54 protein-coding genes (2 of these 54 only partly in view) are annotated in these 54,241 nt (G+C 65.9%); 26 read left to right on the forward strand and 28 right to left on the reverse strand.

Annotation, left to right across the window (positions count from 1 at the left end):
- Positions 1–746 carry the 5' portion of a sensor histidine kinase gene (locus tag WH367_RS04305; RefSeq protein ID WP_027010752.1) on the reverse strand. 592 nt of this gene lie to the left of the window's left edge, so only the first 746 of its 1,338 coding nucleotides appear in the window; its start codon is at positions 744–746; the stop codon falls past the left edge of the window.
- A gap of 109 nt (positions 747–855) precedes the next feature.
- On the opposite strand from WH367_RS04305, the gene WH367_RS04310 reads away from it, so the two are divergent.
- Positions 856–1,488, forward strand: coding sequence for a response regulator (locus WH367_RS04310; protein ID WP_021026242.1), 633 nt, complete (start codon positions 856–858; stop codon positions 1,486–1,488).
- Positions 1,489–1,565: 77 nt separating this feature from the next.
- Here WH367_RS04310 and WH367_RS04315 read toward each other — a convergent pair whose 3' ends face one another.
- The 4 genes from WH367_RS04315 to gpmA all read right to left on the reverse strand — a co-directional run bounded on the left by WH367_RS04315 (position 1,566) and on the right by gpmA (position 5,652).
- Positions 1,566–1,952, reverse strand: coding sequence for a response regulator (locus tag WH367_RS04315; RefSeq protein ID WP_021026241.1), 387 nt, complete (start codon positions 1,950–1,952; stop codon positions 1,566–1,568).
- Positions 1,953–2,217: 265 nt separating this feature from the next.
- Positions 2,218–2,973 (reverse strand): HesA/MoeB/ThiF family protein, encoded by a 756-nt coding sequence (locus WH367_RS04320; protein WP_021026240.1) that lies wholly within the window; start codon positions 2,971–2,973, stop codon positions 2,218–2,220.
- 90 nt (positions 2,974–3,063) lie between these two features.
- Entirely contained in the window at positions 3,064–4,578 is a 1,515-nt protein-coding gene (locus tag WH367_RS04325; RefSeq protein WP_339517374.1) for a S41 family peptidase, read from the reverse strand.
- Positions 4,579–4,911: 333 nt separating this feature from the next.
- Positions 4,912–5,652, reverse strand: a complete 741-nt coding sequence (gene gpmA / locus WH367_RS04330) for a 2,3-diphosphoglycerate-dependent phosphoglycerate mutase (protein ID WP_021026238.1) — start codon at positions 5,650–5,652, stop codon at positions 4,912–4,914.
- Between the two features lie 250 nt (positions 5,653–5,902).
- Here gpmA and WH367_RS04335 point away from each other — a divergent pair, with 250 nt between their 5' ends.
- The 4 genes from WH367_RS04335 (at position 5,903) to WH367_RS04350 (ending at position 8,393) form a co-directional block, all read left to right on the forward strand.
- Positions 5,903–6,310 carry a rhodanese-like domain-containing protein gene (locus tag WH367_RS04335; RefSeq protein WP_116924714.1) on the forward strand — a complete coding sequence of 136 codons (408 nt, stop codon included), beginning with the start codon at positions 5,903–5,905 and terminating at the stop codon, positions 6,308–6,310.
- An 88-nt stretch (positions 6,311–6,398) separates the two neighbouring features.
- The gene (gene grxC, locus WH367_RS04340; protein WP_339534424.1) at positions 6,399–6,656 is read left to right on the forward strand and encodes a glutaredoxin 3; all 258 of its coding nucleotides are present in this window, start codon (positions 6,399–6,401) and stop codon (positions 6,654–6,656) included.
- A 154-nt stretch (positions 6,657–6,810) separates the two neighbouring features.
- Positions 6,811–7,272: a protein-export chaperone SecB gene (gene secB / locus WH367_RS04345; protein ID WP_116924716.1), complete on the forward strand. Its 462-nt coding sequence runs from the start codon at positions 6,811–6,813 to the stop codon at positions 7,270–7,272.
- A gap of 119 nt (positions 7,273–7,391) precedes the next feature.
- Positions 7,392–8,393 carry an NAD(P)H-dependent glycerol-3-phosphate dehydrogenase gene (locus tag WH367_RS04350; RefSeq protein WP_339534426.1) on the forward strand — a complete coding sequence of 334 codons (1,002 nt, stop codon included), beginning with the start codon at positions 7,392–7,394 and terminating at the stop codon, positions 8,391–8,393.
- Here the strand turns inward: WH367_RS04350 and WH367_RS04355 are convergent, their stop codons facing one another.
- Both WH367_RS04355 and WH367_RS04360 read right to left on the reverse strand, forming a co-directional pair.
- Positions 8,394–9,284, reverse strand: coding sequence for an NAD(P)-dependent oxidoreductase (locus WH367_RS04355; protein WP_339534427.1), 891 nt, complete (start codon positions 9,282–9,284; stop codon positions 8,394–8,396).
- A gap of 127 nt (positions 9,285–9,411) precedes the next feature.
- The gene (locus WH367_RS04360; RefSeq protein ID WP_339534428.1) at positions 9,412–10,698 is read right to left on the reverse strand and encodes a hydroxymethylglutaryl-CoA reductase, degradative; all 1,287 of its coding nucleotides are present in this window, start codon (positions 10,696–10,698) and stop codon (positions 9,412–9,414) included.
- A gap of 144 nt (positions 10,699–10,842) precedes the next feature.
- Between WH367_RS04360 and WH367_RS04365 the strand changes: the two genes are divergently transcribed.
- On the forward strand, positions 10,843–12,252 hold the full coding sequence (locus tag WH367_RS04365) for an aminotransferase-like domain-containing protein (RefSeq protein ID WP_021026231.1): 1,410 nt from the start codon (positions 10,843–10,845) through the stop codon (positions 12,250–12,252).
- Here WH367_RS04365 and lysA read toward each other — a convergent pair whose 3' ends face one another.
- Positions 12,253–13,503, reverse strand: a complete 1,251-nt coding sequence (gene lysA / locus WH367_RS04370; RefSeq protein ID WP_339534432.1) for a diaminopimelate decarboxylase — start codon at positions 13,501–13,503, stop codon at positions 12,253–12,255. It abuts the gene before it with no gap.
- Positions 13,504–13,636: 133 nt separating this feature from the next.
- On the opposite strand from lysA, the gene WH367_RS04375 reads away from it, so the two are divergent.
- On the forward strand, positions 13,637–14,626 hold the full coding sequence (locus WH367_RS04375) for a LysR family transcriptional regulator (RefSeq protein ID WP_339534435.1): 990 nt from the start codon (positions 13,637–13,639) through the stop codon (positions 14,624–14,626).
- Positions 14,627–14,659: 33 nt separating this feature from the next.
- Positions 14,660–15,712, forward strand: a complete 1,053-nt coding sequence (locus tag WH367_RS04380; RefSeq protein WP_339534436.1) for a purine-nucleoside phosphorylase — start codon at positions 14,660–14,662, stop codon at positions 15,710–15,712.
- A 67-nt stretch (positions 15,713–15,779) separates the two neighbouring features.
- Here WH367_RS04380 and WH367_RS04385 read toward each other — a convergent pair whose 3' ends face one another.
- Complete coding sequence (locus WH367_RS04385) at positions 15,780–17,309, reverse strand: M20/M25/M40 family metallo-hydrolase (protein ID WP_339517388.1); 1,530 nt, start codon at positions 17,307–17,309, stop codon at positions 15,780–15,782.
- Positions 17,310–17,417: 108 nt separating this feature from the next.
- Positions 17,418–18,074 carry a tRNA-uridine aminocarboxypropyltransferase gene (locus tag WH367_RS04390; RefSeq protein WP_339534437.1) on the reverse strand — a complete coding sequence of 219 codons (657 nt, stop codon included), beginning with the start codon at positions 18,072–18,074 and terminating at the stop codon, positions 17,418–17,420.
- 51 nt (positions 18,075–18,125) lie between these two features.
- On the opposite strand from WH367_RS04390, the gene WH367_RS04395 reads away from it, so the two are divergent.
- Positions 18,126–19,970 carry a chorismate-binding protein gene (locus tag WH367_RS04395; protein WP_339534438.1) on the forward strand — a complete coding sequence of 615 codons (1,845 nt, stop codon included), beginning with the start codon at positions 18,126–18,128 and terminating at the stop codon, positions 19,968–19,970.
- A 2-nt stretch (positions 19,971–19,972) separates the two neighbouring features.
- On the opposite strand, the gene WH367_RS04400 is transcribed toward WH367_RS04395, so the two are convergent.
- Positions 19,973–20,254, reverse strand: a complete 282-nt coding sequence (locus WH367_RS04400; RefSeq protein ID WP_027010807.1) for a hypothetical protein — start codon at positions 20,252–20,254, stop codon at positions 19,973–19,975.
- Between the two features lie 244 nt (positions 20,255–20,498).
- Between WH367_RS04400 and WH367_RS04405 the strand changes: the two genes are divergently transcribed.
- Positions 20,499–22,067 carry a TerC family protein gene (locus tag WH367_RS04405; RefSeq protein ID WP_445228072.1) on the forward strand — a complete coding sequence of 523 codons (1,569 nt, stop codon included), beginning with the start codon at positions 20,499–20,501 and terminating at the stop codon, positions 22,065–22,067.
- A 122-nt stretch (positions 22,068–22,189) separates the two neighbouring features.
- Here the strand turns inward: WH367_RS04405 and WH367_RS04410 are convergent, their stop codons facing one another.
- From WH367_RS04410 to WH367_RS04420, 3 genes are all read right to left on the reverse strand, one after another.
- The gene (locus WH367_RS04410) at positions 22,190–22,552 is read right to left on the reverse strand and encodes a 5-carboxymethyl-2-hydroxymuconate Delta-isomerase (RefSeq protein ID WP_021026493.1); all 363 of its coding nucleotides are present in this window, start codon (positions 22,550–22,552) and stop codon (positions 22,190–22,192) included.
- Positions 22,553–22,623: 71 nt separating this feature from the next.
- Positions 22,624–23,487 carry a segregation and condensation protein A gene (locus tag WH367_RS04415; protein ID WP_021026492.1) on the reverse strand — a complete coding sequence of 288 codons (864 nt, stop codon included), beginning with the start codon at positions 23,485–23,487 and terminating at the stop codon, positions 22,624–22,626.
- A 64-nt stretch (positions 23,488–23,551) separates the two neighbouring features.
- Positions 23,552–23,758 carry a DUF3460 family protein gene (locus WH367_RS04420; protein ID WP_021026491.1) on the reverse strand — a complete coding sequence of 69 codons (207 nt, stop codon included), beginning with the start codon at positions 23,756–23,758 and terminating at the stop codon, positions 23,552–23,554.
- Positions 23,759–23,802: 44 nt separating this feature from the next.
- Here WH367_RS04420 and WH367_RS04425 point away from each other — a divergent pair, with 44 nt between their 5' ends.
- Together WH367_RS04425 and WH367_RS04430 are read left to right on the forward strand one after the other, a co-directional pair.
- Complete coding sequence (locus tag WH367_RS04425) at positions 23,803–24,297, forward strand: hypothetical protein (RefSeq protein WP_021026490.1); 495 nt, start codon at positions 23,803–23,805, stop codon at positions 24,295–24,297.
- A gap of 162 nt (positions 24,298–24,459) precedes the next feature.
- A complete protein-coding gene (locus WH367_RS04430; protein WP_339534441.1) occupies positions 24,460–25,134 on the forward strand; it encodes a YitT family protein in 675 nt (224 codons plus the stop codon).
- A gap of 22 nt (positions 25,135–25,156) precedes the next feature.
- Here the strand turns inward: WH367_RS04430 and WH367_RS04435 are convergent, their stop codons facing one another.
- From WH367_RS04435 to WH367_RS04450, 4 genes are all read right to left on the reverse strand, one after another.
- Entirely contained in the window at positions 25,157–25,549 is a 393-nt protein-coding gene (locus tag WH367_RS04435) for a hypothetical protein (protein WP_339534442.1), read from the reverse strand.
- Positions 25,550–25,554: 5 nt separating this feature from the next.
- Positions 25,555–27,705: a methionine--tRNA ligase gene (gene metG / locus WH367_RS04440; RefSeq protein ID WP_339534444.1), complete on the reverse strand. Its 2,151-nt coding sequence runs from the start codon at positions 27,703–27,705 to the stop codon at positions 25,555–25,557.
- A 123-nt stretch (positions 27,706–27,828) separates the two neighbouring features.
- Positions 27,829–29,094 (reverse strand): patatin-like phospholipase family protein, encoded by a 1,266-nt coding sequence (locus tag WH367_RS04445; RefSeq protein WP_339534445.1) that lies wholly within the window; start codon positions 29,092–29,094, stop codon positions 27,829–27,831.
- An 83-nt stretch (positions 29,095–29,177) separates the two neighbouring features.
- Complete coding sequence (locus tag WH367_RS04450) at positions 29,178–29,756, reverse strand: restriction endonuclease (protein WP_339534446.1); 579 nt, start codon at positions 29,754–29,756, stop codon at positions 29,178–29,180.
- Positions 29,757–29,864: 108 nt separating this feature from the next.
- Between WH367_RS04450 and apbC the strand changes: the two genes are divergently transcribed.
- From apbC to WH367_RS04470, 4 genes are all read left to right on the forward strand, one after another.
- Entirely contained in the window at positions 29,865–30,956 is a 1,092-nt protein-coding gene (gene apbC / locus WH367_RS04455; RefSeq protein WP_339534447.1) for an iron-sulfur cluster carrier protein ApbC, read from the forward strand.
- Positions 30,956–31,921: a LysR family transcriptional regulator gene (locus tag WH367_RS04460; protein WP_339534449.1), complete on the forward strand. Its 966-nt coding sequence runs from the start codon at positions 30,956–30,958 to the stop codon at positions 31,919–31,921. The genes apbC and WH367_RS04460 overlap by 1 nt, the downstream gene beginning before the upstream one ends.
- A gap of 84 nt (positions 31,922–32,005) precedes the next feature.
- Positions 32,006–34,297, forward strand: coding sequence for an FdhF/YdeP family oxidoreductase (locus WH367_RS04465; RefSeq protein ID WP_339534450.1), 2,292 nt, complete (start codon positions 32,006–32,008; stop codon positions 34,295–34,297).
- Positions 34,297–34,584, forward strand: coding sequence for a hypothetical protein (locus WH367_RS04470; protein ID WP_339534451.1), 288 nt, complete (start codon positions 34,297–34,299; stop codon positions 34,582–34,584). The genes WH367_RS04465 and WH367_RS04470 overlap by 1 nt, the downstream gene beginning before the upstream one ends.
- 33 nt (positions 34,585–34,617) lie before the next feature.
- Here the strand turns inward: WH367_RS04470 and WH367_RS04475 are convergent, their stop codons facing one another.
- Entirely contained in the window at positions 34,618–35,643 is a 1,026-nt protein-coding gene (locus WH367_RS04475; RefSeq protein WP_339534452.1) for a sensor domain-containing diguanylate cyclase, read from the reverse strand.
- 310 nt (positions 35,644–35,953) lie between these two features.
- On the opposite strand from WH367_RS04475, the gene WH367_RS04480 reads away from it, so the two are divergent.
- From WH367_RS04480 to WH367_RS04495, 4 genes are all read left to right on the forward strand, one after another.
- Positions 35,954–38,470, forward strand: coding sequence for an ABC transporter permease (locus WH367_RS04480; RefSeq protein ID WP_339534453.1), 2,517 nt, complete (start codon positions 35,954–35,956; stop codon positions 38,468–38,470).
- Positions 38,471–38,578: 108 nt separating this feature from the next.
- Positions 38,579–38,977 (forward strand): group II truncated hemoglobin, encoded by a 399-nt coding sequence (locus WH367_RS04485; RefSeq protein WP_312989054.1) that lies wholly within the window; start codon positions 38,579–38,581, stop codon positions 38,975–38,977.
- A gap of 214 nt (positions 38,978–39,191) precedes the next feature.
- The gene (locus WH367_RS04490) at positions 39,192–39,785 is read left to right on the forward strand and encodes a LemA family protein (protein ID WP_021026405.1); all 594 of its coding nucleotides are present in this window, start codon (positions 39,192–39,194) and stop codon (positions 39,783–39,785) included.
- 66 nt (positions 39,786–39,851) lie between these two features.
- Positions 39,852–40,967 (forward strand): M48 family metalloprotease, encoded by a 1,116-nt coding sequence (locus tag WH367_RS04495; RefSeq protein WP_339534454.1) that lies wholly within the window; start codon positions 39,852–39,854, stop codon positions 40,965–40,967.
- Positions 40,968–40,977: 10 nt separating this feature from the next.
- On the opposite strand, the gene WH367_RS04500 is transcribed toward WH367_RS04495, so the two are convergent.
- Complete coding sequence (locus WH367_RS04500) at positions 40,978–41,796, reverse strand: Smr/MutS family protein (protein ID WP_339534456.1); 819 nt, start codon at positions 41,794–41,796, stop codon at positions 40,978–40,980.
- Complete coding sequence (gene radC / locus WH367_RS04505) at positions 41,793–42,500, reverse strand: RadC family protein (RefSeq protein ID WP_339534458.1); 708 nt, start codon at positions 42,498–42,500, stop codon at positions 41,793–41,795. The genes WH367_RS04500 and radC overlap by 4 nt, the downstream gene beginning before the upstream one ends.
- A gap of 263 nt (positions 42,501–42,763) precedes the next feature.
- Between radC and WH367_RS04510 the strand changes: the two genes are divergently transcribed.
- The 3 genes from WH367_RS04510 (at position 42,764) to serS (ending at position 45,669) form a co-directional block, all read left to right on the forward strand.
- Positions 42,764–43,249: an FKBP-type peptidyl-prolyl cis-trans isomerase gene (locus tag WH367_RS04510; RefSeq protein ID WP_339534460.1), complete on the forward strand. Its 486-nt coding sequence runs from the start codon at positions 42,764–42,766 to the stop codon at positions 43,247–43,249.
- Between the two features lie 2 nt (positions 43,250–43,251).
- Entirely contained in the window at positions 43,252–44,235 is a 984-nt protein-coding gene (gene ispH / locus WH367_RS04515) for a 4-hydroxy-3-methylbut-2-enyl diphosphate reductase (protein ID WP_339534462.1), read from the forward strand.
- Between the two features lie 117 nt (positions 44,236–44,352).
- On the forward strand, positions 44,353–45,669 hold the full coding sequence (gene serS / locus WH367_RS04520; RefSeq protein ID WP_116924743.1) for a serine--tRNA ligase: 1,317 nt from the start codon (positions 44,353–44,355) through the stop codon (positions 45,667–45,669).
- A 66-nt stretch (positions 45,670–45,735) separates the two neighbouring features.
- Here the strand turns inward: serS and WH367_RS04525 are convergent, their stop codons facing one another.
- On the reverse strand, positions 45,736–46,485 hold the full coding sequence (locus WH367_RS04525; protein WP_339534464.1) for a type 1 glutamine amidotransferase: 750 nt from the start codon (positions 46,483–46,485) through the stop codon (positions 45,736–45,738).
- A gap of 263 nt (positions 46,486–46,748) precedes the next feature.
- Between WH367_RS04525 and yghU the strand changes: the two genes are divergently transcribed.
- Entirely contained in the window at positions 46,749–47,585 is an 837-nt protein-coding gene (yghU, locus tag WH367_RS04530; RefSeq protein WP_339534466.1) for a glutathione-dependent disulfide-bond oxidoreductase, read from the forward strand.
- Positions 47,586–47,610: 25 nt separating this feature from the next.
- Here the strand turns inward: yghU and WH367_RS04535 are convergent, their stop codons facing one another.
- The 3 genes from WH367_RS04535 to WH367_RS04545 form a co-directional block, all read right to left on the reverse strand.
- Positions 47,611–48,096 carry a hypothetical protein gene (locus WH367_RS04535; protein WP_339534468.1) on the reverse strand — a complete coding sequence of 162 codons (486 nt, stop codon included), beginning with the start codon at positions 48,094–48,096 and terminating at the stop codon, positions 47,611–47,613.
- Between the two features lie 102 nt (positions 48,097–48,198).
- A complete protein-coding gene (locus tag WH367_RS04540) occupies positions 48,199–49,113 on the reverse strand; it encodes an NAD(P)-dependent oxidoreductase (protein WP_339534469.1) in 915 nt (304 codons plus the stop codon).
- Positions 49,114–49,183: 70 nt separating this feature from the next.
- Positions 49,184–50,077: a LysR family transcriptional regulator gene (locus WH367_RS04545; RefSeq protein WP_339534471.1), complete on the reverse strand. Its 894-nt coding sequence runs from the start codon at positions 50,075–50,077 to the stop codon at positions 49,184–49,186.
- A gap of 72 nt (positions 50,078–50,149) precedes the next feature.
- Here WH367_RS04545 and WH367_RS04550 point away from each other — a divergent pair, with 72 nt between their 5' ends.
- Entirely contained in the window at positions 50,150–50,317 is a 168-nt protein-coding gene (locus WH367_RS04550; protein WP_339534473.1) for a hypothetical protein, read from the forward strand.
- On the opposite strand, the gene WH367_RS04555 is transcribed toward WH367_RS04550, so the two are convergent.
- From WH367_RS04555 to WH367_RS04565, 3 genes are all read right to left on the reverse strand, one after another.
- Positions 50,314–51,960, reverse strand: a complete 1,647-nt coding sequence (locus WH367_RS04555) for an ABC-F family ATP-binding cassette domain-containing protein (RefSeq protein ID WP_339534475.1) — start codon at positions 51,958–51,960, stop codon at positions 50,314–50,316. The genes WH367_RS04550 and WH367_RS04555 overlap by 4 nt on opposite strands.
- A 225-nt stretch (positions 51,961–52,185) precedes the next feature.
- Positions 52,186–52,794, reverse strand: coding sequence for a M17 family peptidase N-terminal domain-containing protein (locus WH367_RS04560; RefSeq protein ID WP_339534477.1), 609 nt, complete (start codon positions 52,792–52,794; stop codon positions 52,186–52,188).
- A gap of 76 nt (positions 52,795–52,870) precedes the next feature.
- Entirely contained in the window at positions 52,871–53,860 is a 990-nt protein-coding gene (locus tag WH367_RS04565) for a LysR family transcriptional regulator (protein ID WP_339534479.1), read from the reverse strand.
- An 81-nt stretch (positions 53,861–53,941) separates the two neighbouring features.
- Between WH367_RS04565 and WH367_RS04570 the strand changes: the two genes are divergently transcribed.
- Positions 53,942–54,241, forward strand: partial view of a DsbA family protein gene (locus tag WH367_RS04570; protein ID WP_339534481.1) — the 5' portion only. Its footprint extends 336 nt past the window's final position; 300 of the gene's 636 nt are visible here — the first part of the coding sequence; the start codon lies at positions 53,942–53,944; its stop codon lies beyond the right edge, outside the window.

The raw sequence follows: 54,241 nt of genomic DNA on the forward strand, positions 1-54,241 counted from the left end.
TCTTCGCGCACCTGCTGCAAGTGGGTGGCCAGCTCGCCCAAGGTGGCGGTGCGCTGGCGCACCTGCTTTTCGAGCTGGTCGCGCTCGTCTTCCAGCATGCGCTGCTCGCGCAGCATCAGGCCAGTGAGGCGGTTGGACTGGCGCAGGTAGAGATAGAACGCGAGCAGGCCCACGATGCTGACGATGGCAATGCCCAGGCGCGCGAGGGTCAGGGACTTGAGAATCTCGGCCTCGTTGTGCATGCGCCGCTCGTTGCTGTGGATCACCAGCTCGTTGCTGAGCCTGCGCATGTTCTCCATCGTGGCCTTGGCTTCCGGGCTTTTGACCAGGAAACGCCAGGCCTCATCGAGGCCCTGGCGGCGCAGTGCAATGCTGGTGTCCATCTGGCTCAGGCGCTTGGCCACTTCACGGCCGAGCATCGACGAGGTCTGCAGGTCTTCGGGGAAGACGCTGTAGATGGCACGCAGCTCATCGACGGCGTTGTTGACGTTGGTGCAGGCCTGCTGGTAGGCCGACAGATTGCTGTCCTCGCCGCTCAGCAGATAGCCGCGCGCATGGGTTTCCGCATCCACGACCTGCTGCATCAGCTTGTCCAAGGTGGTGCGGGTCTGGTAGGTGACCGTGAGGTTCTGCAGCGAATCGTGCGAGCGGTAGTAACCAGCTTCGTTGATGCCGATCAGCACGGCAGCGGCCAAAAAGGCGGCTGGCAAACTGATGGCCCATTTGCGCAAGCGAGACCAACGCATGGAGCTTCCTTTTTTGATGGTATTTGGTTTATGCGAGTGATAATAGAGCAAACTTCGGGCAGCGCCTGCATTGGGCCGGTGCTGCAGTTTGCGCTGCATGAGGGGATATATGATTAAAGTTGGTATCGTCGATGACCACGCGATTGTGCGCTCGGGCCTCAAGCAATTTCTGGCCGAGCATGTCGACCTGCGCGTCGTGGGGGAGGCGGCCAACGGCCGTGAAGCCATCGACCTGGTGCGCAAGGAAGAGATCGACGTGCTGATCATGGACCTGTCCATGCCCGGCCAAAGCGGCATCGATGCGCTGGCCATGCTGCGTGCCAAGGCGCCCGATATGGGCATTCTGATCCTGAGCGGCTACCCCGAGGCCCATTACGCGATCAACCTGATCCGCCAGGGCGCCAGCGGCTACCTGAACAAGGAATGCGACCCGTCCGAGATTGTCGAGGCGCTGCGCACCATCTCGCTGGGCAAGCGCTACCTGACGCCGGCCGTGGCCGATCTGCTGGCCCAGCAGCTGCACCGCAAGGAAGACGCACCGCCGCACGAGCAGCTCTCGGAGCGCGAATTTCAGGTGTTTTTGAAGCTGGCCAAGGGCGAGACGGCCGGCAATATCGCCGACCAGCTGTCGCTCAGCGTCAAGACCGTGAGCACCTACCGTACGCGTTTGATGGAAAAGATGGGCCTGGCATCGAACAGCGACCTGACCTACTACGCGCTGAAAAATGGCTTGATTGACTGAGCGAGCGAACCTCTGCAAAACCAGCGGCCTACCCGGGCCGCTTTTTTGTGGTTGCCTGCGGGGCAACATGGGGGCGCTCACTGCAGCTGTGATGTGCGCTCCACGCAGTAGTCGATCAGCGCGTCGATGTCTTCGGACTTGTCGAACACCCGGTTGGCGCCCAGCTGGGCGCAGCGCTCGCGCATGCTCGGCGTGGCGTAGTTGCTGAGAATGACCAGATGCTGGTGCGGCGCGCGTTCCTGGAGCTTTTCCAGCACGCCCAAGCCGCTGCCTTCGAGCAGGAAGATGTCGACCACCGCCAGATCCCAGTCCGTCGAAGGATTGCTGAGCCAGCTGGTAGCGTCAGATTCGGTGCTGGCATGCCCCACGGTTTCCACCTGGGCCAGGTCTTCCAACGTGGCTATCAGGTTGTCGCGGATGGTCTTGTTGTCTTCAACCAGATAAGTTTTCAAACGGCGATGCATATACGGCTACACGGGTGTGTCTTACCGTAACAATGATAGCAACAAGCCATGCGCACGCCGTCGGTCTGAAAGGATGGCGTAAGTAGGACAAGACCTCGTAGGTGTATTTTTTATCTATTATTCTATATAAAAAACAAATAACAATGCACTAAATCAAGAGTGTTGCTGGCCGGTCGTGCTCCATTCCATGTCCGTGAGCTTGAGCATCATCAGCCAGCCGTCGAGGCTGCGGCCAATGCCGGCAATGAGCTTGAGCGCCTCTGTATCAAGCGTGTTGCTGGCCGCAGACGGGGCACTGGGGGTTGCGGCTGATCCGCATCGTGCTCCATTCCATGTCCTTGAGCTCGAGCATCATCAGCCGGCCGTCAAGACTGCGGCCAATGCCGGCAATGAGCTTGAGCGCCTCTGCAGCCTGCATGGTACCGATGATGCCCACCAAGGGGGCAAATACCCCCATGGTCGAGCAGCTCGCTTCCTCGAACTGTTCCTCGGGCGAGAACAGGCAGGCATAGCAGGCAGCGCCTTCACGGCGTCGGTCAAACACGCTGATCTGGCCATCAAAGCGGATGGCTGCGCCGCTCACCAAGGGCTTGGCCAGCGCCACGCAGGCGGCATTGATGGCCTGGCGCGTGCGGTAGTTGTCGGTGCAGTCCAGCACCACCGTGGCATCGGCCACCAGCGCCTGCAGCCGCTTGGCATCGACGCGTTCCTGCACGGTATGAACCTGTACATGCGGATTGATCGCCTGCAGGCTGGCCGCACAGGAGCTGACCTTGGCCTGGCCCACGCGCTCGGTCGTATGGGCAATCTGGCGCTGCAGATTGGTCAGGTCCACCGTATCGTCATCGACCAGGGTGATGTGGCCCACGCCGGCCGAGGCCAGGTACATCGCAGCCGGGCTGCCCAGGCCGCCTGCGCCAATCACCACCGCATGGGCGGCGAGGATGGCCTCCTGGCCTTCGATGCCGATCTCGTCCAGAAAGATATGGCGGGAGTAGCGCAATAGTTGCTCGTCGTTCATGGGCCTATTGTCGGAAAAAAACAAAGGCCGCAGCAGGAACTCTGCTTGCGGCCTTGTGACGCAGCCTCGAAAAGGCTGGATGCTGGGGCTTTACTTCTTGGGCTCTGTCGCGGGCGGCAGCTTGGTGTCGTCCGTGGTCGACTCTGCGGGCTTGTCGCTCGTGCTGGTCTTTTCCTCGTCCTTTTTCTCGGCAGGGCGCTCGGTCTTGGTCTGGCTGACCTGTACGGGCTCGCCCTTGAGCTGGTGCAAGGCCTGCTGCAGCTGGAAGTCCTTGTCCGAGCCGAACTCGGGCGGACGGCGCTCGGAGGCGGGCTTCTTGCTCTCTTCGTCCAGGCGCTTGAGCGCCGCTTCACGGGCTTTCTCGCGGGCTTCGTCCTTGACTTCGGGGCCTTGACCGCTGGAGAGGTGCTTTTCCAGATCCGCTTCGCGGGTGCGCAGCGCAGCGAACAGATCGCCTTCGGCCGACTCGTCGACCATGATGTCGGGCACGATGCCCTTGGCCTGGATCGACTTGCCGCTTGGCGTGTAGTAGCGCGCCGTGGTCAGCTTGATACCGGTGTCCGGGCCCAGGGGGCGCACGGTCTGCACCGAGCCCTTGCCAAAGGTCTGGGCGCCCATGATGGTGGCGCGCTTGTGGTCCTGCAGTGCGCCCGAGACGATCTCGGAGGCCGATGCCGAGCCTTCGTTGACCAGCACCACCAGCGGAATGTTCTTGATGGCAGCGGGCAGCGACTTGATCGGATCGCTGCCGCGGCGCGCGTAGAACTCGGGCGAGGCGCGGAAGATCGCCTTGCTCTCGGCCAGTTGGCCGTCGGTGGTCACCACGGTCACATTCGGCTGCAGGAACGCGGCCGAGATGGCGACGGCCGCATCCAGGAGGCCACCGGGGTCATTGCGCAGATCCAGCACCAGGCCCTTCAGGTTCGGGTCCTGCTTGTACAGGTCATCGACCTTGCGCACAAAGTCGTCGACGGTGCGTTCCTGGAACTGTGAGACGCGCACCCAGCCGTAGCCCGGCTCGACCATCTTGGCCTTGACGGACTGGGTCTTGATCTCGGTACGGGTGATCGTGACGGGGAAGCTGCGGCTCTCGTCCTTGCGCAGAATCGTCAGCACCACCTTGGTGTTGGGCTCGCCGCGCATGCGCTTGACGGCATCGTTGAGCGACAGGCCCTTGACCGCCGTGTCATCGATCTTGGTGATCAGGTCATTGGTCTTGAGGCCGGCCAGGTCAGCGGGTGAGCCTTCGATGGGCGAGACGATGCGGATCAGGCCGTCTTCCTGGGTGATCTCGATGCCGACACCGACGAACTTGCCGCTGGTGCCTTCCTGAAACTCGCGGAAGGACTTCTTGTCGAAGTACTGCGAGTGGGGATCGAGCCCGGAGACCATGCCGGAGATGGCATCGGTGATCAGCTTTTTGTCATCGGCCGGCTCGACATAGTCGGTCTTGATCAGGCCGAACACGGCCGACAGCTGTTGGATTTCTTCCAGCGGCATGGGGGACATCACGCCCCTTGCGACCGTCTGCAAAGACACAGTGGTGAGCGCGCCGGCGACCACGCCCAGTGAAACCCAACCGGCAATCTTCAATTTTTGGCCCATATGCTCACAACTTTCTATAGCGTGCCAATATACACCCAAGCGCCTGCACTGGTGCAGCGCAGCAGCCGTTTTCGGGTGCTAAGACAAGTATTTACTTTCGGTAGCTGCCCACTGGCGCTGGCATGCGGCGGCGGCTGACAGCGATCGTTTCGCTCCGCCTTCCGGTCCGGGCAGGCACCAGCTCTGGCCGAATGGCGCTGGCTTTTGCCAGGCTGGCGAGGCGCCCCCTGCCTTGCCTACAGCCCGGGGCTGCCTCGCTCGGACTCCGGGCGCAGGCAGTAGTTCCCGTTAGGGCTTGCAGGGCCGCCCGTGGGTGGCGGGCAGCCCGTGGTTTTAGGCCTTGCCTTGCGAGGCAACGGCCGCAGCGGCCTTGGCAGCGGCTTCGGCGTCACCCAGGTAGTAGTGGCGCAGTGGCTTCAGGTTGGCGTCCAGCTCATAGACCAGCGGGATGCCGTTGGGGATGTTCAGGTTCACGATGTCGCTGTCGGAGACGCCATCGAGGTACTTGATCAGCGCGCGGATGGAGTTGCCGTGGGCGGCAATCACCACACGCTCGCCGCGCTGGATGGCGGGGGCAATCGCTTCGTTCCAGAAGGGCACGACGCGCTCGACGGTGTCCTTGAGGCATTCGGTCAGCGGCACCTGGTCGGCAGCGCCGGCGTAGCGGCGGTCGGTCTTCTCGCAGCGTGGGTCGCCGGATTCCAGCGCCGGTGGCGGCGTGTCATAGCTGCGGCGCCAGACCAGCACCTGCTCATCGCCAAACTTCTTGGCGGTTTCGGCCTTGTTGAGGCCTTGCAGCGCGCCATAGTGGCGCTCGTTGAGCTGCCAGCACTTTTGCACCGGCAACCAGGTGCGGTCCATCTCGTCCAAGGTGTGCCACAGGGTGCGGATGGCGCGCTTGAGCACGCTGGTATAGGCGACATCGAAGTCATAGCCCTCGGCCTTGAGCAGCTGGCCGGCCTGCTTGGCTTGCGCCACGCCGGTGTCGGTCAGGTCCACATCTGTCCAGCCGGTGAAGCGGTTTTCCAGGTTCCAGGTCGATTCACCATGGCGAATCAGGACAAGCTTGTACATGCAATCCTCGTGCGATAGTCAAAAATCGGTGCGTGTCGCTGGCGGGAGGCGCTTGGGGCCCGGGGTAGCCCGCCGCATTCACAATGGCGCCGATTGTAGAGGCAGGCTTAAATCCCAGGGCGCTTGCAGAGCTTGCCAAGCGGCGCCTGGTGCGCGTTGGGGGGGGCTGCTAAAGGCTTTTGCCGCGCAGCGGCATGGTGGCCCTTTTAGAATGTGCGGCTGTTTGAGCATTTTTTGACAAGGGACTTGTGTGAACTTTCTGATCGACAACTGGTATCTGATCGTGCTGGTACTGGGCTCGGGCGCGATGCTGATGATGCCCGCCATGAAGAACATGGGCGGCGGCACGCTCAGCCCCGCCAACGCCGTGGCACTGATCAACCGCGAAAAAGCCGTGGTGGTGGATGTGTCGGACGCGCAGGAATTCGGCGCCGGCCATATCGCCAATGCCAAGAATGTGCCGCTGGACCAGCTCGAAGCGCAGCTGCCCTCCGTCGTCAAGAACAAGGCCTTGCCGCTGATCCTCGTGTGCGCACAGGGCCAGCGCTCGCAGCGTGCCGTGGCCGTGGCCAAGAAGCTGGGCTACACCAATGTGCAGGCCCTGGCCGGTGGCATGAAGGGCTGGCGCGCTGCCAGCATGCCGCTCAAGAAGGCTTGATTCTTGGGGCTTACGGCCCCAGATACTGGCTTTAGACACCCACTACAGAGCGGCGGCCTTGTGCAGGCCGCCGCCGCAGGACACTCCGATGCAAGCTGTAAAGATGTATACCACCGCCGTCTGCCCCTACTGCATTCGCGCCAAGCAAGTGCTCAAAGCCAAAGGCGTGGAGCAGATTGAAGAAATCCGCATCGACACCGATCCGGCCCAGCGCGCGGTGATGATGGAGACCACCGGCCGCCGCACCGTGCCGCAGATCTTCATTGGTGACACCCATGTCGGCGGCTGCGATGACCTGATTGCGCTGGACCAGCGCGGTGAGCTGACCCCCTTGCTCCAAGCCTGAGCCGCGCGCTTTCCCCTGAAGGCGAGCGGGCGCCCGGGCTTTTCCTTGCTGACACTTTGCCATTGCATAATGGCAGGCTGCATGCGAGGGGCGCGCACACCGGGCGGCATCGCAGCTGCACTCCATTCCTTTTTCTAGCGAAAGACAGACAACCATGGCGGATCAAGAAAATCCCGTGTTCCAAATTCAACGCGTGTACCTGAAGGACGCATCGCTGGAGCAGCCCAACTCGCCAGCCATCTTGCTGGAGCAAACCCAGCCGAGCGTGGACATCCAGCTGGGCGTGGAAGCCACCCCGGTGGCCGATGGCATTTTCGAAGTGGCGGTCACCGCCACCGTGCAGACCAAGATCGAAGACAAGACCGTGTTCCTGGTGGAAGCCAAGCAAGCCGGTATTTTCGAGATCCGTGGCATCCCTGACGACCAGATGGGTGCCGTGATCGGCGTGGCTTGCCCACAGATCGTCTACCCTTACCTGCGCGGCAACGTGGCCGACATCGTGACCCGCGCCGGCTTCCCGCCTGTGCACCTGGCGGAAATCAACTTCCAAGCCATGTACGAACAGCAACAAGCCCAGGCCAATGGCGCTGGCGCAGGTGCCGCACTGGCCCAGTAATCGCTTGCTGCCAACGCAAGGGCCTTGCAGTCTCGGTTGCAAGGCCTTTGTTGTATCTGCTGGGCAAGCAGCTGCAGGCAGCGCCGCCGTTTGAGTTGATGTGAGAAGGGATTGTGGCTATGAAGATCTTGGTGATTGGCGCCGGTGCCTGGGGAACGGCTTTGGCCATGCATGCGGCCGCACGCCACCGCGTGCAGCTGTGGGCGCGCGATGCCCAGCAGGCGGGCCAGCTGCAAACCAGCCGTGAGAACCAGCGCTATTTGCCAGGCATCCGCTTACCCGATGCCTTGGAGGTGACCAGCGGCGATCTGCAGCCCCTGGTGGCCCAGTCTGAGTTGATCGTGCTGGGCACGCCAATGGCAGCGCTGCGCAGTGGCCTCACCATGCTGCGCGACTGCCAGGTGCCGGTGGCCTGGCTCAGCAAGGGTTTTGAAGCCGTGCCGGCCGATGCCGCTGCCGGCAGCCATGGGCTGCTGGGCAACGAGGTCTGCGCCCAGGTGGCGCCGGCGCTGCATGCCGGCGTGCTGAGCGGCCCGAGCTTTGCGCAGGAAGTGGCCCAGCACCAGCCCACCGCCTTGGTGGCCGCCAGCCGCCATGGCGATGTGCGCGATGCGCTGGTGGCGGCCTTCCATGGCGACAACCTGCGCGTCTATGCCAATGAGGACATCAGCGGGGTGGAGGTGGGTGGCGCCGTCAAGAACGTGCTGGCCATTGCCACGGGCCTCTGCGATGGCCTGCACCTGGGGCTGAATGCCCGCGCGGCGCTGGTAACACGCGGCCTGGCCGAGATGACGCGCCTGGGCGTGGCGCTGGGCGCGCAGACCGATACCTTCATGGGGCTGTCGGGCCTGGGCGATCTGGTGCTGACGGCGACCGGCGACCTGTCGCGCAACCGCAAGATCGGCCTCTTGCTGGCGCAGGGCCAGAGCCTGGAGCAGGCGGTGCAGTCACTCGGCCATGTGGCCGAAGGCGTCTACAGCGCCCGCACGGTGCTGCAGCGCGCCCAGAAGCTGGGCGTGGAGATGCCGATCACGGCCGCCGTCGTGGCCTTGCTCGACGGCAGCCTGTCCGCCCCCGATGTGGTGCAGGCGCTGATGGGACGCGAGCCCCGCGCTGAATAATCAGGACTTGGCCAGCAAGCCGATCAAGGCCGGCAGCATGGCATCGCCATGCCGGGCCTGGACCTGGTCCTGCAAGGTGGTCGCAGCCGCATCGGCAATCAGGCTGGGCGCCTGCGCATCATGGGCCATCGTGGCGTAGTAGCTCAAATCCTTGGCGGCGTTGGAGATCGAGAACGCGATGCCCGAGGGGTCATCGGCCAGGATATAGGACTGCAGACGGTCCAGCGCCACACCTGCGCCGCCGCCAGCCGCCAGCACGCTGTGGAAGGCCTGCATGTCCATGCCCTGTTTGCGCGCGCAGGCCGTGGCCTCGGCCAGCAGGCTCATCTGGCCCACGGAGACAAAGTTGTGCAGCAGCTTCATGCGGTGGCCGTCGCCCAGCGCGCCCACATGGGTGACCTGGCTGGTGAAGGTGGCCAGCACCGGTTGCACCTGGGCCAGCACGGCCGCATCACCACCGACCAGCAAATTGAGCTGGCCGTCATGCGCCTGCTTGGAGGTCTTGGTCATAGGCGCATCGATGAACTTGCCGCCCGCAGCCTGCACGGCCTGGGCCATGCGCACGGTCGATGCGGGCACGGCTGTCGAGCAATCGATCACCACGGTGCCGGAGCGCAGCGCCGACAGCAGGCCTTGCTCGCCGGTCAGCACCGCTTCGACCTGGGGCGAGCCCGTCACGCAGAGGATGACCACATCGCAGTGGCTGGCCAGCTCGGCCGGGCTTTGGCAGGTGCGCGTGCCCAGGCTCAGCAGTTCGGTCAATGGCTGGTTGCCGGGGTGCTCCAGCACATAGAGTTGAAAGCCTTTGGCGGCGACATTGCGGGCGATGCCGTGGCCCATCAGGCCGACCCCGATCAGGCCGACGACCGGCTGGGCTGTTTGCGATGACATGGAAATCTCCTGGCGATATGCACAAATAAGCAAGGGTTCCCAGCGTACCGCAAGCCCTTTGCGCCAGGCATGCCAGCGGGGCGGCCACAGTCAACTTGGTGACCGGCGGGCCCCCGCTGGATCAGGTTCAGCGCGCGCGCAGCTCGGCCAGTACTTCCAGCGCGCGGTCGGTGCGCACATCGTGCTCGGCGGCCAGGCGCTTGGCGACCTGGTCGACCTCCGCACCCACGGCCCCGGCCACCAACGCGATATTGCGGGCATGCAAGGCCATGTGGCCGCGCTGGATGCCTTCGGTGGCCAGCGCCCGCAGCGCGCCCAGGTTTTGCGCCAAGCCGACGGCCGCGGCAATCTCGCCCAGCTCCTGGGCCGATTTCACGTCCATGATCTTCAGCGCCAGGCGCGCCAGCGGATGCGTCTTGGTCGCGCCGCCCACCAGGCCCACGGGCATCGGCAGCTCGATGGTGCCGACCAGCGCGCCGCTGCCGTCTTTCTCCCAGGTGGTGAGCGAGGTGTAGCGCCCGTTGCGGCTGGCATAGGCATGGGCGCCGGCCTCTACCGCGCGCCAGTCGTTGCCGGTGGCGACGATGACCGGGTCGATGCCATTCATGATGCCCTTGTTGTGGGTGGCCGCGCGGTAGGGGTCGATGGCGGCAAAGGTGTAGGCGTCGAGCACGCCTTCGATGATTTCTTCGCCGCTGCGCTCGGCTGTTGCCAGCGTCTTGGGCGTCAGGCGCACGCGGGCGCGGGCCAGGCGCAGATCGGCCAGGTTGGACAGAATGCGCAGCCGCACCGCGCCGCCGGTGATCTGCTCGACCAGCGGCGAGACCGATTCGGCCATGGTGTTGACGGTGTTGGCGCCCATCGCATCGCGCACATCGACGATCAGGTGCATGACCACCATGGGGCCCCGGGTCGAGTCGGGGAAGACATGCACCTCGATGTCCTTGCAGCCGCCGCCCAGGCCAATCAGCACCTTGTCGCGGCTGTTGGCCAGCGCCAGGATCTGCTCGCGCGCCTGGTACAGCGCCAGCCGCACGCCATAGGGGTCCTGGATGCCGACAATCTGCACCTGGGCGCGCATCAGCGGCTGGGTGCTGGAGGTCTGAAACCCCCCGTCCTCGCGTGCCAGCTTGGCCATGTACGAGGCCGCCGCGATGATCGAGGGCTCCTCGACCGCCAACGGCACCAGCACATCGCGGCCATTGACCTGGAAGTTGCCGGCCACGCCCATCGGCAGCTCAAAGGTGCCGATCACGTTTTCGATCATGCCGTCAGCCACATGCGTGGGCAGGGCCCCTGGCTGGGTCAGCAGCGCGCGGTCTTCGTCGCTCAGCTGGCAGGCCTTGGCGATGACATCCCAGCGCTGGGCGGGGCTGAGGGCGCGGAACTGCGGCAGACGGGAATCGGTGGCCATTGGTGTCTCCTGGTGATTTTTTGAGGAATGCGAAACGCAGGGCCACCAATCTACCTAAACTGTACCCTTCTAGACAGGTACAGTTTGCCGGGACAGTGCTGCTGCATTGCAGCATCGGGGCCTGGCTTTCCCCAAGGAACATCCATGCCACCCGCCTCTGGCCGCAAGGCCTCGATTGCAGAAAACCTGGCCGCGATGCTGGGCCGGCAGATGGCCGATGGCGTGCTGCGCGCGGGTGACAAGCTGCCGTCGCTGCGCGCCTTGGCGCAGCTGCATGGCTATGCCAAGAACACCGTGGTGGCGGCCTTTGAGCTGCTGGTCTCGCGCGGCCTGGTCGAGGCGCGGCGTGGTTCAGGCTTTTATGTGCTGGCCCAGCGCCCGGTGGCAGCGCTGCCTGCGGCCGAGGACAGCGCGCCGCTGCAGCGCGCGATGGATGTGGTCTGGCTGATGCGCGAGCAGCTCAAGACCCAGCCCGATGCGCTGGCGCTGGGTGATGGTTTTCCGCCGGTGGATTGGCTGGCCGATATGCGGCTGGACCGCTACCACCACCAAGTGGTGCGCACGGGGCTGGGCGCGCTGTTCCGCTACGGCAGCCGCATGGGCTATGCGCCGTTGCGGGACAGCCTGGTGCGCAAGCTGGGCATGTTTGGCCTGGAGGTGACGCCCCAGCAGCTGCTGCTGACCCAGGGAGCCAACGACGCACTCGACCTGGTCATCCGCCACTGGGTGACGCCGGGCACGACGGTGCTGGTGGACGACCCGGGCTACTACCTGCTGTTTGGCAAGCTCAAGCTCGCCGGTGCCCGCGTGCTGGGCGTGCCGCGCCAGGCCGATGGCCCGGATGTGCAGGCGCTGGAGCGCTTGCTGCAGACTGAGCGCCCGCGCCTCTTCTTTACCCAGTCGCTGGCGCACAACCCCACGGGCTCGGACCTGAGCGCTGCCAAGGCCTGGCGCATCTTGCAGCTGGCGGGCCAGCAGCAGATGCTGATCGTCGAAAACGACCCGTTGGCCGATTTCAAACCGACCTCGGCCACACGCCTGTCGGTGCTGGACCAGCTGGCGCGCACGATCTACATCGGCAGCTTTTCCAAGTCGTTCTCTGCGGCGCTGCGGGTGGGCTTTATCGCCTGTCACCCCGATCTGGCCAGTGACCTCGCCGATCTGCGCAGCCTCATCCATGTGAGTGGTTCGGAGTACTGCGAGCGCATGGTCGATGTGATGCTGCGCGAAGGCCAGTACGAGCGGCACCTGGTGCGCCTGCGCGGGCGCCTGGGCCAGGCCACGGCGCAGGCGCTGGCATGGATGGACCGCCAGGGCTGCGAGGTGTTTGCGCGCAGCGAGCAGTCGCTGTACCTGTGGGCGGCCTTTCCCGGCTGCGAGGATTCCGCGCAACTGGCCGAGCAACTGCGGGCCCGGCAGGTGACGATGGCGCCGGGCCGGGTGTTCAGCCTGGACAGCAGCGCGACCTCGCGCTGGTCACGCTGCAATGTCGGGGCCATGCAGTCGCCGCGCCTGGACGCGGCAATGGCGCCATGGCGCGCGGCCCTGCGCTGATCAGAGGCCCAGCTCCAGCGCCAGCAGCTCTTCGACCGTCTGGCGGCGGCGGATAAGGCGGGCCTGGCCGTTGTCGACCAGCACCTCAGCGGCCAGCGGGCGGCTGTTGTAGTTGCTGGACATCGAAGCGCCGTAGGCACCGGTGTCGTGGATCACCAGCAGGTCGCCCACTTGTGCATCGCCCAGTGGACGGGGCAGCACCACGCCGGATTCGCCCTGGGTGAAGACATCCCCCGATTCGCACAGCGGACCGGCGACGACGGCCTTGCGCTGCACTGGCAGCACGCCGGCGCCACGGCGCTGCACATGCATCGCGTGGTAGCTGCCGTACATCGCCGGGCGCATCAGCTCGTTGAAGCCGGTATCGACCAGCACAAAGTGGTTGCTGCCAGCATCCTTGGTGGCGCGCACCGTCCCCAGCAGCACGCCCGATTCGGCGACCAGGTAACGGCCGGGTTCCAGCTCCAGCCCCAGGTGGTGGCCCACCAGTGCCTCGGCCTGCTTGCGCGCGGCATCCCAGAGGCCAAAGTAGTGCTGGGTGTCGATGGTGGCGTCGCCGTCCTTGTAGGGGATGGACAGGCCGCCGCCGGCCGAGATGGCCTGCAGGCGGTGGCCGGCCGCGTGGGTGCGCTCGACCAGCTGCACCATGGCGCCGCAGACTTCCTGCAGGTGGCCATAGTCCACGCCCGAGCCAATGTGCATGTGCAGGCCCACCAGCTGCAGGCCGCGCTCGGCGATCACCGCCAGTGCCATCGTCAGGTCGCTGTGCCAGATGCCGTGCTTGCTGTGCTCGCCGCCGGTATTGGTCTTGTTGCTGTGGCCATGGCCAAAGCCGGGGTTGATGCGCAGCCAGACCGCATGGCCGGGCGAGGCCTGGCCCAGCTGGTGCAGCATGTCGATGGAGCCGGCATTGACGGGGATCTGGTGCTCGACCACGGTGGCCAAGGTGGCCTCGTCCATCACATCGGCGGTGAACACGATGTCGGAGGGCTGGCCAAAGCCGCCTTGGTAGCCAGCCGCCAGCGCGCGCAGCACTTCGCCGCGCGAGACTGCATCGACCTTGACGCCTTGCGCCCGCATCAGCTGCAGCACATGGATATTGGAGCAGGCCTTCTGGGCAAAGCGCACCGTATCAAATGCCTGCAGCTCGGCAATGCGCCGGCCGATGGTGGCCGCGTCATAGACCCACAGCGGGGTGTTGAAGTCATCGGCCAGCTGCCACAGCAGATCGGGGGTAAAGGGGTTGCTCATAGTCGGTGTGCCAGGGGCAGGGAATCAAAGGAAACAGGCTGCCAGTGTGCCCGGGCTGGGGTATTTGGTCTAATGCTTATTTATCGGCATGTCATTCATAATGGATATGTCTAACTCGTATCGCTTACCAGCCATGCCCCGTTCGCCAGCCCCCGTCTCATCCGCTTCCGATCCCTCCCGGGAGCCCAGCCCCTCAGCACCCCGGCTGCAGCACCGCCATATCGAGGTGTTCCGCGCCGTCATGCTGGCCGGGGGCGTGACCGGCGCGGCGGGCCTGCTGTTCAGCTCCCAGCCGACGGTGAGCCGCGATCTGGCCCGCATGGAGCAGCTGCTGGGCTACCCGCTGTTTGAGCGGGTGCAGGGCAGGTTGCGGCCCAATGCGCGCGCCTTGGCGCTGTGGGAAGAGGTGCAGCGCAGCTGGCAGGGGCTGGATCGGGTGATTGACCGGGCCGTCGCATTGTCACGCCCGCAGGCGGCGCGCATCAGTGTGCTGAGCATGCCCGCGCTCAGCCATGCGCTGCTGCCGGCAGCGCTGGCGCGCATGGAGCAGGCGCAGGGGCCGGTGGCGGTCAGCGTCGCCACCCAGGAGGCGCCGCTGTTGCAGCAGTGGATGGCAGCCCAGCGCTATGACCTGGGGCTGACCGAGCAGGGCGAGGCGCCGGCCGGCACGCGCGCGGTGGCACTGCCGGCGGTGGATGAGGTCGCGGTGCTGCCCGCAGGCCACCCGCTGGCGCGCAAGAAGCGGCTACAGCCGGCCGACTTTGCCGGCCAGGCCTTTATCAGCCTGGCCGAGGGCGATCCCTACCGCATCCAGATCGACCAGGTGTTTGCCGATGCCGGTGTGGGCCGGCAGATGCTGCTGGAGACGCACAGCGCCGTGGCGGTATGCGCGATGGTGCAAAACGGCCTGGGCCTGGCGATCGTGAACCCCTTCACCGCGCAGGCCTGCCTGGGCCAGGGCCTGGTGCAGCGGCCGCTGGCCTTTTCGATTCCGTTCCGCACCCAGGTGCTGCTGCCGCTGCACCGGGCAGCGGTGCCCGAAGTCGATGCCTTGCTGAGCGCGCTGGGCCAGGCTGCAGCCAGCCTGCCGACCTACAATGCGCAGCATGCCGGGCCGCAGTGATAGGCCGGTGATCTGACCCAGGAGAAATACCCCATGCCCCGTGCCCCGCTTCGCTCTCTCGCCCGGCCGCTGTGCGCCAGCGCCTTGCTGCTGGCGCTGCTGTCAGGTTGTGCCAGCACCAGCCGCAACGCGGCGCTGACCGCGCAGGCTTCGCCACCGGTCCAGGTCAAGGTGTTTGTCGCGGCCATGTTCGAGATCGGTGCCAACACCGGCGACCGGGCTGGTGAGTTCCAGCACTGGTATGAGCGCTACTTCCGCGATGCCCGGCCGATCCAGGTGCCCGGCGCGCTGGGGCCGGTGTTCTGCAATGCCGATGGCGTTTGCGGCAGCGTGCTGGGCATGGGCAAGGTCAATGCCTCGGCCTCGATGCAGGCCATCGTGCTGAACCCGCAGTTCAATTTTGACCAGGCCTACTATGTGATCAGCGGCGTGGCCGGCACCCCGCCATCGCGCGGCACTATTGGCGATGTGACCTGGGGCAGCTGGCTGGTCGATTACGACCTGGGCCACCGCTGGGCGCCGGAAGAGGGCCAGGCGGGTGCGCCCGTCTTTATGCCACGCAAGGGCTATGAGGACTTCCGCCGCTTTGCACTGAACCCGGCGCTGACCCAAGCCGCCTATGCGATGACCCGCGCCGTGCCCTTGCAAGACAGCGACTCGGCCCAGCGCTACCGCATGCGTTACCCCGATGCGGCGGCGCGCAAGGCGCCCAGCGTGCATGTGGGCACGCACATGACGGGCGACACCTTCTTCCACGGCCCGGGTCTGTCCAAGGAGGCGCAGTACATCGCCAAGCTCTATGGTGCGGACGACTATGTCGCCACCGAGATGGAGGCCGCCGCCATTGCGTTGGTGCTCAAGCGCAGCCATGGCACGGACCGCATTCTGAGCCTGCGCGGCTCGGTCAATTTTGACCAGGGCAACCCGCAGGAAACCACCCAGGCTCACCTGGACCCCAAGCCCGGCGAGACCGCAGGCGGCTTTGCCGAGACGGTGGCCAATGTGGCGGCCGTGGGCGGTGTCTTTGTCGACACGGTGGTGAAGGACTGGCCGCAGTGGAAAGACGGCGTGCCAGCGCGGCGCTGAGCAGCGTTGGGCCTGATAGGCCCCGGCACGGCAGGCCCCCATGCGTTTGGGGGGCCTTTTTTGGGGCTTATTTCCAGGGCTGGCTCAGGATGGATGCCAGGCTCTTGACGCCATCGAAGTAGTTGCCCAGGCGCATGTTCTCGTTCTTGCTGTGCTGGTTGTTGTCGGCGTTCACCATGGGCACGATCACAAAGGGGACTTTGAGCGCCTGCACTGCAGCACCGGTGGGCACCGTGCCACCCATCATGCGGATCTGCACAGGGGCCTGGCCCCAGGCCTGCTGCATGCCCTGGCGCAGCCAGTCGCCAATGGGGGCGTTCAGGTCGGTGCGCACGGCGCTGGATGAGGCCGATACGCCGCCCATCTTCAGGCTCGCCAGCTTGGGGTACTGGGCGCGCTGCTCGGCGCTGGGCTCGCCGTCAATCAGGGTGAAGCCCTGGCCTTCGATATGGGTCTTGAGCAGCTGCAGCAGGCGCTCGGGTGGGGTTTCGGGCACCGTGCGCAGGTCCAGCTCGGCAATGGCCTGGGCGGGCACCACGGTGCGGGCCTTGGCGCCTACATCGGCGCTTTGCAGGCCGCGCACATTGAGCGAGGGGTACTGCATCGACTCCTGGTAGTTGTTGCCCACCTTCTCGGCCTGGGCAATGCCCAGGCGCTTGCGCAGTGCGACTTCGTCATCGGGCACGGCCTGCATCACGGCCTGCGTTGGGGCATCAAAACTGATGCCGTCGTAGTAGCCCTTGACAAGCACGCGGCCATCGGGCGCCTTCATCGAGGCGAGCAGCTGCGCCATCGTGAAGGCGGGGTTGGCGGCATAGTTGCCGTAGTGGCCGCTGTGCAGGTCCTGGCTCGGGCCATAGATGGTCAAGGTGGCCTGGGCCACGCCCCGGTTGCCAAACACCAGGGTGGGGCGGTTGCTGGCATGCATGGGGCCATCGAGCACCAGCAGTGCATCGGCCTTCAAGGCATCCAGGTTGGCGTTGATGACGCCGCCCAGCGATGGCGAGCCTTTTTCCTCTTCCGAGTCGAGCAGGATCTTGATATTCGTGCTGGGCGCCAGGCCCTGCTGCTGCAGCGCGTCGAGGGCGGCCATCAGCATGATGATGGGGGCCTTGTCATCGGACGAGGAACGGCCAAACACGCGCCACTCGGGGTTGGGCTGGGCGCCGTAGAGCTGGTCGAGCGCAATCTCTTTCCAGGTGCCATCGGCCTGGCGTTCCTTGAGCACCGGCTTCCAGGGGCTCTCCTGCTGCCATTCGGCAGGCGTCACCGCCTGGCCATCCATATGGGCGTAGAACAGCACGGTCTTGGTGGCGCCGGGCACGGGCGGCAGGGTGGCCAGCACCATGGGCTTGCCCTGGTTGGGCAGCAGCTGGGTCTGGAAGCCGCGCTTGTCCAGCGCCGCCTTGAACCACTGCGCATTCTTCTCGATATCTGCCGCCACATTCGAGTCATTGGGCAGCGCCAGCACCTCGATCCATTCGCGCAGGCTGGCGCTGCTGGCTTTTTGCACGGCGGCATCCGAGGGGGCAGCGGCCTGGGCCAGGCCGGCGGCGCACAGCGCGGCGCTGAGCAGGGTGAGGGTCGAGAACTTCATGCAAGGGCTCCGTCAGGGATAGAAAAAATGCTTGGCCTGGAGTATGTCCGAGTGCGCGCTCACCCACGGGCGCGCAGGCGGGCGCATTGTCGCCAGGGCGCCAATTGCTCAGTGTGCCGCACGCAGGCGTTCGTACTGCGCGATCAGCCCGTCAAACGACTGCTGCAGCGCCTGCAGCGGCGGCGCGCCATCGGGCCAGGCCTCCAGCTGCTGCAGCGCCAGCGCAGCGGCCTCCAGGGTCGACAATTGGCCCGCGCGCGGCGCCTTGCGGATGCGGTAGCCGGCAGGCCCGGTGTCCGTCAGTGCCAGGCGGGGCAACTGGGCCAGCAGCGGGTTGGCATAGAGCATCTTGCGGCTTTTGCGCCAGGTGCCATCGATCAGTACCAGGCGCCGAACGCCCACTGGCGCATCGCTGCCCGCCAGCGCTGTCAAGGCGGCGGGCTGGTCGGGCGTCTGGGGGTAGAGCAGCAGGGTGTGCTGCGGTGCCTCGGCACCCGGCCAGGGGCCATGCAGCCATTGCTGCAGCTGCCCAGGGTCAAAGGCCTCGCCCACCACCAGCTGGCTGCCTGGCAGGCACAGCTGCAGCAGGCGCGCAGTGCCCTTGGCCTCCTGCAGCTCCAGCGGGTGCTGCAGGATCAGCACCTGGGTGGCAGCCTGCAGCGGCTGCGCCAGCGCGCAGATGCAGGCGCTTTGCGGACGCAGGCAGTTGGGGCATTGGGCGCGGCGCGGGGCGGAGAGCACAGGTGTGGCGTGAGAAGCGGACAAGATGGCTATTGTGCTGCAAGGACAAGGCCAGGCCGCTATGCTGGCGCCCCTATGACAGCGCACAAGCCCTTTTCTGCCCGCATCGACATGGGCCAGCCTTTGTCTGGCGAACGGGAGCGCCTGCGCCTGAACCTGACGGGTCCCGACCGTGTGCTGGAGGCGCAGGATGCGCCATCGTTGCGGGCGTTGCTGGATGCCGTGGAGCAGGCCGCGCGAGCCGGGGCCTGCTGCGTGGGCGGCCTGCGCTATGAGGCCGCCACCGCGCTGAACCCCTATTTGCCGACACAGGCAGCACCCAGCGGCGAGCCGCTGGCCTGGTTTGCGGTATGGGACGCGCCAGCTGCTGACATCGCGCAGCTGCCTGAGGCAGAGACGCCTGCCGTGCAAGTGCAGTGGCGCAGCACGCTCGCCCGCCCGCAGTTCGATACGCAGATGGCGCGCATCCATACCGATATCCGCAGCGGCGCCTATTACCAGATCAACTACACCCAGCAGCTGCAAGGCCACAGCGCCTTGCCTGGCGGCGGCAACGTAGATGGCGCCGCGCTGTTTGCCGCGCTGCAGCAGGCCCAGCCCGGCGGCTATGCGCTGCATATCGACCGGGGCGAGGAGCAGCTGCTGTCGGTATCGCCCGAGCTGTTTTTTGACTGGCAGCAGCCAGTGGCTGGCGCCGGCGACATCCTCACCCGTCCGATGAAGGGCACGGCCGCAAGGGGCAGCAGCCCTGCGCAGGACGAGGCCCAGGCCCAGGCCTTGCGCGCGTCGGCCAAGGAGCGGGCCGAAAACGTGATGGTGGTCGACCTGCTGCGCAATGACCTGGCGCGCATCGCCGAGCTGGGCAGTGTGCAGGTGCCCCAGCTGTTTGCGCTGCAGGCCCTCCCCACCGTCTGGCAGATGACCTCGGATGTGCGGGCCCGCCTGCCCCAGGGCACTGGCCTGGCCGATGTGCTGCAGGCCTTGTTTCCCTGTGGCTCGGTCACCGGCGCGCCCAAGCGGGCGGCCATGCAGGCGATTGCCGAGTTGGAACTTGGGCCGCGCGGCTGGTACTGTGGCGCCTTGGGCGTGGTGCGCTCCGATGGCGCAGGGGGCATACGCGCGACCTTCAACGTCCCCATCCGCACGGTGACCTTGCGTGGCCGCCAGCTGCAATGCGGCATTGGCAGCGGCATCACCGCCGATGCCACTGCTGATGGTGAGTGGCGCGAATGGATGCACAAACGTGCCTTTCTGGAGCGGGCCAGCATGCCCTTTGGCCTGATCGAGACCTTGGCGCTGGACGATGGCCAGCTGCGCCATGCTGCGCTGCACCTGGCGCGCATGGCCGGCGCCGCCGCGCATTTTGGCTACCGCTGGGATGGCTTGGCCGCGCAAGCGGCTTTGGACGGCCTGGCCCAGGCCCATCCGCAAGGCCTGTGGCGCCTGCGCCTGCTGCTCGATGCGGAGGGCAGGTTCCAGGCCGAGGCCTTTGCCTGTCCGCCATCGCCGGATCAAGTGGCGCTGCAATGGGCGCCCGCACCGCTGGCCGAGGCCCATGGCGAGTTTGTGCGCTTCAAAACCAGCCGCCGCGCGCACTACGAGCGTTGGGCGCCGCAAGACAGCAGCGTGTTCGACACCCTGCTGTGGAACGAGGCCGGCGAGATCACCGAGACCACCCGGGGCAATATCGCCATGCAGATCGATGGCCGCTGGGTCACCCCCACGCTGCACTGCGGCCTGCTGCCCGGTGTGGGGCGCCGCTTGGCGCTGCAGGCGGGTCAGGTGGTGGAAGGCGTGGTGACGTTGAGCGATGTGCCGCGTGTACAGGCCTGGGCTTTTCTCAACAGCCTGCGCGGCTGGATTCCGGCACAGGTGCTGGGTGCGGTGCCGGTCTGGCCGCAGGCTGACCCAGGCCCATAGGCTTATTGCAGGCGGGAAGACGCCAGCCGTTTTCTCAGCGCTCGAACCTCGGCCAAGAGGCGCGGCATGTCTTGCCGCGCAGCGGCGATGAAATCCTGGTCCGCAACGGTCGCGCCGCTCAGTTCGATGTCTTCGCCTCGGGTGGCACCTTCACCGGTTTGGATAAAGTCGGAACCGCATGTATGGTCGCGACCTTCAACATAAGAAGTCCATGGTGCTGCTTGCGTGGCTGCCAAGCGCTGTTCCATCGCGAGCAAATCTTCATCGGTCAAAGAAGAAGGCATAAGGGCTGAACGTTCCGGGATATGGGGCTGGTGCAGCATGTTGCTACCGCGACGAATGGGCCAGAGTCCAAGGGTTTTTGTGCTGCACGTTAGGATGGAGGCTGTTTAGCAACCCTTCGGATTTTATGCCCGACAACCCGGACCCTGAGCCTCTCCCTTGCGCGACCACGCTGTCGCTGTCCTTTCGTTCTAGCCCCAGTACACCGCTGACGGTGTCTCTGCCCCTTGAAGGGAGCGCCGCATGATCGAGCTGCTCTCCGACCCGCAGATATGGATTGGTCTCGTCACCTTGGTGGTGCTCGAAATCGTTCTGGGCATCGACAATCTCATCTTTATCGCGATCCTGGCCGACAAGTTGCCTCCACACCAGCGGGACCGGGCACGTGTCATCGGCCTGTCGCTGGCCCTGGTGATGCGCCTGGGGCTGCTGACCGCCATCTCCTGGCTGGTGACGCTCACACAACCGCTGTTTTCCGTCGGGCCGCTCAGTTTTTCGGGGCGCGACCTCATTTTGCTGCTGGGCGGACTGTTCCTGCTGTTCAAGGCCACGACCGAGCTGCATGAGCGCATGGAAGGCGTGAGCATGAGCAAGTCGAACAGCACGGTCTACGCCAGCTTCTCGGCCGTGGTCGCGCAGATCGTGGTGCTCGATGCGGTCTTCTCGCTCGATGCGGTGATCACGGCCGTCGGCATGGTCAACAACCTGGGCGTGATGATGGCGGCCGTCATCATCTCGATCGGTGTGATGCTGTTTGCCTCCAAGCCGCTGACCCGCTTTGTCAATGCGCACCCGACCATCGTCATCCTCTGCCTGAGCTTCCTGCTGATGATCGGCTTCAGCCTGGTGGCCGAAGGCCTGGGCTTCCATGTGCCCAAGGGCTATCTGTACGCCGCCATTGGTTTCTCGATCCTGATCGAGACCTTCAACCAGGTGTCCTCGCGCAACGCGATCCGCCATGAGCAGCGCGTGCCGATGCGCGAGCGCACGGCGATGAAGGTGCTGTCGCTGATGGCCGGCCGCAGCGGCCAGGCCCAGACCGAGCATGCGCAGGACGACCCGGCTGCCGCCGAGGCCGAGCTGACCTTTGCGCCGGAAGAGCGCATCATGGTGAGCGGCGTGCTGTCGCTGGGTGACCGCAAGGTGCGCTCGATCATGACCCCGGTCTCGGACGTGGACTGGGTGGACCTGAGCGACGATGCCGAAGCCATCCAGCGCTCGCTCAACGACAACCCGCACAGCCACTTGCCGGTGTGCATGGGCCATGTGGACCAGCTCCAGGGTGTGGCGCGTGCCAAGGACATGCTGATGGACCTGATGCAGCATGGCGCGATCCAGCCCGCCACCATCCGCAAGCCGCTGATGGTGCCCGAGGGCGCCGGCGTGATCGCGCTGATCAACGACCTGCGCCAGTCCAAGGGCCATATGGTCATCGTCATCAACGAGTTCCATGTGATGAGCGGCGTGGTGACGCCCGTCGATGTGCTCGAAGCGATTGCCGGCGAGTTCCCCGACGAGGACGAGAGCTTCACGATCCAGGCGGTGGAGGGCGAGCCCGATACCTGGATCGCCAGCGGCGCGGCCGATGTGCACATGGTGCAGCAGCTGCTGGGCTCGAATGAGCTGGTCTCGTCTGCCGATGCCTTCACGACCCTGGGCGGCCTGCTCACCGAGTTCAACGGTGCGCTGCCCCAGCAAGGCGATGTGGTGGTGATCGATGGCTGGCAGTTCGCCGTCACCGAGGCCACCGATGGCGTGATGCGCAAGATCCGTATCGAGAAGGACGGCAAGGGCCAGGCGACTTTGGAGCACTGACCCCTGGGTGGGCGGCGGCCTCTGGTGCCGCCCGCTGCATGAAAAAGGCCTGCCCTCTCGCAAGAGACGGCAGGCCTTTGTCCTGACGGTGCCGCGAACGCATCGCGGCCAAGCGTTGTGCTTTACAGCGAACCCTTGTAGTACGCGCCCCGGTCCATATCGACAATGTCCACGCTCAGCTGCACCAGCATGCCTTCGGGGTGGGGCGTGAACTCGCGCAGCACCGCGCCGATGCGGTCGGACAGGTCACGCTTGGCCTCGGGCGTACGGCCGGCCAGCAGGCGCAGCTCGGCATGCACAAAGCCGCGCAGGGCGGTGGGGTCGGCGCCAATGACGAACTGCTCGGTGCGCACAGTGCGGCTCTTGAGGTCCTGCTCGTTTTGCACCTGGCCGCTGGCGATGACGGCGGCGTTGAGGGCATCGAGCAGATGGGCCTCGGGGAAGTTCTCCAGGTTGCTGGTGTATTCGATGACGAGATGCGGCATGGTGTGTCTCCGATGGAATAAAGGGCAGGGAAAAGGGGGCTTGGGCAGCGGCTCGGTCCGATCCTGCCAAGCTAGACGGGTGTATAGGACAGCCGCACATAGATGGGCGCAAAGGCTTCGGCCTGGGTGATCTCGATCAGCGTTTCCTTGGCCAGCTCCAGCAGCGCGATAAAGGTGACCACCAGCACGGTGCTGCCTTTTTCCGGCTCGAAGATGTCCTCGAACTCGACAAAGCGCCGGCCTTGCAGGCGCTTGAGGATGGCGCTCATGTACTCGCGCACCGAGAGCTCTTCGCGGGTGATCTTGTGGGTCTGCACCAGCTTGGCGCGTTTGAGGATGTCGCGCCAAGCCTCCTGCAGCTCGGACATTTCCACATCGGGAAAGCGCGGCTGCAGCGCCTGCTCGATAAAGACCTGGGCCTTGATGAAGTCGCGCCCGTACTGCGGCACGGCGCCCAGGCCCTGGGCGGCGAGCTTCATCTGCTCGTACTCCAGCAGGCGGCGCACCAGCTCGGCCCGCGGGTCTTCGGCCTCTTCGCCCTCGGCCTGCTTTTTGGGCGGCAGCAGCATGCGCGACTTGATCTCGATCAGCATCGCGGCCATCAGCAGGTACTCGGCGGCCAGCTCCAGGTTGCGGCTGCGGATCTCGTCGACATAGCTCAGGTACTGGCGCGTGACGCTCAGCATCGGGATGTCGAGGATATTGAAGTTCTGCTTGCGGATCAGGTAGAGCAGCAAGTCCAGCGGGCCTTCAAAAGCCTCCAGGAACACCTCGAGCGCATCGGGCGGGATGTACAGATCCGTCGGCATGGCGAACAGCGGCTCGCCGTAGAGCCGTGCGAGCGCGACCTGGTCCACCACCTCGGGCATGGCGGCAGCCCCAGCGGCGGGGCGCACGCCGTCCTCAGCCTGGGTCAGGTTGCCGGGTGTTGCCATGCGCGGGGGCTATGCGGGATCGAAAGCCGCTGCGGGGCCAGGTGGCCGGCAGCGGGCAGGGCGATCAATCGTGGTTGGTTTGGTACACGTAGGGCTTTTGCGCCACACGTGCGGTTTGGTACTCGGCTTGCTGCTGGCGGTCCAGATCCTTGTCCCAGAGCAGGGCGCGGCCTTCGCGCTGGCCTTGTTCGAGCTCGGGCTTGTCAGCCTTGAGCTTGAGCAGGAACTGGGTGGTGTCGGATTGGTAGTCGGGGCGGCGGAAGAAAGACATAGCGTATATTTACCTCTTGTGCCTGGATTCTACCGAACCTGACCATGTCCTTCGTCACCAAGCTTGCAATCGCCGCCTCTGCGCTGGCCGTTTCCGTGTTTTTGGCGGGCTGCGACCAGCAGCGCATCAAGGAACTGGAAGAGCACGTCTCCACCGAGCAGGACGTGCGCGACCGCTTTGGCGAGCCCAACCAGATCTGGGACGAGGCCGATGGCTCGCACACGCTGGAGTACACCCGCCAGCCCGCCGGTGCCCAGAACTACATGATCACCATTGGCACCGACGGCAAGATGAGCGCGTTGCGCCAGGTGCTGGCGCCCGCCTACTTTGCCAAGGTGCAGCCGGGCATGGACCAGCAGCAGATCCGCCGCCTGCTGGGCCAGCCGGCCAAGCGCACCAGCTATCCGCTGAAGAACGAGGCCGAATGGGACTGGGGCTGGATCGACCCGCCCAGCACCAAGATGCTGTTCACCGTGGTGTTCGACGCCCAGGGCAAGGTGCTGCGCAGCAACAGCACCCAGGTGGTGAATAGCCGCTGAGCGCGGCCTTCATTCGCACTGAAGGGCCCTGAACTGTTGCGGATATGCCTAACAGTAACGGGCTGAAACTCTTTAAAATTCGGGTTTATACCTAGCATCACCCATGCCAGGCAGCCCCGCGCACCACCCTTGCGCGGGCATGAAACTTGCTGTCAACCCGACATGTCCTCACCGCTATCCCGCCCTGACGGCCCTACGGCTCTGCCTGGCCCCGTCGCTGCTGCGCCCGCGTCGCTCGGCCCTGCGCTGCGCCATGGCCGCTTTGAAGATGCGCAGGCGCTGTTCACCGGCTCGCTGTTTGTCTCGATCACCCTGGGGCTGTTTGCGCAGGCCGGGCTGCTGACGGGCAGCACCGCAGGTTTGGCGTTCTTGCTGCACTACGCGACAGGCCTGCCGTTTGGCGCGATTTTCTTTGCGATCAATCTGCCCTTTTACTGGTTCGCCTGGACGCGCATGGGGCCGGAGTTCACGATCAAGACCTTTGTCTCGGTGGCCATGCTGGCGCTGCTGGTCGATATCGGTCCGCGCTTTATCCATATCGATTACCTGAACCCGCTATATGCCGCGATTGCCGGAGGCCTGTTGATGGGCACCGGCTGCCTCTTTCTGGCGCGCCACCGCTCCAGCCTGGGCGGCGCCACCATTGTGTCGCTCTACCTGCAGGACCGCTATGGCATCCGCGCCGGCAAGGTGCAGATGGTCATCGACTGCACGGTGGTGCTGCTGGCGCTGTGGGTCGTGCCATTCGAGCGCGTGGCCTACTCGGTACTGGCTGCCGTCGTGATGAGCGTGTTTTTGTGGATTAGCCACCGTCCTGGCCGCTACGCTGGTAACTGACCGGGGCTGAAGTCCGTGTGCTTCAGGGACCGCTGGGGATGGCGGTTTCCGGCGCCGCTGCAGGCCTGGCTGGCGGCACTGGCTGGCTTGGCGCAGGCGCTGGCAACGGCTCGCTGGGCTGCTGCGGCGGGAAGGTCTCGCCCGGCCGGGGCTCGCGGTAGCGCACGGTAATACCGCTGTTGTCCTGCTCCTCGCCGGTGGCCATGTCATAGGCCTTGCCCACGCCTTTGCCCACCACCTTGGCCGTGCCCACCGCTGCATCGGCGGCCAGCCCCACGGCAGTCGCGGTCACGCTGACGGCGGCGGCGCCCACGGTCACCACACTGCAGCCGCCCAGCAGCGATGCGCAGGTGCAGTAAAAAGCCCCTGCGGCTACGGAGCGCAGGGGCTTCAAGAGGCGGCGGTCAGCGGCCATGCAGATCAGTGGATGCGCATGCCGGGCAGCGCGCCGGGGAAGGGCTCGAGCACATAGATGCCGGGGTGGGCCTTCTCGTCGGCATGGCTGGCGGCCAGCACCATGCCTTCGGAGATGCCGAACTTCATCTTGCGCGGCGCCAGGTTGGCGACCAGCACCGTGAGCTTGCCTTGCAGCTGCTCGGGCGTGTACATGCTGCTGATGCCGCTGAACACATTGCGCATCTTCGGCTGGCCGTCCTCGCCCTTTTCACCGACATCCAGGGTCAGCTGCAGCAGCTTGGTCGAGCCTTCGACGGCCTTGCATTCGACAATCTTGGCAATGCGCAGGTCAATGCGGGCAAAGTCGTCGATGCCGATGGTCTCGGCCAGCGGCTCGCCGCCGGGGGCGTTCGGGTCCACCACGGCTTCGGCTTTTTTCTCGGCCTTCTTGGCCTTGGCAGGCGCTGCAGCGGCAGCAGCTTTTTCCTGGCTGGCAGGGGTCTCGAACAGCGCTTCGAGCTGCAGCGGGTCCACGCGTTGCATCAGGTGCTGGTAGACGCCAATCTGGTGGCCAGCGCCCAGCGGCTTGGCCACGTCGCCAAATTGCTCGGGCGGCACGATCAGGAAGTTCGCCACTTCGGCGGCGATGCCCGGCAGGATCGGCTTGAGGTAGATCGTCAGGATGCGGAAGGCCTCGATGCAGACCGTGCAGACATCGTGCAGGCGCTGCTCCATGCCTTCCTTCTTGGCCAGCTCCCAGGGCTTGTTGGCATCGACATAGCTGTTGACCTTGTCGCACAGCAGCATGATCTCGCGGGCCGCACGGGCGGTGTCGCGCACCTCGTAGGCGGCCACAATCGCCTCCTTTTGCGCGCGCAGCACCGCCAGCAGCTCCTGGCCATCGACGCTCACCGCGCCCAGGCGGCCTTCAAAGCGCTTGCTGATAAAGCCGGCAGCGCGCGAGGCGATGTTCACGTACTTGCCGATCAGGTCGGAGTTGACGCGCAGCATGAAGTCTTCGGCAGTGAAGTCGATGTCTTCGTTCTTGCCATTGAGCTTGGCGCCCAGGTAGTAGCGCAGCCACTCGGGGTTCATCTTGAGCGCCAGGTACTTGAGTGGGTCCAGGCCGGTGCCCCGGCTCTTGCTCATCTTCTCGCCGTTGTTCACGGTCAGGAAGCCATGCACGCAGATCTTGGTCGGGGTCTTGCGGCCGCTGAACTTCAGCATCGCAGGCCAGAACAAGGTGTGGAAGGTGATGATGTCCTTGCCGATGAAGTGGTACTGCTCGAGCGCCGGGTCAGCCATGTAGGCCTCGTAGTCTTCGCCGCGCTTGCCCAGCAACTCCTTGAGCGAGGCGAGGTAGCCCACGGGCGCATCGAGCCAGACGTAGAAGTACTTGCCCGGTGCATCGGGGATCTCGATGCCGAAGTAGGGTGCATCGCGCGAGATGTCCCAGTCGTCCAGGCCTTCGCTGGTCGAGCCATCGGGGTTGGTGCGCACGCCAAACCATTCCTTGATCTTGGCGGCCACCTCGGGCTGCACATGCTGGCCGTCCTGGGTCCAGGTGGTCAGGAACTCGACTGCGCGCGGGTCGGACAGCTTGAAGAAGAAATGCTCCGAGCTCTTCATCACCGGCTTGGCGCCGGACAGCGCCGAGTAGGGGTTGATCAGGTCGGTGGGCGCATAGACGGAGCTGCAGACTTCGCAGTTGTCGCCGTACTGGTCCTTGGCGTGGCAGCGTGGGCATTCGCCCTTGATGAAGCGGTCAGGCAGGAACATGTTCTTCTCGGGGTCGAAGAACTGCTCGATGGTGCGCGTCTCGATGAAGCCGGCGGCCTTCAGGTCCAGGTAGATCTGCTTGGACAGCGCGTGGTTCTCGGGGCTGTCGGTATTGCTCCAGTTGTCAAAACCGATGTGGAAGCCGTCGAGGTACTGCTTGCGGCCGGCGGCGATGTCGGCGACAAACTGCTGGGGCGTCTTGCCCGCTTTTTCGGCGGCAATCATGATGGGCGCGCCATGGGCGTCATCAGCACCGACAAAGTTGACCGCATTGCCCTGCATTCGCTGCGCACGCACCCAGGTATCGGCCTGGATGTATTCCATGATGTGGCCGATGTGGAAGTTGCCGTTGGCATACGGCAGGGCGGTGGTGACGAAAATCTTTCGTTGAGACATAGGGTTGCGGAACTTTCTAATCACAGAGAGGACGCAGGCCGGTGGCCGTTGCGGATTCTGGTCACAGGGAGGGCGGCGTGCTGCCAGCCCTCGCGCGCGAAGGCGCTCCAGAACCGAGCAATTCTAGGCGCTTACGGGGCCGGATCGCGCGACCAGGGGATTGGCGGGGCTGGCTGGGCGGCTGCCCCAGCCAAAAAAGGCGCAGACCTCGTCGCGCCGGGCCATGGTGTCGGCCCGGCCCAGCGCCATCAGCGCCCGGGTGTAGCCCGGCTCGAACAGCAGGTAGCTCGCCAGCGCCGCGCTGCCCACGTTCTGGCTGTGCACGGACACGCCCATCGCGCCCAGCAGTGCCCGCACCGGCGTGGGGAGTTCTTGCAGGTGCTCCAGCGCCAACGCATCGAGCGACTGCGATGGCGTGATCACCAGCAGATCGAGCGGACGCAGCGCGCTGCGGGCGCGCTCGGCCTCGGGGATCAGGCTCAAGGTGTGGTTGATGCGCTGGGCCCGCTCCACATCGACCGACAGCGCATCGAGAAAGATGGTGGACAGCGCATGGCCGGCCACCTGGGCGAGCGAGGGGAACGGCGGGTGCTCGCCCTGGGGCAGGTTCAGCACCTCGTGCGAGCGGCCCACGCCGACGACGACGATGCGCTGGGCGCCCAGGTGCACGGCCGGGGCCAGCGGCGCGGTCTGGCGCATCGCACCATCGCCCAGGTAGTTGTACTGGCCGCGCAGCATCAGCTCGGCGGGCGCAAAGATGAAGGGGATCGACGACGAGGCCATCAGGTGCTGGTGGCTGATGCGGTCCTGGATGGCGCGGCGCTGCGTGCGCGACCAGGCAGGCACATGCGGGCCGGCTTCATAGAAGGTGATGTGCTCGCCGGTGGTGTAGCTCGATGCGGTGATCGCCAGCGCCGACAGCTTGCCGCTGTGCAGCAGGTGCGGGATTTTCTCCAGCGGCAGCTCGGCCTTGAGCAGCTCCAAAAGCGGCGCATTGTCCAGCAGCGAGCGCGGTTTGCTGTGGTGCCAGCGCGTCAGCGCCCAGCCCAGCGTCAACAGGCTCAGCCAGCGCGCGCCGCTGCGCATCACGCCAAAGGCATCGGCGCGGTAGACCTGGCTGGTGGAGAAATTGCGCCACACCCGCGAGAGGCGCTGCACGGCCAGGTCGAAATGGTCGGCGCCGCAGGCAAGACCTGCGGCATTGATCGCGCCGGCCGAGGTGCCCACGGCGATGGGGAAGGGCGTGGGTTCATGGTCGGCCCCGGCGTTCTGGCGCAGGCGCGAGAGCGCCTGCAGCACCCCCACCTGGTAGGCGGCACGCGCGCCGCCGCCTGAGAGCACGATGGCGGTGGACGCGGAATGGGGGCTGTAGTGCAGAGCGGGCGACATGGCCTGCACCATAGCCGAAACTGCAGGCCTTCGCCAAGCGGCTCTGTCGCCCAGCCGCTACTGCCGGCGCGGGCAGTGCCGCATCAGCGCGCCGCGCCCTTTTTCAGCAAGGTCGCGAGCTCCAGGTTCTGCAGCAGAACGATTTTCTGGTCACGGGCAAACGGGCGGGCGTTGTCGCTCAGCTCGCCTTGCAGCAGCACATAGACGCTGGCGGCGCCCGCTTGGCTGGCCGCGTCATGCAGCGCGCGCAGCGGCTCGATGCCATGCACGCCGGCCTTGCTGCGCTTGGTCTGCACCAGCGTGGTCTGGCCGTTGCGCGCCAGCTGCAGATCGGCCGCGCCTTGCTGCACGGGGGTGACGGCATAACCCTCGGCCTGCCAGGCGCGGCTCAGCCAGGCCTGCAGATCGCGGCCGGACATGGCGCCAGCCTGCGCCAGCAGCGCCTCGGTGGCCGCAGCGCTGGGCTGGCTCCACTGGCGCTTGGCGGCCATGGCGCCGATCACGAGGAAAGGCAGGCTGCCGGCGGCACCGACAAAGCGGATGTCCTTGGGCAGCAGCGCCAGGCACAGCACCACGATGATGGCTCCGACCACCACACTGATCCACCACGACGAGCGCAGCAAGATCGCAAACACGGAGTTCTCGGCCATTTTCAGTTTCACGGGTGCAGGTCTTTCAAGAGGTGCAGGGGAAAAGCCCAGATTGTCGCTGGTTCGCAAGGGCAAGCGTGGTTCGCTAGACTTATTGCTGTCTCAGGAATAGAAAACACGATGACAGTGACCGAACCAACGATACTGGCCGCGCTGGCCAGCGTCCAAGACCCGCATACGGGCAAAGATTTTGTCAGCACGCGTGCCGTGCGCAACCTCCAGATCCATGGCGGCGATGTCGCCTTTGAGGTGGAGATGGGTTACCCCGCCAAAAGCCTGGTGCCGCAGCTGCGCAGCCAGTTCGTGGCCGCGGCTAAGACGGTGCCGGGCGTGGACAACGTCTCGGTGAGCATCAGCAACAAGGTGATCACGCATGCGGTGCAGCGCGGTGTGCCGCTGATTCCCGGCGTGAAGAACATCATTGCGGTGGCATCGGGCAAGGGCGGCGTGGGCAAGAGCACCACCACCGCCAACCTGGCGCTGGCCCTGGCGGCCGAGGGCGCCAGCGTCGGCGTGCTGGACGCCGATATCTACGGCCCCAGCCAGACCATGATGATGGGCGTGGACGGCAAGCCCGAGAGCAGCGATGGCAAGACCATGGAGCCCAAGCTCAACCATGGCGTGCAGGTGATGTCGATCGGCCTCTTGGTCGACCAGGACCAGGCGATGATCTGGCGCGGGCCGATGGCCGTGCAGGCGCTCGAGCAAATGCTGCGCCAGACCAACTGGGCCGGCCTCGACTACCTGCTGATCGACATGCCACCGGGCACCGGCGACATCCAGCTCACCCTGAGCCAGCGCGTGCCGCTGACCGGCGCCGTGATCGTCACCACGCCGCAGGACATCGCCTTGCTCGATGCGCGCAAGGGCATCAAGATGTTCGAGAAGGTGGGCGTGCCGCTCCTGGGTGTGATCGAGAACATGGCCATGCATGTCTGCACCCACTGCGGCCATGTGGAACATATCTTTGGCGCCGATGGCGGCAAGCACATGGCAGCCGACTACAAGCTCGACTACCTGGGTGCGCTGCCGCTGTCGATGCAGATCCGCGAGCAGGCCGACAGCGGCACCCCCACCGTGGTGGCAGCGCCCGACAGCGAAGTGGCCGCCATCTACCGCCAGGTGGCCCGCAGCATCGCCGTCAAGATCGCGCAGCAGGCCAAGGACTTCTCGTCGAAGTTTCCGACCATCTCCGTGAGCAGCAATACCTGATGAACCTGCTCGCTGCCATGCGCTACCTGGCCGCGCTCCATGCGCATGGCCATTTCGCGCGGGCAGCCCAGGCCTGCCACATCACCCAGCCGGCCCTGTCCAATGCGCTGCGCGCGCTGGAGGCCGAGTTTGGCGTGGCCATCGTGCGCCGGGGCCGGGTGTTTGCCGGCTTCACGCCCGAGGGCGAGCAGGTGCTGCAAACCGGCCTGGAGATGCTGCAAAGCGAGGCGCGCCTGCGCCAACGCCTCTCCGCCCAGGCGGGCCAGCTGCAAGGGCAGCTGCGCATGGCGGCCGTGCCCACGGCCATGCCGATGCTGCTGCGCTTTGCCAGCCTGCTGCGCCGCCAGCACCCGGGCCTGGTGCCGGCGCTGCATGCGATGAGTTCGCCCGATATTGAACGCGGCCTCGAAGAGCTGAGCCTGGACCTGGCGCTGGGCTACAGCGACCGCATCCGCCGCCCGCGCACCCATTGCGCCCCCCAGTACCAGGAGCACTACTACCTGCTGCAGTCCGCGCCAGCACCGGCCTGCGTGGCCGATACCCTGCATGCGGCCGAGCCGCTGGGCTGGGCCCAGGCCGCGCAGCAGCCGCTGTGCCTGCTGACGCCCGATATGCACAACCGCCAGATCGTGGAGCGCAGCTTTTTGGCCGTCGGCGTGCTGGTGCAACCGGCGATGGAGACCAACTCGGTCCAGGCCTTGCTGCAGGCGGTGGGCGAGGGCCAGATGGCCAGCATTGTGCCCGGCGCCGTGCTGGCCACCGTGCGGCACACGCCGGGCCTGCGCGCCTGGCCCTTGGTGGAGCCGGTGGTCGAGAGCGAAGTCGCCTTTCTCTACCAGCAATCCCAGCAGGCCATGCCCGCGATGGAGGCGGCGCGCGCGCTGATGGCGCAGGACGAATGGCAGCAGCAATGCCTGCAGCATGCCGGGGCTTTGGCCGCAGCTGCGCCGCCATCCCAGCCATAGTTTTTCGAATGCTGGCATTGCGGCATTGAATTTGACGGCCAGCGGGCAGCGGGTTGAAATGCAGGGCTACACCGAGCCCCTGCCATGCAAGAACAAAAAATCGCCTTCTACAAAGGCCCAGCCGGTGGCTGGGGCGCTTTGAACAGTGTCAAGAACACACTGCTGCACCACGACATCGCGCTCAAGGGTGCCAAGACGCTGCTGTCGGCCAACCAGCCCGATGGCTTTGACTGCCCGGGCTGCGCCTGGCCCGACCGCAACCATGCCTCGACCTTCGAATTCTGCGAGAACGGCGTCAAGGCCGTCGCCGCCGAGGCCACGGCCCGGCGCGCGGGCCCGGAGCTGTTTGCCCGCTACAGCGTGCGCGAGCTGGCCCAGCACAGCGATTTCTGGCTGGAGGACCAGGGCCGGCTGACGCAGCCCATGGTCTATGACCCGGCCAGCGACCACTACCTGCCGATTGCCTGGGACGATGCCTTTGCGCTGATCGCCCAGCACCTGAACGCGCTGCCCAGCCCGGACCAGGCGGTGTTCTACACCTCAGGCCGGGCGAGCAACGAGGCGGCCTTTCTCTACCAGCTGTTTGTGCGCGAGTACGGCACCAACAACTTCCCCGATTGCTCCAACATGTGCCACGAGCCCAGCGGCTCGGCGATGCGCGAGCAGATCGGCGTGGGCAAGGGCACGGTGACACTGGCCGATTTTGAACAGGCCGATGCGGTCTTCATCTTTGGCCAGAACCCGGGCACCAACCACCCGCGCATGCTGGGCGAGCTGCGCGAGGCGCACAAGCGCGGCGCCCGCATTGTCAGCTTCAACCCCTTGCGCGAGCGCGGGCTGGAGCGCTTTGCCGATCCGCAGGACAAGCTGGAGATGGCGACCCTGGGCTCCAGCCCCATCAGCACGCACTATTTTCAGCTGCGTGTGGGCGGCGACCTGGCAGCGCTGCGGGGCATGCTCAAGCATGTGCTGGAGCAGGAGGCGGCGCGGGGCGGTGTGCTCGACCACGCCTTTATCGCTGCGCACACCACCGGCTTTGAGGCGCTGGCGCAAAGCCTGCAGGCTGAAGACTGGGCGCTGCTGGCGCAGGAATCGGGCCTGAGCGAAGCGCAGATGCGGGCGGCCGCCGAGGTCTACCTGGGCGCGGACAAGGTGATTGCCTGCTGGGGCATGGGCATTACCCAGCATGCGCATTCGGTGGCCACCATCCAGATGATTTTGAACCTGCTGCTGCTGCGCGGCCATATCGGCCGGCCAGGAGCGGGGCCTTGCCCGGTGCGCGGCCACAGCAATGTGCAGGGCGACCGCAGCATGGGTATTTGGGAAAAGCCGCCAGCCGCCTTGCTCGACCGGCTGCAGGAGGTCTATGGCTTTGCGCCGCCCCGCGCCCACGGCATGGACACGGTGGACGCCATTGCCAGCATGCGCGATGGCCAGGCCCAGGTGTTTTTTGCACTGGGGGGCAATTTTGCTGCGGCCACCCCTGATACCTATGAAACCTGGAAAGGCCTGCAGCGCTGCGCGCTGACCGTGCAGGTCACCACCAAGCTCAACCGCAGCCATGTGGTCCACGGCCGCGAGGCCTTGCTGCTGCCCTGCCTGGGCCGCACCGAGATCGACCTGCAAAACGGCCAGCCCCAGGGCGTGACGGTGGAGGATTCGATGAGCATGGTGCACCTGTCGATGGGTATGAACCCGCCGGCCTCGGCCCATCTGCTGTCCGAGCCGGCGATTGTGGCGCGCCTGGCCCATGCCACCCTGGGCGCGCGTAGCCGGGTGGACTGGCTGGCGCTGGCCGCCGACTACGCGCTGATCCGCGACGAGATCGCCAAGGTCTTCCCCGATTTTGCCGACTTCAACCAGCGCGTAGCCGTGCCCGGTGGCTTTCGGCTGCGCAACACCGCCAGCGAGCGCATCTGGACCACGGCCAGCGGCAAAGCCAGCTTCCACGCCCATGCGGTGCCGGTCGATACCCCCACGCACCGGGCGCGTGCGCGGCTGCGTGGCCAGCAGGTGTTCACCTTGCTGACCACCCGCTCGCACGACCAGTACAACACCACCATCTATGGCATGGACGACCGCTACCGGGGCGTGTTTGGCCAGCGCCGGGTGGTCTTCATCCATGCCGATGACATCCGCGCGCTGGGCCTGGCCGATGGCGACTGGGTCAATATCCACACCGTCTGGGACGATGGCCAGCAGCGCTGTGTCGAGGGCTTCAAGCTGGTGGCCTATGACATTCCGCGTGGCAACCTCGCCGCCTACTACCCGGAGACCAATCCGCTGGTGCCGCTGTCGGCCGTGGCCGCGCATGCCGGCACGCCCACCTCCAAATCGATCCCCGTGGTGCTGGAGCCCGGCCAGGCGCCGCAGTGATGGGTGAGTTGAACGCCGCACCGGCCCTCTCGCCGCTGGCGCAGCGCATGCTCAAAGCTTTGGCACAGGAGCAGGCCCGCACCGGGCAGGCGGTACCGCTGGTGCGCATCGCCAAGCACCTGGATGCCGCTGCCAGCAGCCTGCTGCGCGAGCTGACCATGCTCAACCTGCTGCTGGAGCAGGCCCAGCAGCCTGCCTGGGTGCAGGCCCAGGCGGTGGAGGGACGCTGGATGCTTGCGCTGACGGCGGCCGGCGCAGCGGCTGCGGCGCAGACCAGCGAGGCTTGAGGCCAGCCTCAGGCTCTCTGGTGGTTGCCCAGGTCAGGCCGCAACCGGGTGGCGGGCTTTGCGCGCCTGCTTGGTCTGGTACATGGCCAGATCGGCCTGCTGCAATGCAGTATCGGCATGGGTGCCCGGCGTGACGGCCACCAGACCCACGCTGGCGCCGGTGTAGTTCAGGCTCACGCCCTGGCCCAGGCACAGCGACTCGGCCCGGGTGCTGGCAAACAGGCGCGCCTGTGTTTCGTTCAGCGCCGGCGCAATCGGCTCGTGCAGGTGGGGGCCCAGGCCGGCAAAAACGAACTCATCGCCGCCCTGGCGGGCGATCAGGTCCGAGCCGCGCATGGCCTCGCGCATCTGGTCGGACAGCAGCTGCAAGAAACGGTCGCCCGCTTCATGGCCATAGCCGTCGTTGATGGCCTTGAAGCCATCCATGTCGATCATGCCCACGAACACATAGCGCTCCTGGCGCCGGGCAATGGCCTGCAGCTGGTCGAGCTGCTCGATCAGTGCGCGGCGGTTGGGCAGGCCGGTCAGCGCATCGGTGCGCGCCAGGCGCTGCAGCTCTTCGTTTTGCACCTGGATCTGGATGAGCAGCTGCTCGCGCTCGACCTGCTGGCCCAGGAACTGGGCAAACAGGCGCATGACATCCTGGGTATCGCGTTGCAGCGGTTTGCGTGATGCGCTGGCGCCGCACAGCGTGCCGTAGAGCGCACCGTCCGACAGGTGGACCGGTGTGCTGGCATAGGTCTGGATGCCCAGCGCCTGCGCGGCCTGCGAGTCGCCCCAGATCTGGCCGACATCGTCGGTGTAGAGGCAGTTCTCATCGATGGCGCGTTTGCACAAGGTGTCTTCCCAAGGCACGCTCAGGTTCTCGGGAATCTGCAGGCTTTGGGTGTTGCGCGCGAACAGCACCTGCTGGACACGCTGGCCCAGATCAATGCGCGTGAGGTAGGTGGATTCCAGACTGGTGACTTTTTGCAGCATCTCCAGCAGGGGGCGCGTCAGCTCCTCCAGACTGCGAGCTTTGGCAAACGTCTGGCCCAATTGTGAAATCAAGGCTTGCATAGGAATGGCTCGTTGAGAGATTACTGTTTCATATCGTAACTCGCAATCGGCCGCTTGGGGATGATCTCTTTCAATGGCGGCACCAGAGCGCGTCTACAAAATCTGCCGGCCAGGGGGGCAAGCGTGGATGGCCACGTTGTGCCTGAGGGCGTGCCGTGGTGTTTCTCCCCTCAACAGGCTGTGGCGGCGCCGGGTTCGCGCTGTCATGACCTTGCTTGCAGCAGGCCTTTTGCTGGGCGCGCGCGGCCTCTGGCTCGCAGGGAAATCCGGCAAGGGCTGGGGGTAAACGCGCATCAGTTATGTTTGCTGCATGAAACACAACTTTTTTGCGTTGGGCTGGCGCCAATTGCTGCGCGACTGGCGTGCCGGTGAGCTGCGGCTTTTGTTGGTTGCGGTGGCGCTGGCGGTGGCAGCGCTGACCTCGGTGAGCTTTTTCTCGGACCGCCTGCAAGCGGGGCTGCAGCGCGATGCCAGCCAGCTGCTGGGCGGCGACGTCGTGGTGGTGAGCGACAACAGCACGCCAGCGGCCTTTGCCGACAAGGCCCAGGCGCTGGGTTTGCAGGGTGTGACGACGGTCACCTTCCCGACGATGGCGCGCTCGGACGATGCCGATGGCGGTGAATCGCGCCTGGTGGGCCTCAAGGCCGTGCAGGCCGGCTACCCGCTGCGCGGCAGCCTGCGCACGGCTCCGGCTGCCGGCCAGCCCGATGCGCCGACGCGCGATATTCCTGCGCCCGGCGAAGTCTGGGTGGACCCGAGCCTGATCGAGGCGCTGGGCCTCAAGACCGGCTCGGTGCTGTGGCTGGGCGACAAGCGCTTCACGATTGGCCGGGTGCTGACGATCGAGCCGGACCGGGGCGCCGGTTTTCTGGGCTTTTCTCCGCGCGTGATGCTGGACTGGAGCGACCTGGCCGCCACCGGCCTGGTGCAGCCGGCCAGCCGCTTGCTCTACCGCTTTGCCGTCGCCGGTGAGCCCGCAGCAGCAGCGCAGTTTCTGCAATGGTCCGAGACCGAAGTGGCCCAGCCCCACAGCCATGGCGTGCGCATCGAGTCGCTGCAAAGCGGCCGGCCCGAGATGGAGCAAACCTTGGAGCGCGCGCAGAAGTTCCTGAACCTGGTGGCCTTGCTGGCCGCGCTGCTGTCGGCCGTGGCCGTGGCCTTGGCCGCCCGCACCTTTGCCAGCGCCCACCTCAATGGCGCGGCATTGCTGCGCGTGCTGGGCCTGGCCCAGCGCGCCATTGCCGGCGCCTATGTGGTCGAGTTTGTCATCGTCGGCCTGGCCGCCAGCCTGCTGGGCGTGGCGCTGGGCTATGCGATGCACTACCTGTTTGTCTGGCTGATGGCGGGCCTGCTGGCCGTCACCTTGCCCGCTGCCAGTGGCTGGCCGCTGGTGATGGGGGTGGGCATGGGCATGACCTTGCTGCTGGCCTTTGGCCTGCCGCCCGTGCTGCAACTGGCCCAGGTGCCGCCGCTGCGCGTGCTGCGCCGTGACCTGGGGGCTCTGCGCCCGGCCTCGGCCTCGGTGCTGCTGCTGGGGGTGCTGGGCTTTGCGGCGATGCTGTTGCTGGTCAGCGGTGATGCCAAGCTGGGCGGCATTGCGGTGGGCGGTTTTGCGATGGCGATTGTGGTGTTTGGCCTGCTGAGCGCCGCGGCCATCAGCTTGCTGCGCCGCATGGTGAATGAGCGCACGGCGCCGCGCTGGCTGCTGCTGGCCACGCGCCAGGTCGCCGCCCGGCCCTGGTTTGCCGTGGTGCAGGTCAGCAGCCTGGCCGTCGGCCTGATGGCGCTGGTGCTGCTGGTGCTGCTGCGCACCGACCTGATCCAGACCTGGCGTCAGACCACACCGCCCGATGCGATGAACCGCTTTGTCATCAACATCATGCCGGACCAGGCCGATGCCTTCCAGCAGCGCCTGCGCCAGGCCGGCATCGACAAATGGGACTGGTACCCGATGATTCGCGGCCGCCTCATCCAGATCAATGGCAAGGATGTGGGCCCGGGCGACTACAGCGAAGACCGCGCCAAGCGCCTGGTCGACCGTGAGTTCAATATCTCCCACAGCGATGTGCTGCAGGAGCACAACCAGATCGTGCAGGGCCGGTGGACGCCGGGCGAGGCCGGTGGCGTCAGCGTCGAAGAGGGCATTGCTGAAACCCTGGGCCTGAAGATGGGCGACCGCCTGCTGTTTGACATGGGCGGCGTGCAGCACGAGAGCACGATCACCAGCCTGCGCAAGGTGGACTGGGGCTCGATGCGCGCGAATTTCTTTGTCATGTACCCGGTCGCGCAAATGGACGATGTGGCCGTCACCTACCTGGCGGCCTACCGCGCGCCCGATACGGCGGGCTTTGACAATGGTCTGGTGCGCGAGTTTCCCAACATCACCAATGTGGACCTGCGCGCCACCGTGGCGCAGCTCCAGCAGGTGCTCAACCAGGTAATCCGCGCGGTGGAGTTCCTGTTTGGCTTTACCTTGGCCGCCGGCCTGGTGGTGCTGTTTGCCGCGATCACCGCGACGCGCGAAGAGCGCGCCCGTGAGTACGCGATCATGCGGGCCGTGGGCGCGCGCAGCCAGCTGCTCCAGCAGGTGCAGCGCGCCGAGCTGGCCGGTGTGGGCCTGCTCGCCGGCGTGCTGGCCAGCGTGGTGGCCATGGCCATTGGTTGGGCATTGGCCCGGTTTGTGTTCGACTTTGCCTGGGTGCCGCGCTGGTGGGTGCCGCTCGCTGGCGGCGCCTGTGGCGCCTTGCTGGCGCTGGTGGCAGGCTGGTGGGGCCTGCGCGAGGTGCTGCGCCGCCCGGTCGTCGTGACTTTGCGCGAAGCGGTGTGAATGCTGCGCCATAGAGCGGTAATATCGCGGGTGACAGGACTGTGGGCGCTGTGCAGGCGCAGCGCCCGCTGCCCGATCCTCTGCCCCTGCGTACCCTGAGAGCCCTCTATGCACATCGAAGAAAAGCCCCCGTTTGACACCCCTTTTGAATGGATCGGCGGCGAGGACCAGGTGCGGGCGCTGGTGGACCGCTTCTATGACCTGATGGACCTGGAGCCCGGCTACAAGGAATTGCGGGACGCCCATGGCAGCAGCTTGCAGGATGCGCGCGACAAGCTGTTCTGGTTTCTCTGCGGCTGGCTGGGCGGCCCCGACCATTACCAGCAGCGCTTTGGCCACCCGCGCCTGCGCATGCGCCATATGCCGTTTTCGATCGGCATTCTGGAGCGCGACCAGTGGCTGGCCTGCATGGACCAGGCGATGGGCGATGTCGGCGTCGATGAGAAACTGCGCAGCCGCCTGGGCCAGAGCTTTTTCCAGACCGCGGACTGGATGCGCAACCGCTGACCCCAGCCCGAGCCGCTGCTGGGTTGCGCAGGCATTCTGTGCAGCGCCCCGTCTGCCGCGGGAGGCTTGCCGCCCATTACCTGATTTCTTGACTTCTGTCATGCACCGGGTTCGCAAAATGCAACGTCCACGCTGGTTTGCATTCCCTATTGGGGCGCCGCAGCGCTTTGGCCCATAATCAAGCCACTAAAAACGAAGAGGGTGGATGAGGGTTATGAATACCAATTTGATGGTGGTTTCGGCGCTGGTGGCCGCCTTGCTGGTCTGGGGCGTGCTGGTCTACAACCGCTTGATGGCCTTGCGCAACCGCACCAGCAATGCCTTGGCGCAAATCGATGTGCAGCTCAAGCGCCGCTACGACCTGGTGCCCAACCTGGTGGCGGTGGCCAAGAAATACCTGGAGCACGAGTCCCAGACCCTGGAAGCGGTGATCCGCGCGCGTGGCCAGGCCCAGGCAGCGGCCAGTGCGCTGCGCGCAGCCCCCAGCAAACCAGAGGTGGCCGATGCCATGGTGGCCGCCGAGAGCGCGCTGGGCGGCGCCCTGGGCCGCCTGATGGTGCTGACCGAAAGCTACCCGGACCTCAAGGCCGACGACACGATGCGCTCGCTCAGCGAAGAGCTGGGCAGCACCGAAAACCGCATTGGCTATGCGCGCCAGGCCTATAACGACCAGGTGCTGGCGTTCAACAACGCTTCGCGCGCCTTCCCGGCGATTGTGGTGGCCTCGATGCTGGGTTTTCATGCGATGCCGATGCTGCAATCGACGCAAAATGCCCAGGAGCGCGAAGCCGTTCGCGTGCAGTTCTAAGCCGATGAAGGCCGCGGCCCAAGACCACGGCGGCGCGCTGCGCTGTGAGGCCGCAGCGGCGCAGACATGAACTTCTGGGATTTCCAAGCCAGCGCAAGGCGCCGCACCTGGGGACTGGTGGCCGCTTTTGCGCTGCTGGTGCTGGGCATTGCGCTGGGCGTGCACCTGGTGCTGGCGCTGGTGTTCTGGACGCCCGCGCTGGTGGCGGTGGCCTTCAGCCAACTGCGGCTGGAGCAGGTCGCCGTGCATTACCCGGCCGGTTTTCTGGCCACCAATATCGGCATCGTCAGCCTGATGGTGCTGGGCGGCGCCTGGATCAAGCGCAGCAATCTGCGCCAGGGCGGCCTGTACCTGGCCAGGCAGCTGGGCGCGCGCGAGCTGCGCCCATCGGTATCGCATGCCGAGCAGCAGTACCAGAGCATTGTCGAGGAGCTGTGCATTGCCGCCGGCGCCCAGCGGCCCCAGGCCATGGTGCTGCCGCGTGACCGCTCGCTCAATGCCTTTGCCGCCGCCTGGGAGGCCGAGGATGCGGTGATCGTGGTGTCCATGGGCGCGCTGGAATACCTCAGCCGCGACGAACTCAAGGGCGTGGTAGCGCATGAGCTGTCCCATCTGCACGAGGGCGATACGCGGCTCAACATGGAGCTGGCCGGCTATGTGTTCGGGCTGGAGATGCTGTTCAACTACGGGCGCGACTGGGTCGAGCGCGGTGTGTCGCTGTTTGGCTGGCCGCTGATGGCCGTGGGCTGGCTGGGCTGGTTGGCGGCGCAGGTGCTCAAGGCAGCCGTATCGCGCCAGCGCGAATACCTAGCCGATGCCCGCGCCGTGCAGTGGACCCGCAACCCCGATGGCCTGGGCCGCGTGCTGCGCAAGGCGCTGTGGCAGCAGGACTACCCCTTGCAGGCCGATGCCCTGCAGCCCCGTGGCGGCGCAGCCGGGGCCTATTCACCGCTGATGGAGCACATGCTGCTGCTGGAGGTGCACAGCATCGAAGAGATGCATGACTTCTGGCACCTGGGCGGCGCGCGCTGGCTGGCCAGCCACCCCAGCCTGGAAGAGCGCATCGCCCGCATCTATGGCGACGACGAAGCGCGCGAGGCGCTGCCGCTGCAGGACCCGGACCAGCGCTGGGTAAATCCTTTCAGCGCCCCCTTGCCGCAGGGCAAGCCCGGGGCTTCTTAAAAGCTAGCTGTCAACGCTTGGGCTTGGCGCTGCGGTACTGCGCCGCCCAGGATGCGACCTGCTGGGCCACCGGGTCGGGTGCGGGCACGGCTGCTGCCTGCTGGGCCAGTGCCTGCATCTGCAGCAGCGCATCGGCCACATTGACGGCGCTGGCCGTCATCGATGCGGCACGCAGCAGCACCACCAGGGCGCCGGCGCCGCCATCGGCCGGGCGCGCCTGCACAAAAGCCAGCACCTCGTTTTTCTGCACCAGCCAGCTGTGCACCCGGCCTTTGAGCACCGGCATGCGCCCGGGTGAGCCCAGGCCCTTGCCATGCACCACGCGCACGCAGCGCAGCCCCTGGCGCTGTGATTGGCGGATAAAGCTGCCCAGCGCCTGGCGCGCCTCGTCGGTGCGCAGGCCATGCAGGTCGATCTGGCGCTGGATGGTCCAGTGCCCGGCGCGCAGCTTGTGGACCACATCGCGGCCAATGCCCTTGCGCCGAAAGCTCAGCTGGTCGTCGGTGTCGAGCAAGGTGCTGGCGTCGAACTCGTCACTCATCGCTTCGAGCAGCACGCGCTGCTCGTCGGCCCAGTGCTGCAGCGGCAGCGGATCGGGCGGAGACGTTTCGGCGCTGATCTGGCCGCTGCTGGGCAGCGGGCGCACGGCGCCCACGGTCTGGCGAAACAGCTGGCGGTCGCGCTCGCTCTGGCGCAGCGCTTGCTGGCGGGCGGCTTCTTGCAGCTGGCGCTGGGCTGCCTGCTCGGCCTGCAAGGCCGTCAGCGCCTTGCGCAGCTGCTTGAGCTCCCGCAGGGATGCCACGCGGCCGGTTTTGTCCTGCTTACTCACATCTCACCTTCCTCGGCCATCGACAGTGCTGCTCCGGGCCCAACAATAATATGGTCCAGCACACGCACATCGACCAGGGACAAGGCGGCCTGCAAGCTCTGCGTGAGTTGCTGGTCCGCCTGGCTGGGCGTGACCTGGCCGCTGGGGTGATTGTGCGCCAAGATCACCGCTGCAGCGTGGTGGTGCAGCGCCCGCACGACCACTTCGCGCGGATAGACGCTGGCCTGGCCCAGGGTGCCGCGAAACAATTCCTCCAGTGCGATCAGCTGGTGCTGGCTGTCGAGAAACAGCACGGCAAACACCTCATGCTGCTTGTGCGCCAGGTGCAGCTGCACATAGGCTTTGACGGTGGAGGCACTGCCAAGCAGGCTGCGCTGCTGCAATTGCTGGGCCATCGCGCGGCGGGCCAGCTCCAACACCGCGATCAGCTCGGCGCGCTTGGCCGGGCCCAGGCCCTTGACCTGCGCGAGCTCGGCGCTGCTGGCCTGCAGCAGGCCGTTGATGCCGCCAAAGCTGCCAACATTGCCAAGGGCATCGGGCTGGCGCGGGGCCAGCAGCTCGGCGGCCCATTGCAGCACGCTTTTGCCGGCCATGCCGGTGCGCAGCACAATGGCCAGCAGCTCGGCATCGGTCAGGGCGCCCGCGCCCTTGGCGAGCAGTTTCTCGCGCGGCTGGCAGTCGCTGGGGAGGTCTTTGAGGGGCATGCAGTCCTTTCAGTCCGGCTGGCCGGTCACAGGGTGGGCGCCAGTCGGGCGGGGCAGGGGCGGTGCATGCCATGCGCAGGCAGGGGCAAGGCAGCAAAGATGGGTGTTCATCGGCACTCCTGGAGGTTCGCTGTCGGCCGGTGGCCTTGTGTCCGGGCAAAAATCCCCGTGGGGTCGGGTTCTGCCGGGCATCTTTTGATATAGGTTGCATGCAGGGGTTTCACCCTACAACCTACAATACACCCCAGTTTATAGGGATTTGCATGACTACTCCGATGGCCCCCGTGACGCCGCTGCCTGTTGATGCGCCAGTGGTACAACCCGGATCGTTTCTGACCTTGCACTACCGCCTGGCTGGCCCGGCGGGCGATGTGATCAACACCTTTGAAGGCAAGCCCGCGACCCTGTCGCTGGGCATGGGTGAGCTCTCGCCTGCGGTCGAGAACCTGCTGCTGGGTCTGCCCGAGGGCGCGCATGCCACCTTCCACGTGCCCGCTGGCGAAGCCTTTGGCGAGCGCAACCCCGAGATGGTGCAGTGGGTGGCGCGCCGCCTGCTCAACGAGCTGGGCGATCCGATGGAGCAGTACACGCTGGGCGATGTGGTGCAGTTCCCCACCCCTGATGGCGCCAGCACCTACGCCGGTGTGGCGATGCAGGTACGCGACGACGGCGCCGTGCAATTCGACTTCAACCACCCGCTGGCCAGCCAGCCGGTGACCTTTGAAGTCCAGCTGATCGGGGTGCTCTGAGCATGCTGCGGCCCCAGGAAATCGTATTGGCCGAGCCGCGTGGCTTTTGCGCCGGTGTGGACCGGGCGATCGAGATCGTCGAGCGGGCGATCGAGAAGTTTGGTGCGCCCATCTATGTGCGCCACGAGATCGTGCACAACACCTATGTGGTCAACGACCTCAAGGCCAAGGGCGCAATCTTCATTGAAGAGCTCGATGACGTGCCGCCAGGCGCCACCTTGATCTTCTCGGCCCATGGCGTGAGCAAGGCCGTGCAGCTGGAGGCCGAGCGCCGAGGCTTTAGCATTTTCGATGCCACCTGCCCGCTGGTGACCAAGGTCCATGTGGAAGTGGCCAAGCTGGCCAAAGAGGGCTATGAGTTCATCATGATCGGCCACAAGGGACACCCCGAGGTCGAGGGCACGATGGGCCAGCTGTCCGAAGGCATCCACCTGGTCGAAGAGGTGGGCGATGTGGCCCATGTGACCCCCAGTCAGACCGAAAAACTGGCGGTGGTGACCCAGACCACGTTGAGCGTGGACGATGCCGCCGAGATCACCGCTGCCGTCAAGCTGCGCTTTCCGCAGATCCGCGAGCCCAAACAGCAGGACATTTGCTACGCGACGCAGAACCGCCAGGATGCCGTCAAGGTGATGAGCAGCCAGGTGGACCTGGTGATCGTTGTGGGCAGCCCCACCAGCTCCAACAGCAACCGCCTGCGCGAGCTGGCCGTCAAGCTGGGCACGCCGGGCTATATGGTGGACAACGCTGACGAGCTCCAGCCCGAATGGTTTGACGGCATCGCCCGCGTGGGTCTGACGGCAGGCGCTTCGGCCCCCGAGGTGCTGGTCAAGCAGGTGATCGAGCGCATCAAGGTGCTGGGCGCGACCTCGGTGCGCAAGATGGATGGCATCGAGGAAACGGTGAAATTCCCGCTGCCCAAGGGCCTGAAAATCGATGTCGGCGGGCTGGAGATTTCTGCACGATCTCCGGAGACGGGTCGCTGAACGAGGCCTTGTGGCCTGGCGGCTCGTCCACTCCCCCTTGATCGCGGTGGGCAGCGCCCACCTCCACCCCCTTTCATTGGGCAGGCCTAGGCGCTGCCCCACCCCAAGAGGTAATTCATGCTTGATATTTTGTTGCTTCGCAAAGACCTGGACTCGGTCATCGCCCGTTTGCAGACCCGCAAGAGCCCCCAGGCGTTTTTGAATGTCGAGGCCTTCAAGGCGCTGGAGGCAGAGCGCAAGACCATCCAGACCCGCACCGAAGAGCTGCAGGCCAAGCGCAACCAGCTGTCCAAGCAAATTGGCATGCTGATGGGCAAGGGCGAAAAGGACGCGGCCGAAGCGGCCAAGGCCGATGTGGCCGCGATGAAGACCGAGCTGGAGCAGTCGGCCACGCGCCTCGATGAACTGCAGGCCGAGCTGCAGGCCATGCTGGTGGCCGTGCCCAACCTGCCGCACGAAAGCGTGCCGGTGGGCGAGGACGAGTCGGCCAATGTCGAAGTGCGCCGCTGGGGCACGCCCCGCAGCTTTGATTTCGAGATCAAGGACCATGTCGATGTGGGCATGCCGCTGGGCCTGGACTTTGAAGCCGGCGTCAAGCTGACGGGCTCGCGCTTTACGGTGATGAAGGGCCCGATCGCCCGCCTGCACCGCGCGCTGGCGCAGTTCATGATTGACCTGCAGACCGAGCAGCACGGCTACACCGAGTGCTATGTGCCCTACATCGTCAACAGCGACTCGCTCAAGGGCACAGGCCAGCTGCCCAAGTTCGAGCAGGACCTGTTTGCCGCCAACAAGGGCGGCCAGGATGCCGAGCCGGTGCCCGATACCGCCGCGCTCTACCTGATCCCGACCTCGGAAGTGCCGCTGACCAACCTGGTGCGCGACGAAGTGCTGAGCGAAGACCAGCTGCCGATCAAGCTGACGGCGCACAGCCCCTGCTTCCGCTCGGAAGCGGGCTCGGCCGGCCGCGATACGCGCGGTCTGATCCGCCAGCACCAGTTCGACAAGGTCGAGATGGTGCAGGTGGTGCATCCGGACAAGAGCTACGAGGCGCTCGAAGAGATGACGCGCCACGCCGAAGACGTGCTGCAGCGCCTGGGCCTGCCGTACCGCGTGCTGGCGCTGTCCACCGGTGACATGGGCTTTGGCGCTGCCAAGACCTATGACCTGGAAGTCTGGCTGCCCGCGCAGAACACCTACCGCGAAATCAGCTCGGTGAGCAACTGCGAAGCCTTCCAGGCCCGCCGCATGCAGGCCCGCTTCAAGAACGCGCAAGGCAAGAACGAGCTGGTCCACACCTTGAACGGCTCGGGCCTGGCCGTGGGCCGCACCCTGGTGGCCGTGCTGGAGAACTACCAGAACGCCGATGGCTCGGTGACCGTGCCCGAAGCGCTGCAGCCCTACCTGGGCGGCGTGGCCGTGCTGAAGGTCTAAGTTTTTTAGGCTCTCCCTTGTCCAAAGCCGGTGCAGCGATGCACCGGCTTTTTTGTTGGCATCGGCTTAGGCCAGCGCCAGGCGTGCCTCTCCCCACACCGGCATATAAAACAGGCGCGGGCGCGGCAACTGTGCCATCCAGGCGCTGTAGCTGCGCGCGGCAATCTGGTGCAACTGGCGGATGTGCTGGGGCAATTGCGCCAGGATCTGTGCCTGGCTTTGCACGGCGGGGCCAGCTGCGCTGCGCAGCTCGGGCGCGCCTTCATCGCACCAGTCGCGCACGCTCTGGGCGGTGACTTCCAGATGGCCTTGGAAGGCCCAGTGCCGCCCATGCACAAAGCCCTTGTTCAGGCAGTGGCGGCCGTACATGCTGCGGGTGGCGCCTGGTGGAATCTCAAAACTGTCGTAGTGCCAGTTGAAGAGGGTGGCCTCGGCGGGCAAGTCCATCTGCTCTTGGGCTTGGGGCGTGACCCAGACGCGGCTCCAGCCGATGTTGGCGCAGGGGTTGCGCCAGACGCGCGCGCCCATCGCACGGGCCAGCATCTGCGCGCCAAAGCAATGGCCGAGCACGGGCACGTCCGCCGCCAGGGCGCTTTGCAGCAGGCAGCGCTCCTGCTCGATCCAGCGCAGCTGCTCATTGGCGCAATGGTTGCTGCCGAGCACGACGATGCCTCGGTAGTCACGCGCGCGCATGGCTGCGATGCCCTCGTTGCAGGGCCTGATCAATGCACAGGGGATGCCCTGCTGCTGCAAATGTGCAAGCAGCACGCCTGGGCCCTGCGAGGTTTCATGCTGGAGGATGGCGACAGGTTTCATGGAGGCTGGCTTGCAGGTCAAGCCTTGGGTGATGAGGCCTCCACTGTAGAAAGCCCGGCATTGAGCGCATATCTAGACTGCGCGGGCTGGCATCAAGATGGCGTCAAGGGGTGGCAACCTGCGTTGTGGTCTTTTCCGGCGCTGCTGCAGCGCGCCGGGCTCCTCTCTATGATCGGCAGCAGGTGGCCTTGCCGCACTTGCGCCCGCACCCCGCCGGGCCGCAGCGGTGGGCCCCAGCCCTACACAGAAAGCTGAGGTAAAGCATGTCGGATCAAGCCTACCAACCGCCCAAGGTCTGGACCTGGGACAAAGGCAATGGGGGCGCTTTTGCCCATATCAACCGCCCCGAAGCGGGCGCCACGCATGACAAGCTGCTGCCGGTGGGCGAGCACCCCTTGCAGCTGTATTCGCTGGGCACGCCCAATGGCGTCAAGGTGACGATCATGCTCGAAGAGCTGCTGGAGCTGGGCATTGCCGAGGCCGAGTACGACGCCTGGCTGATCAATATCGGCGAAGGCGACCAATTTGGCAGCGGCTTTGTCGAGGTCAACCCCAACTCCAAGATTCCCGCGCTGCTCGACCGCAGTGGCAGCACGCCTGTGCGCGTGTTCGAGTCGGGCTCCATCTTGCTGCACCTGGCCGAGAAGTTTGGCCAGTTCCTGCCCAAGGAGGGCGCAGCCCGCACCGAGGTGCTGAACTGGCTGTTCTGGCAGGTGGGCAGTGCGGCCTTTCTGGGCGGCGGCTTTGGCCATTTTTATGCCTATGCGCCAGAGAAGATGGCCTACCCGATCAACCGCTATGCGATGGAGGTCAAGCGCCAGCTCGATGTGCTCAACCGCCAGCTCGCCGAGCAGCGCTTTATTGCTGGGCAGGATTACAGCATTGCCGACATGGCCGCCTGGCCCTGGTATAGCGCGCTGCTGAACAACGAGGTCTACAACGCGGCCGAGTTCCTGGATGTCGCGTCCTACCAGCATGTGCGCCGCTGGACCGATGAGATCGCGCAGCGCCCTGCGGTGCAACGCGGCCAGCGGGTCAACAAGGTACGCGGTAGTTCGCCGATGCCCGAGCGGCACAGCGCAGCGGACTTTCTGCGCTGATTCAGAAGCTGGCGTGCTGGGCCGATCAGGCGCGCCAGAAATACCAGCCCGCCAGCACCAGGACCAGCGCCACCACGAATACGGCCGTCCAGGCGCCCGAGCTTTGCACCCGGCCCGGTTCATGGCCGGGGGCCATCCAGGCGGCGGTACCCGCAGGCGCGGACGCTGGGTGGCTGGGGGTGTTGGGCTGGCGGTTCTCTACCAGCCATTGCTGCGGGTCACCCGATTCAATCCGGTCCTTGGCGTCCTTCAAGCCGATGCCGGTCGCATCCCGGAGCAGCTTGATGGCGACGATCTTGTCGCCCCGGGCCAAGGCTGCTTCGATGGCCGCGCGCAGCGCGGCACCCTCGCGGGGCGGCTCATGGCCGTCGCCGCCATCCAGCTGTGATTCCAGCGCATGCTTGGCTTCTGCCAGGCCCATGCCGGTTTCTTCGCGCAGGCGCTTGATGGCGGCAATCTTGTCGTTATTGCGCCAAAGCGACGCGATATGGGCGGGGATGGGAGCGGACATGGGCAAAGGGCTGCGGATGGTGAAGCAGCAGCCTTTGTACCCCGTTTGCGCGGCTGTGCTTATAGGACGGAGGCTGACATTACCGCCTCCTGGATCAGCGCCTTAGCCCGGTGTCCATCCCTTGGGCACGCGCGGCTTGTCAATGCCCGCCAGGCCGCAGAGCACATCGGCCATGCCTGAAAAATCCAGACCGCCATGCTGGCTGGCGCGGGCCAGGCTGTAGGACTCGTGCACGGCCGCAGCCACCGGCATGGGCACCTTGCTGGCATGGGCGGCAGCGACGACCAGCGACATGTCCTTGTGGGCCAGGTCGATCGTGAATCCCGGCGTGGTGTCACCCTGCAGCACCTTGTTGGCAAAGTTCATGCGCAGCTGGCCATTGGTGGCCGAGGTGCCCAGCAGCACCTGCAAGGTCTTGGTGATATCGAGGCCAAAGCGCTGCGACAGCGCCAGCGCCTCGGCATTCACCTGGGTCAGGGTGACAGCCAGGTAGTTGTTGACCAGCTTGGTGCGCCCGCCCGTGCCCACCGGGCCGCAGTGGTGCGTGGTGGTGCCCATGGCGTCGAGCAAGGGCTGCACGCGGGCCAGATCGGCATCGCTCGCGCCCACCATGAAGAGCGACTCGCCCCGGTCGGCATGCTCGGCCAGGCGGCCCACGGGCGCATCCACCATCGTCAGGCCCTTGGCAGCGGCCTGCTGGGCCAGCCGGTCGGTGGCCAGCGGGTCGATGGTGCTCATGTCCATCAGAATGCTGCCGGGCTGGGCATGGGCAAAGATGCCGCCCTCGCCCAGCGCCGTCTGCTCCACCTCGACTGACGAGGGCAGCATGGTGACGATGATGCTGCAGTCGCGGGCAAGCGCGGGCACATCGGCGCTTTGCGCACCCATGGCCACCAGGTCCTTGACTGCCGTCGGGTTCAGGTCATGGACGACCAGGCTGAACCCTTTTTTGACGAGGTTGGCGGCCATGGGCTTGCCCATGCGGCCCAGGCCGATAAAACCGATCTTGTCTGCCATGCATGTCTCCTTGTTGGTATGCAGCCATGATGGCAGGCGTGGGGTGCTGGCCCCTGTCAACCACAGGACATCAACGGGGCAGCGCAAAGGCGGCCAGCACCTCCAGCACTGCAGCGGCTGCCGGGTTGTGGCTGCCATCGCGGCGGTGGGCCACGGCCATGGGGCGCATCAGCCGGGGCCAGAGCTGGCGCACCTGCACGCCAGGCAGGTGCAGCTGGTCTTCCACCTCTTCGAGCGGCAGGATGACGGCACTTTGGCTGGCCGCTGCCAGGCTTTTGAGGGCGCCGGGGTAGCTGAGCGTGAGAAATGGCCGGGGATGGTGGCCTGCCTGACCGAACCAGCCGGCAATCAGCCCATGCATTTGCGTGGCCGGCGCGAACGAGGCCCAGCGCTTGTCCGCCAACCAGTCCGGCGTCACCCGCTTGGGCGCCTTCCAGGCGGCGGGCAGCAGCACCACCATCGGGTCATTGCGCCAGGGCGTGAGCACAATCTCGGCGCTGCTGGGCTGGGGGCTGGCCACAATCGCCACATCCAGCGAGCCCGCGCGCAGGCGCTGCATCGCATCGGCCGAGCCCACCGCTTCGAGCTTGACCTCGACGCCCGGGCTGCGCTGGCTGAGTTGCTCGAGCATCATCGGCAAGAGGCGTGTGCTGACCCCTGCCGACACCCCCACCTTGACCAGACCTTCGCGGCCACTGGCGCGGCGCTGCACCAGGTCGATCAGCTCATCGCTGGCATCGAGCAGTTGGCGGCCGTGGGCCACCAGCACTTCGCCCGCTGCCGTGAGCACCGCCTGGCGCCGGCCGCGCAGCAGCAGGGCCGTGTCCATGCGCGCCTCCAGCTCCTTGATATGCAGGCTGATCGCCGGTGGCGACAGGTGCAGCGCTTGCGCCGCCGCGGCAAAGGTGCCCAGATCGGCAATGGCGACCAAGGTTTGCACCTGGTCGAGGTTCAGGTTTCGCATCAGTTTTTCTGAAGTGAATGCATAGGAAATTCAACTTTACAGAAGTCTGGCCGGCGCCGAGCATCGGTGTCCATGCAAAACCCTCGACCACTCCCTGACTCCTTGCCCCATCCGTCACCACCGGTGGCCAAGCTGCCGCTCGGCTGGCTGGCCCAGCGCTGGCATGGCTGGCTGGACCTGTGCCAGCGCGCCGAGCGCCACATCAGCGAGAACTTCCGGGTGCCACCAGGTGGTGGCTAAATGGGCGCATCGCTTCTCCATGGCGCCATCTGCCAGCGGCCGCCATCGAGCGCCAGCCGGTGCGTCAAGGCCAGCGCATCAAGCAGCGCCTCATCGTGCGAGACAACAACCAGGCAGCCCGGGTAGCTGCGCAGCATGTCCTCCAGCGCTTGCAGCGCGGCCAGGTCCAGGTGGTTGTCGGGCTCGTCCAGCAGCAAGAGCTGCGCGGGCGCATCGCGGTACAGCGCGCAGGCCATGGCGGCCTTGAGCCGTTCGCCACCACTCAGCTGGCCGCTGGGCTGCAGAATGCAGCGCGCATCGAGCCCCAGCTGCGCCAGGCGCATGCGCAGCACGCCTTCCGGTGTCTGGCAGTTGCTTTGCTGCAGCTGGGCCAGCAGGCTGCGCGCCGGGTCGAGCCCGCTTTGCTGCTGGTCCAGCATGGCCCAGGGCACATGCACTTGCCGCTGTCCAGCGCTGGGCGCCAGTTGGCCGGCCAGGATCTGCAGCAGGCTGCTTTTGCCGCTGCCATTGGGCCCTGTGATGGCCAGGCGCTGGCCCGCGCGCAGCTGCAGGTTCAGTGGCTGCGCGCCAGGCAGGCGTGGTGACTGCAGCGCCTGCAGCTCGGCAACGATGGCATCGCTGTTGCGGCCCCGGCCAAAGGCCTCGGCCGGCAGCTGCCAGTGGAGGGGGCCGGCCTGCCAGGCTATGGCCTGGGCCGCTTCGCTGACGCGGGCATGCAAAGCCTCACGGGCAGCGGCATGCTGGGTCAGCAGTTTGCCCGACGTGGCCTCTGCGCGCTGCTTGGCGCCGCCCAGCAAGATCTTGGCCTGGTTGGCTTGCTTGCCCTCTTTTGCGCCTCTGGCCTGCCTGCGCTCCTGCCGCTCTTGCTGTGCGCGCAGCGCTTGCTCGCTGCGTTTGCGCTCCTGCTTGCTGCGGGCCAGTGCATCCGCCGCCAGTTGCGTGCGCTGCTGCTGGGCCTGCTGGTAGCCGCCAAAGGAGCCGCTGTACAGCTGCAGCCCCTGGCTGCTCAGCTCGGCGATCGTCTCCATCTGCGCAAGCAGGCGCCGGTCATGGCTGATCAGCAGCAGGCCGCCGGGCCAGTGCTGCAGGCGCTGCGCCAGTGCGGCGCGGCCAGCGGCATCGAGGTGGTTGCTGGGCTCGTCCAGAATCAGAAAATCGGGCTGGGCCCGTTGCGCGCCCAAGAGCGCCACGCGCATCGCCTGGCCGCCGCTCAATGCGCTGGCCGGGGTCTCTGCAGGCAGCGCGGGCAAGCCGCTGTCTTGCAGCAGCGTCTGGAACTGCTGGCGCAGATCCCAGCGCTCGGCCAGCAGGGCAAAGTCCTGCGGGTCGCTGCTGCCTTGCTCGATGCGCTGCAAGGCCGCCAGCGCAGGCGCCAGGCCGGCCAGCGCGGCAATGCTTTGGGCAGGGTGCTGCACCAGCAGGTTCTGCGCCAGGTAGTGGATGCGGCCAGCGCGGCTGATACGGCCGCGCGTCGGCTCGAGCTCGCCTGCCAGCAGCCGTGCGAGCACCGTTTTGCCCACGCCATTGCGGCCGACCAGCGCGGTGTGCTGGCGGTCAAAGCGGGCGTGGAGATCGGAGAAAAGTGGCCGGCCTTGCGGCAGCGAATAGGAGACGCCATGCAGCGCCAAATGTGTGTCTGTCATACCTGTGCGATGTCATTGATGCCGAACATCCCCGCGCCATGGCTGGTGAGCCTGCAGCCTGGGCACCCCTTAGACGGGGAAGCCGCTGCGATCAAGGGGCGGGACGTGGGGCCGTCAGCAAGACGGCAGCATCAATGGCGCATGGGTAGAAGACCTCGCACAGGTAAAGAAGCGGCCCATTGTAGGCCGCATGCCGCAGCGGTCAAGGCTGCGGCCGGCAGACCCTCAGCCCATCATGGATGCAAACGCTTGCTGGTACTGCTGCAGCTTGTGCGGGTAGTGGGCTGCACCGGTGTCAAACACCCAGTGCCCGATCGCAGGCGCGGGCGCCAGCCCCAGGCGGTGCAGCTGGTGCAGGGCATCGAGCTGGGTCTTGAAGCCATGCAGCATGGGGCCGTTGACGTCTTCATCGGAGTGGATGCCGGTGTCCAGAATGCTGGGCGCGATCGCGACGCTGCGCGCGCCGCGCAGCTGGCCAACGCGCAGTGCGCAGGCCACGGCGGCCGCGCTGGTCGCCGGGCTCCAGTCCTCGGGGTGGCCCATGCCGATGACCAAGATGGCAGCGGCTTGCGCGGCGCCCGCAGGCGGGGTGATGAGCAGCGTCTCGAGTGGCTGGGCGCGGAAGGCGCCATCACGCCGGGCCTGGGCCAGCTGGCCGCCCAGGGCGGCATCGAGGTTGGCCAGGCCACCGGCCAAGGGCTGGTGGTCCACTTCATGCGTAAACATGCAGGCGCAGGAGAGATCGACCTGCGCGCCGGTGGCGTCCACGGTGACCAGTTCCAGGCGCACACCACGGTACTGTCCGATGTCGCCACGTTCTACTGCTGCTGCCATGTTGGGGTCTCCTGTCAAGCGGGGTTGCACTGCGGCCCGGTGCCGCAGGCGTGATCGCTCGATCGTACCCATCTCCTCAATGGGGTGCAGCGGACGGCCCATTTTTCGGAGTATGGGGGCCTTCGTCATGGGCCTCTTGCTGCGCGAGCTGCTCCTGCAGCAGCTCGACAAAGGCGCGCACCTTGACCGGGCGAAAGCGCGCGGCCGGAAACACCGCATGGATGCCACCCGAGGGCAGCTTCCAGTCGGGCAGCACCTGCAGCAGCCGGCCGCTGTGCAGGTCGTCGGCGACGGCATAGTCGGGCAGCACCGACAGACCTGCGCCGTGGCGCACGGCCTCGCGCACGGCCATCGTGGCGTTGAGCGACAGCACCGAGGGCATATTGACATTCTGGCGCTCCAGCGGATTGCGCGAAAAGCTCCAGTGCAGCGGTTCGCGCAGCGCGGTGTTGGCGACAAAGGGCAGGGCGCTCAACTGCTGGGGCTCCAGCATGCCGGACAGCTGGCTGCGCCAGGCGGGTGCGGCCACCAGCAGCTGGCGAAAGCTGCCAATCTGGCGCGCCTGCAGATGCAGCTCAGTGAGCCAGCCCACGCGGATGGCCAGCTCCACCTGGCCGTCCATCAAATCCAGCGACTGGTCGCTGAGCGAGGCGTCGACCTTGCACTGCGGGTAGCGGCGGCAGAACGCGGTAATTGCCGGCACGATGGCGGCGATGCCGTAGTCGAGCGGAGCGGTCAGCCGCAAGGTGCCCGAGGGTGCCTCGGCGCTCTGGGCTAGCTCGTCAAACGCGTCTGCCGCTTCCTTGAGGATCAGTGCGCAGCGCTGGTAGAAGGCCTGGCCCGCATCGGTGGGGGCCACCTTGCGCGTGCTGCGCGTCAGCAGACTGGTGCGGAAGTCGGCCTCCAGCCGCGCCACCTGCTGGCTGACCACGGCCTTGGTGATGCCCAGGCGCTCGGCGGCGGCGGTAAAGCTGCCGGTCTCGACCACCGCACTGAAATAGGCCAGGCGCTTGAGGTTGGAGAAGTGGCCAAGGCTGGCCTCGTCGACATTGTTTGCTTTTTGCATACGGATTATCTATTTGATATCTATTTATTTGTCAATTCAAACCGCCTACTATGGCGGCATTGCCTTTGATATGGAATAGATATGAAACGTCTGTACTACATTTTTGACCCCCTGTGCGGCTGGTGCTATGGCGCGAGCCCGTTGCTGGAAAGCCTGGTGCAGCAAGCTGGCGAGCAGCTGCAGCTGCTGCCCAGCGGCCTTTTCTCGGGCGAGGGGGCCCGCCCCATGGATGAGGCTTTTGCGGCCTATGCCTGGAGCAATGACCAGCGTATCGAGCGCCTGACCGGCCAGCCCTTTAGCCAGCGCTACCGCAGCGAGGTGCTGGACAAGCCCCAGCAGATGTTTGACAGCGGCCCGGCCACCGTGGCGCTGACCGCCGTG

The organism is Comamonas sp. MYb21 (assembly GCF_037479395.1).
Classification (GTDB): domain Bacteria; phylum Pseudomonadota; class Gammaproteobacteria; order Burkholderiales; family Burkholderiaceae_C; genus Comamonas.

What these genes read in the sequence shown, in the direction of transcription:
- WH367_RS04355 (WP_339534427.1), bottom strand. Translation starts at nt 9,284, where the DNA reads ATGTCATCGCAAACAGCCCAGCCGGTCGTCGGCCTGATCGGGGTCGGC.
- WH367_RS04315 (WP_021026241.1), bottom strand. Translation starts at nt 1,952, where the DNA reads ATGCATCGCCGTTTGAAAACTTATCTGGTTGAAGACAACAAGACCATC.
- WH367_RS04325 (WP_339517374.1), bottom strand. Translation starts at nt 4,578, where the DNA reads ATGGGCCAAAAATTGAAGATTGCCGGTTGGGTTTCACTGGGCGTGGTC.
- apbC (WP_339534447.1), top strand. Translation starts at nt 29,865, where the DNA reads ATGACAGTGACCGAACCAACGATACTGGCCGCGCTGGCCAGCGTCCAA.
- WH367_RS04360 (WP_339534428.1), bottom strand. Translation starts at nt 10,698, where the DNA reads ATGGCCACCGATTCCCGTCTGCCGCAGTTCCGCGCCCTCAGCCCCGCC.
- WH367_RS04465 (WP_339534450.1), top strand. Translation starts at nt 32,006, where the DNA reads ATGCAAGAACAAAAAATCGCCTTCTACAAAGGCCCAGCCGGTGGCTGG.
- WH367_RS04510 (WP_339534460.1), top strand. Translation starts at nt 42,764, where the DNA reads ATGACTACTCCGATGGCCCCCGTGACGCCGCTGCCTGTTGATGCGCCA.
- WH367_RS04550 (WP_339534473.1), top strand. Translation starts at nt 50,150, where the DNA reads ATGCAAAACCCTCGACCACTCCCTGACTCCTTGCCCCATCCGTCACCA.
- WH367_RS04400 (WP_027010807.1), bottom strand. Translation starts at nt 20,254, where the DNA reads ATGCCTTCTTCTTTGACCGATGAAGATTTGCTCGCGATGGAACAGCGC.
- WH367_RS04490 (WP_021026405.1), top strand. Translation starts at nt 39,192, where the DNA reads ATGAATACCAATTTGATGGTGGTTTCGGCGCTGGTGGCCGCCTTGCTG.
- WH367_RS04375 (WP_339534435.1), top strand. Translation starts at nt 13,637, where the DNA reads ATGCCCCGTTCGCCAGCCCCCGTCTCATCCGCTTCCGATCCCTCCCGG.
- WH367_RS04395 (WP_339534438.1), top strand. Translation starts at nt 18,126, where the DNA reads ATGACAGCGCACAAGCCCTTTTCTGCCCGCATCGACATGGGCCAGCCT.
- serS (WP_116924743.1), top strand. Translation starts at nt 44,353, where the DNA reads ATGCTTGATATTTTGTTGCTTCGCAAAGACCTGGACTCGGTCATCGCC.
- WH367_RS04350 (WP_339534426.1), top strand. Translation starts at nt 7,392, where the DNA reads ATGAAGATCTTGGTGATTGGCGCCGGTGCCTGGGGAACGGCTTTGGCC.
- ispH (WP_339534462.1), top strand. Translation starts at nt 43,252, where the DNA reads ATGCTGCGGCCCCAGGAAATCGTATTGGCCGAGCCGCGTGGCTTTTGC.
- metG (WP_339534444.1), bottom strand. Translation starts at nt 27,705, where the DNA reads ATGTCTCAACGAAAGATTTTCGTCACCACCGCCCTGCCGTATGCCAAC.
- WH367_RS04475 (WP_339534452.1), bottom strand. Translation starts at nt 35,643, where the DNA reads ATGCAAGCCTTGATTTCACAATTGGGCCAGACGTTTGCCAAAGCTCGC.
- WH367_RS04535 (WP_339534468.1), bottom strand. Translation starts at nt 48,096, where the DNA reads ATGTCCGCTCCCATCCCCGCCCATATCGCGTCGCTTTGGCGCAATAAC.
- WH367_RS04435 (WP_339534442.1), bottom strand. Translation starts at nt 25,549, where the DNA reads ATGGCCGCTGACCGCCGCCTCTTGAAGCCCCTGCGCTCCGTAGCCGCA.
- WH367_RS04540 (WP_339534469.1), bottom strand. Translation starts at nt 49,113, where the DNA reads ATGGCAGACAAGATCGGTTTTATCGGCCTGGGCCGCATGGGCAAGCCC.
- WH367_RS04415 (WP_021026492.1), bottom strand. Translation starts at nt 23,487, where the DNA reads ATGGCAACACCCGGCAACCTGACCCAGGCTGAGGACGGCGTGCGCCCC.
- WH367_RS04565 (WP_339534479.1), bottom strand. Translation starts at nt 53,860, where the DNA reads ATGCAAAAAGCAAACAATGTCGACGAGGCCAGCCTTGGCCACTTCTCC.
- WH367_RS04385 (WP_339517388.1), bottom strand. Translation starts at nt 17,309, where the DNA reads ATGAAGTTCTCGACCCTCACCCTGCTCAGCGCCGCGCTGTGCGCCGCC.
- WH367_RS04495 (WP_339534454.1), top strand. Translation starts at nt 39,852, where the DNA reads ATGAACTTCTGGGATTTCCAAGCCAGCGCAAGGCGCCGCACCTGGGGA.
- WH367_RS04430 (WP_339534441.1), top strand. Translation starts at nt 24,460, where the DNA reads ATGTCCTCACCGCTATCCCGCCCTGACGGCCCTACGGCTCTGCCTGGC.
- WH367_RS04485 (WP_312989054.1), top strand. Translation starts at nt 38,579, where the DNA reads ATGCACATCGAAGAAAAGCCCCCGTTTGACACCCCTTTTGAATGGATC.
- WH367_RS04445 (WP_339534445.1), bottom strand. Translation starts at nt 29,094, where the DNA reads ATGTCGCCCGCTCTGCACTACAGCCCCCATTCCGCGTCCACCGCCATC.
- WH367_RS04480 (WP_339534453.1), top strand. Translation starts at nt 35,954, where the DNA reads ATGAAACACAACTTTTTTGCGTTGGGCTGGCGCCAATTGCTGCGCGAC.
- grxC (WP_339534424.1), top strand. Translation starts at nt 6,399, where the DNA reads ATGCAAGCTGTAAAGATGTATACCACCGCCGTCTGCCCCTACTGCATT.
- WH367_RS04365 (WP_021026231.1), top strand. Translation starts at nt 10,843, where the DNA reads ATGCCACCCGCCTCTGGCCGCAAGGCCTCGATTGCAGAAAACCTGGCC.
- WH367_RS04410 (WP_021026493.1), bottom strand. Translation starts at nt 22,552, where the DNA reads ATGCCGCATCTCGTCATCGAATACACCAGCAACCTGGAGAACTTCCCC.
- WH367_RS04320 (WP_021026240.1), bottom strand. Translation starts at nt 2,973, where the DNA reads ATGAACGACGAGCAACTATTGCGCTACTCCCGCCATATCTTTCTGGAC.
- WH367_RS04420 (WP_021026491.1), bottom strand. Translation starts at nt 23,758, where the DNA reads ATGTCTTTCTTCCGCCGCCCCGACTACCAATCCGACACCACCCAGTTC.
- lysA (WP_339534432.1), bottom strand. Translation starts at nt 13,503, where the DNA reads ATGAGCAACCCCTTTACCCCCGATCTGCTGTGGCAGCTGGCCGATGAC.
- WH367_RS04560 (WP_339534477.1), bottom strand. Translation starts at nt 52,794, where the DNA reads ATGGCAGCAGCAGTAGAACGTGGCGACATCGGACAGTACCGTGGTGTG.
- WH367_RS04545 (WP_339534471.1), bottom strand. Translation starts at nt 50,077, where the DNA reads ATGCGAAACCTGAACCTCGACCAGGTGCAAACCTTGGTCGCCATTGCC.
- WH367_RS04310 (WP_021026242.1), top strand. Translation starts at nt 856, where the DNA reads ATGATTAAAGTTGGTATCGTCGATGACCACGCGATTGTGCGCTCGGGC.
- radC (WP_339534458.1), bottom strand. Translation starts at nt 42,500, where the DNA reads ATGCCCCTCAAAGACCTCCCCAGCGACTGCCAGCCGCGCGAGAAACTG.
- WH367_RS04460 (WP_339534449.1), top strand. Translation starts at nt 30,956, where the DNA reads ATGAACCTGCTCGCTGCCATGCGCTACCTGGCCGCGCTCCATGCGCAT.
- secB (WP_116924716.1), top strand. Translation starts at nt 6,811, where the DNA reads ATGGCGGATCAAGAAAATCCCGTGTTCCAAATTCAACGCGTGTACCTG.
- WH367_RS04380 (WP_339534436.1), top strand. Translation starts at nt 14,660, where the DNA reads ATGCCCCGTGCCCCGCTTCGCTCTCTCGCCCGGCCGCTGTGCGCCAGC.
- yghU (WP_339534466.1), top strand. Translation starts at nt 46,749, where the DNA reads ATGTCGGATCAAGCCTACCAACCGCCCAAGGTCTGGACCTGGGACAAA.
- WH367_RS04425 (WP_021026490.1), top strand. Translation starts at nt 23,803, where the DNA reads ATGTCCTTCGTCACCAAGCTTGCAATCGCCGCCTCTGCGCTGGCCGTT.
- WH367_RS04525 (WP_339534464.1), bottom strand. Translation starts at nt 46,485, where the DNA reads ATGAAACCTGTCGCCATCCTCCAGCATGAAACCTCGCAGGGCCCAGGC.
- gpmA (WP_021026238.1), bottom strand. Translation starts at nt 5,652, where the DNA reads ATGTACAAGCTTGTCCTGATTCGCCATGGTGAATCGACCTGGAACCTG.
- WH367_RS04555 (WP_339534475.1), bottom strand. Translation starts at nt 51,960, where the DNA reads ATGACAGACACACATTTGGCGCTGCATGGCGTCTCCTATTCGCTGCCG.
- WH367_RS04470 (WP_339534451.1), top strand. Translation starts at nt 34,297, where the DNA reads ATGGGTGAGTTGAACGCCGCACCGGCCCTCTCGCCGCTGGCGCAGCGC.